The organism is Rhodococcus parequi, from assembly GCF_046042785.1.
GTDB classification, from domain to species: domain Bacteria; phylum Actinomycetota; class Actinomycetes; order Mycobacteriales; family Mycobacteriaceae; genus Prescottella; species Prescottella parequi.
On sequence record NZ_JBDLNV010000008.1, the window covers coordinates 54626 to 111108 of the forward strand.

56 protein-coding genes (2 of these 56 running past the window's edge) are annotated in these 56483 nt (G+C 69.0%); 25 read left to right on the forward strand and 31 right to left on the reverse strand.

What is annotated here, in order from left to right; translation table 11 throughout:
* A protein-coding gene (locus tag ABEU20_RS21125) for an MFS transporter (RefSeq protein WP_420166341.1) crosses the window boundary here: on the reverse strand, window positions 1–339 show its 5' end (the start). The gene continues 849 nt to the left of window position 1, outside the view; only the first 339 of its 1188 coding nucleotides appear in the window; it begins with the start codon at window positions 337–339; its stop codon lies beyond the left edge, outside the window.
* A gap of 120 nt (window positions 340–459) precedes the next feature.
* Here ABEU20_RS21125 and ABEU20_RS21130 point away from each other — a divergent pair, with 120 nt between their 5' ends.
* From ABEU20_RS21130 to ABEU20_RS21145, 4 genes are read left to right on the forward strand one after another with little or no spacing between them, the layout of a single operon-like run.
* Entirely contained in the window at window positions 460–1233 is a 774-nt protein-coding gene (locus ABEU20_RS21130; RefSeq protein WP_420166342.1) for a PIG-L family deacetylase, read from the forward strand.
* Window positions 1234–1282: 49 nt separating this feature from the next.
* A complete protein-coding gene (locus tag ABEU20_RS21135; RefSeq protein ID WP_420166343.1) occupies window positions 1283–2302 on the forward strand; it encodes a tocopherol cyclase family protein in 1020 nt (339 codons plus the stop codon).
* Between the two features lie 18 nt (window positions 2303–2320).
* Window positions 2321–3634: a lipase family protein gene (locus ABEU20_RS21140; protein WP_420166344.1), complete on the forward strand. Its 1314-nt coding sequence runs from the start codon at window positions 2321–2323 to the stop codon at window positions 3632–3634.
* Window positions 3631–4884: a Tat pathway signal protein gene (locus ABEU20_RS21145; RefSeq protein WP_420166345.1), complete on the forward strand. Its 1254-nt coding sequence runs from the start codon at window positions 3631–3633 to the stop codon at window positions 4882–4884. The genes ABEU20_RS21140 and ABEU20_RS21145 overlap by 4 nt, the downstream gene beginning before the upstream one ends.
* A gap of 19 nt (window positions 4885–4903) precedes the next feature.
* On the opposite strand, the gene ABEU20_RS21150 is transcribed toward ABEU20_RS21145, so the two are convergent.
* Window positions 4904–6205 carry an ROK family protein gene (locus tag ABEU20_RS21150; RefSeq protein ID WP_420166346.1) on the reverse strand — a complete coding sequence of 434 codons (1302 nt, stop codon included), beginning with the start codon at window positions 6203–6205 and terminating at the stop codon, window positions 4904–4906.
* A gap of 324 nt (window positions 6206–6529) precedes the next feature.
* Here ABEU20_RS21150 and ABEU20_RS21155 point away from each other — a divergent pair, with 324 nt between their 5' ends.
* Window positions 6530–7279, forward strand: coding sequence for an SDR family NAD(P)-dependent oxidoreductase (locus tag ABEU20_RS21155; protein WP_420166347.1), 750 nt, complete (start codon window positions 6530–6532; stop codon window positions 7277–7279).
* Window positions 7280–7288: 9 nt separating this feature from the next.
* The gene (locus ABEU20_RS21160; protein WP_420166348.1) at window positions 7289–8308 is read left to right on the forward strand and encodes a DUF2804 domain-containing protein; all 1020 of its coding nucleotides are present in this window, start codon (window positions 7289–7291) and stop codon (window positions 8306–8308) included.
* 59 nt (window positions 8309–8367) lie between these two features.
* On the opposite strand, the gene ABEU20_RS21165 is transcribed toward ABEU20_RS21160, so the two are convergent.
* From ABEU20_RS21165 to ABEU20_RS21200, 8 genes are all read right to left on the reverse strand, one after another.
* Window positions 8368–9261: a WXG100-like domain-containing protein gene (locus ABEU20_RS21165; RefSeq protein ID WP_420166349.1), complete on the reverse strand. Its 894-nt coding sequence runs from the start codon at window positions 9259–9261 to the stop codon at window positions 8368–8370.
* The gene (locus ABEU20_RS21170; RefSeq protein WP_420166350.1) at window positions 9261–9575 is read right to left on the reverse strand and encodes a WXG100 family type VII secretion target; all 315 of its coding nucleotides are present in this window, start codon (window positions 9573–9575) and stop codon (window positions 9261–9263) included. Before ABEU20_RS21170 ends, ABEU20_RS21165 begins: the two co-directional genes overlap by 1 nt.
* The gene (locus tag ABEU20_RS21175; RefSeq protein ID WP_420166351.1) at window positions 9568–10101 is read right to left on the reverse strand and encodes a YbaB/EbfC family nucleoid-associated protein; all 534 of its coding nucleotides are present in this window, start codon (window positions 10099–10101) and stop codon (window positions 9568–9570) included. Before ABEU20_RS21175 ends, ABEU20_RS21170 begins: the two co-directional genes overlap by 8 nt.
* 79 nt (window positions 10102–10180) lie before the next feature.
* On the reverse strand, window positions 10181–10957 hold the full coding sequence (locus ABEU20_RS21180; RefSeq protein ID WP_420166352.1) for an ESX secretion-associated protein EspG: 777 nt from the start codon (window positions 10955–10957) through the stop codon (window positions 10181–10183).
* 40 nt (window positions 10958–10997) lie between these two features.
* Window positions 10998–11564, reverse strand: coding sequence for a P-loop NTPase family protein (locus ABEU20_RS21185; protein WP_420166353.1), 567 nt, complete (start codon window positions 11562–11564; stop codon window positions 10998–11000).
* Between the two features lie 93 nt (window positions 11565–11657).
* Window positions 11658–12470, reverse strand: a complete 813-nt coding sequence (locus ABEU20_RS21190) for an alpha/beta fold hydrolase (protein ID WP_420166354.1) — start codon at window positions 12468–12470, stop codon at window positions 11658–11660.
* Window positions 12471–12572: 102 nt separating this feature from the next.
* Window positions 12573–13760 (reverse strand): L,D-transpeptidase, encoded by a 1188-nt coding sequence (locus ABEU20_RS21195; RefSeq protein WP_420166355.1) that lies wholly within the window; start codon window positions 13758–13760, stop codon window positions 12573–12575.
* A gap of 84 nt (window positions 13761–13844) precedes the next feature.
* On the reverse strand, window positions 13845–14939 hold the full coding sequence (locus ABEU20_RS21200) for a UDP-N-acetylmuramate dehydrogenase (RefSeq protein ID WP_420166356.1): 1095 nt from the start codon (window positions 14937–14939) through the stop codon (window positions 13845–13847).
* A gap of 23 nt (window positions 14940–14962) precedes the next feature.
* On the opposite strand from ABEU20_RS21200, the gene ABEU20_RS21205 reads away from it, so the two are divergent.
* The 3 genes from ABEU20_RS21205 to ABEU20_RS21215 are packed head-to-tail and all read left to right on the forward strand — an operon-like array spanning window position 14963 to window position 16797.
* Window positions 14963–15466, forward strand: coding sequence for a DUF2505 domain-containing protein (locus ABEU20_RS21205; protein ID WP_420166357.1), 504 nt, complete (start codon window positions 14963–14965; stop codon window positions 15464–15466).
* Window positions 15467–15511: 45 nt separating this feature from the next.
* Window positions 15512–16012, forward strand: a complete 501-nt coding sequence (locus ABEU20_RS21210) for a DUF2505 domain-containing protein (RefSeq protein WP_420166358.1) — start codon at window positions 15512–15514, stop codon at window positions 16010–16012.
* A 5-nt stretch (window positions 16013–16017) separates the two neighbouring features.
* Window positions 16018–16797 (forward strand): O-methyltransferase, encoded by a 780-nt coding sequence (locus ABEU20_RS21215; RefSeq protein ID WP_420166359.1) that lies wholly within the window; start codon window positions 16018–16020, stop codon window positions 16795–16797.
* A 7-nt stretch (window positions 16798–16804) separates the two neighbouring features.
* On the opposite strand, the gene ABEU20_RS21220 is transcribed toward ABEU20_RS21215, so the two are convergent.
* The gene (locus tag ABEU20_RS21220) at window positions 16805–17416 is read right to left on the reverse strand and encodes a type IV toxin-antitoxin system AbiEi family antitoxin domain-containing protein (protein ID WP_420166360.1); all 612 of its coding nucleotides are present in this window, start codon (window positions 17414–17416) and stop codon (window positions 16805–16807) included.
* Between the two features lie 152 nt (window positions 17417–17568).
* On the opposite strand from ABEU20_RS21220, the gene ABEU20_RS21225 reads away from it, so the two are divergent.
* Window positions 17569–18306, forward strand: a complete 738-nt coding sequence (locus ABEU20_RS21225) for an LmeA family phospholipid-binding protein (protein ID WP_420166571.1) — start codon at window positions 17569–17571, stop codon at window positions 18304–18306.
* A gap of 7 nt (window positions 18307–18313) precedes the next feature.
* On the opposite strand, the gene deoC is transcribed toward ABEU20_RS21225, so the two are convergent.
* Window positions 18314–18994: a deoxyribose-phosphate aldolase gene (gene deoC / locus ABEU20_RS21230; RefSeq protein ID WP_420166361.1), complete on the reverse strand. Its 681-nt coding sequence runs from the start codon at window positions 18992–18994 to the stop codon at window positions 18314–18316.
* A gap of 37 nt (window positions 18995–19031) precedes the next feature.
* Here deoC and ABEU20_RS21235 point away from each other — a divergent pair, with 37 nt between their 5' ends.
* Both ABEU20_RS21235 and purU read left to right on the forward strand, forming a co-directional pair.
* Window positions 19032–19874 (forward strand): class I SAM-dependent methyltransferase, encoded by an 843-nt coding sequence (locus ABEU20_RS21235; protein WP_420166362.1) that lies wholly within the window; start codon window positions 19032–19034, stop codon window positions 19872–19874.
* Window positions 19875–19891: 17 nt separating this feature from the next.
* Window positions 19892–20779, forward strand: coding sequence for a formyltetrahydrofolate deformylase (purU, locus tag ABEU20_RS21240; protein ID WP_420166363.1), 888 nt, complete (start codon window positions 19892–19894; stop codon window positions 20777–20779).
* Between the two features lie 6 nt (window positions 20780–20785).
* Here purU and ABEU20_RS21245 read toward each other — a convergent pair whose 3' ends face one another.
* The 7 genes from ABEU20_RS21245 to ABEU20_RS21275 form a co-directional block, all read right to left on the reverse strand.
* Window positions 20786–21817, reverse strand: coding sequence for an alpha/beta fold hydrolase (locus ABEU20_RS21245; RefSeq protein ID WP_420166364.1), 1032 nt, complete (start codon window positions 21815–21817; stop codon window positions 20786–20788).
* A 12-nt stretch (window positions 21818–21829) separates the two neighbouring features.
* Entirely contained in the window at window positions 21830–22588 is a 759-nt protein-coding gene (locus ABEU20_RS21250) for a MerR family transcriptional regulator (RefSeq protein WP_420166365.1), read from the reverse strand.
* An 89-nt stretch (window positions 22589–22677) separates the two neighbouring features.
* The gene (locus ABEU20_RS21255) at window positions 22678–23610 is read right to left on the reverse strand and encodes an AurF N-oxygenase family protein (RefSeq protein ID WP_420166366.1); all 933 of its coding nucleotides are present in this window, start codon (window positions 23608–23610) and stop codon (window positions 22678–22680) included.
* 143 nt (window positions 23611–23753) lie between these two features.
* The gene (locus ABEU20_RS21260) at window positions 23754–24047 is read right to left on the reverse strand and encodes a DUF2516 family protein (protein ID WP_005518016.1); all 294 of its coding nucleotides are present in this window, start codon (window positions 24045–24047) and stop codon (window positions 23754–23756) included.
* A 98-nt stretch (window positions 24048–24145) separates the two neighbouring features.
* Window positions 24146–25036: a heparin-binding hemagglutinin gene (locus ABEU20_RS21265; RefSeq protein WP_420166367.1), complete on the reverse strand. Its 891-nt coding sequence runs from the start codon at window positions 25034–25036 to the stop codon at window positions 24146–24148.
* On the reverse strand, window positions 25033–25500 hold the full coding sequence (locus ABEU20_RS21270; protein ID WP_420166368.1) for a helix-turn-helix domain-containing protein: 468 nt from the start codon (window positions 25498–25500) through the stop codon (window positions 25033–25035). Before ABEU20_RS21270 ends, ABEU20_RS21265 begins: the two co-directional genes overlap by 4 nt.
* A gap of 102 nt (window positions 25501–25602) precedes the next feature.
* Window positions 25603–26814: a DUF445 domain-containing protein gene (locus ABEU20_RS21275; protein WP_420166572.1), complete on the reverse strand. Its 1212-nt coding sequence runs from the start codon at window positions 26812–26814 to the stop codon at window positions 25603–25605.
* A 222-nt stretch (window positions 26815–27036) separates the two neighbouring features.
* Here ABEU20_RS21275 and ABEU20_RS21280 point away from each other — a divergent pair, with 222 nt between their 5' ends.
* From ABEU20_RS21280 to ABEU20_RS21295, 4 genes are all read left to right on the forward strand, one after another.
* Window positions 27037–27801 (forward strand): TetR/AcrR family transcriptional regulator, encoded by a 765-nt coding sequence (locus ABEU20_RS21280; RefSeq protein WP_420166369.1) that lies wholly within the window; start codon window positions 27037–27039, stop codon window positions 27799–27801.
* 40 nt (window positions 27802–27841) lie between these two features.
* Complete coding sequence (locus tag ABEU20_RS21285; protein WP_420166370.1) at window positions 27842–28192, forward strand: DUF4873 domain-containing protein; 351 nt, start codon at window positions 27842–27844, stop codon at window positions 28190–28192.
* Between the two features lie 74 nt (window positions 28193–28266).
* Entirely contained in the window at window positions 28267–29640 is a 1374-nt protein-coding gene (locus ABEU20_RS21290) for an ABC1 kinase family protein (protein ID WP_420166371.1), read from the forward strand.
* A 40-nt stretch (window positions 29641–29680) separates the two neighbouring features.
* Window positions 29681–30541 (forward strand): polyphosphate kinase 2 family protein, encoded by an 861-nt coding sequence (locus ABEU20_RS21295; RefSeq protein ID WP_420166372.1) that lies wholly within the window; start codon window positions 29681–29683, stop codon window positions 30539–30541.
* Window positions 30542–30549: 8 nt separating this feature from the next.
* On the opposite strand, the gene ABEU20_RS21300 is transcribed toward ABEU20_RS21295, so the two are convergent.
* On the reverse strand, window positions 30550–30771 hold the full coding sequence (locus tag ABEU20_RS21300; protein ID WP_420166373.1) for a hypothetical protein: 222 nt from the start codon (window positions 30769–30771) through the stop codon (window positions 30550–30552).
* A gap of 246 nt (window positions 30772–31017) precedes the next feature.
* Between ABEU20_RS21300 and ABEU20_RS21305 the strand changes: the two genes are divergently transcribed.
* The gene (locus tag ABEU20_RS21305; protein WP_420166374.1) at window positions 31018–31977 is read left to right on the forward strand and encodes a type IV toxin-antitoxin system AbiEi family antitoxin domain-containing protein; all 960 of its coding nucleotides are present in this window, start codon (window positions 31018–31020) and stop codon (window positions 31975–31977) included.
* 56 nt (window positions 31978–32033) lie between these two features.
* Here the strand turns inward: ABEU20_RS21305 and ABEU20_RS21310 are convergent, their stop codons facing one another.
* Window positions 32034–33074 carry an NAD(P)-dependent alcohol dehydrogenase gene (locus ABEU20_RS21310; RefSeq protein WP_420166375.1) on the reverse strand — a complete coding sequence of 347 codons (1041 nt, stop codon included), beginning with the start codon at window positions 33072–33074 and terminating at the stop codon, window positions 32034–32036.
* Window positions 33075–33252: 178 nt separating this feature from the next.
* Here ABEU20_RS21310 and ABEU20_RS21315 point away from each other — a divergent pair, with 178 nt between their 5' ends.
* Window positions 33253–34782 (forward strand): endoglycoceramidase I, encoded by a 1530-nt coding sequence (locus ABEU20_RS21315; RefSeq protein ID WP_420166376.1) that lies wholly within the window; start codon window positions 33253–33255, stop codon window positions 34780–34782.
* Between the two features lie 96 nt (window positions 34783–34878).
* Here ABEU20_RS21315 and metE read toward each other — a convergent pair whose 3' ends face one another.
* The 4 genes from metE to ABEU20_RS21335 form a co-directional block, all read right to left on the reverse strand.
* Window positions 34879–37167, reverse strand: coding sequence for a 5-methyltetrahydropteroyltriglutamate--homocysteine S-methyltransferase (metE, locus tag ABEU20_RS21320; protein ID WP_420166377.1), 2289 nt, complete (start codon window positions 37165–37167; stop codon window positions 34879–34881).
* A gap of 115 nt (window positions 37168–37282) precedes the next feature.
* Window positions 37283–38179, reverse strand: coding sequence for a 3-hydroxybutyryl-CoA dehydrogenase (locus ABEU20_RS21325; RefSeq protein ID WP_420166378.1), 897 nt, complete (start codon window positions 38177–38179; stop codon window positions 37283–37285).
* Between the two features lie 91 nt (window positions 38180–38270).
* On the reverse strand, window positions 38271–39560 hold the full coding sequence (gene aceA / locus ABEU20_RS21330) for an isocitrate lyase (RefSeq protein WP_420166379.1): 1290 nt from the start codon (window positions 39558–39560) through the stop codon (window positions 38271–38273).
* A 447-nt stretch (window positions 39561–40007) separates the two neighbouring features.
* Window positions 40008–40805: a hypothetical protein gene (locus ABEU20_RS21335; protein WP_420166380.1), complete on the reverse strand. Its 798-nt coding sequence runs from the start codon at window positions 40803–40805 to the stop codon at window positions 40008–40010.
* A gap of 442 nt (window positions 40806–41247) precedes the next feature.
* Here ABEU20_RS21335 and ramB point away from each other — a divergent pair, with 442 nt between their 5' ends.
* The 7 genes from ramB (at window position 41248) to uca (ending at window position 51269) form a co-directional block, all read left to right on the forward strand.
* Window positions 41248–42657 (forward strand): acetate metabolism transcriptional regulator RamB, encoded by a 1410-nt coding sequence (gene ramB / locus ABEU20_RS21340; protein ID WP_420166381.1) that lies wholly within the window; start codon window positions 41248–41250, stop codon window positions 42655–42657.
* 208 nt (window positions 42658–42865) lie between these two features.
* The gene (urtA, locus tag ABEU20_RS21345) at window positions 42866–44134 is read left to right on the forward strand and encodes an urea ABC transporter substrate-binding protein (protein ID WP_420166382.1); all 1269 of its coding nucleotides are present in this window, start codon (window positions 42866–42868) and stop codon (window positions 44132–44134) included.
* Window positions 44135–44170: 36 nt separating this feature from the next.
* Window positions 44171–45055, forward strand: a complete 885-nt coding sequence (gene urtB, locus ABEU20_RS21350; protein WP_420166383.1) for an urea ABC transporter permease subunit UrtB — start codon at window positions 44171–44173, stop codon at window positions 45053–45055.
* Entirely contained in the window at window positions 45052–46140 is a 1089-nt protein-coding gene (gene urtC, locus ABEU20_RS21355; protein ID WP_420166384.1) for an urea ABC transporter permease subunit UrtC, read from the forward strand. The genes urtB and urtC overlap by 4 nt, the downstream gene beginning before the upstream one ends.
* Window positions 46137–46934: an urea ABC transporter ATP-binding protein UrtD gene (urtD, locus tag ABEU20_RS21360; RefSeq protein WP_420166385.1), complete on the forward strand. Its 798-nt coding sequence runs from the start codon at window positions 46137–46139 to the stop codon at window positions 46932–46934. The genes urtC and urtD overlap by 4 nt, the downstream gene beginning before the upstream one ends.
* A 2-nt stretch (window positions 46935–46936) precedes the next feature.
* Entirely contained in the window at window positions 46937–47629 is a 693-nt protein-coding gene (urtE, locus tag ABEU20_RS21365; protein ID WP_420166386.1) for an urea ABC transporter ATP-binding subunit UrtE, read from the forward strand.
* 52 nt (window positions 47630–47681) lie between these two features.
* Window positions 47682–51269, forward strand: coding sequence for an urea carboxylase (gene uca, locus ABEU20_RS21370; protein ID WP_420166387.1), 3588 nt, complete (start codon window positions 47682–47684; stop codon window positions 51267–51269).
* Here the strand turns inward: uca and ABEU20_RS21375 are convergent.
* The 6 genes in view from ABEU20_RS21375 to ABEU20_RS21400 are tightly spaced (at most 15 nt apart) and all read right to left on the reverse strand, a layout consistent with a single transcriptional unit that may run on beyond the window.
* The gene (locus ABEU20_RS21375) at window positions 51259–52896 is read right to left on the reverse strand and encodes a class I adenylate-forming enzyme family protein (RefSeq protein ID WP_420166388.1); all 1638 of its coding nucleotides are present in this window, start codon (window positions 52894–52896) and stop codon (window positions 51259–51261) included. The genes uca and ABEU20_RS21375 overlap by 11 nt on opposite strands.
* The gene (locus ABEU20_RS21380) at window positions 52893–53606 is read right to left on the reverse strand and encodes an ABC transporter ATP-binding protein (RefSeq protein ID WP_420166389.1); all 714 of its coding nucleotides are present in this window, start codon (window positions 53604–53606) and stop codon (window positions 52893–52895) included. Before ABEU20_RS21380 ends, ABEU20_RS21375 begins: the two co-directional genes overlap by 4 nt.
* Window positions 53606–54373 carry an ABC transporter ATP-binding protein gene (locus ABEU20_RS21385; protein WP_420166390.1) on the reverse strand — a complete coding sequence of 256 codons (768 nt, stop codon included), beginning with the start codon at window positions 54371–54373 and terminating at the stop codon, window positions 53606–53608. The genes ABEU20_RS21380 and ABEU20_RS21385 overlap by 1 nt, the downstream gene beginning before the upstream one ends.
* Window positions 54370–55410, reverse strand: coding sequence for a branched-chain amino acid ABC transporter permease (locus ABEU20_RS21390; RefSeq protein ID WP_420166391.1), 1041 nt, complete (start codon window positions 55408–55410; stop codon window positions 54370–54372). Before ABEU20_RS21390 ends, ABEU20_RS21385 begins: the two co-directional genes overlap by 4 nt.
* Complete coding sequence (locus ABEU20_RS21395) at window positions 55410–56285, reverse strand: branched-chain amino acid ABC transporter permease (protein ID WP_420166392.1); 876 nt, start codon at window positions 56283–56285, stop codon at window positions 55410–55412. Before ABEU20_RS21395 ends, ABEU20_RS21390 begins: the two co-directional genes overlap by 1 nt.
* Before the next feature lie 15 nt (window positions 56286–56300).
* Window positions 56301–56483: the end of an ABC transporter substrate-binding protein gene (locus ABEU20_RS21400; RefSeq protein WP_420166393.1), read on the reverse strand. The gene runs 1011 nt beyond the window's last position; the window shows 183 of its 1194 coding nt (coding positions 1012–1194); its start codon lies off the right edge, out of view — the gene reads right to left on this strand; it ends in the stop codon at window positions 56301–56303.

Here is a 56483-nt window from a genome sequence, read left to right on the forward strand (position 1 = left end):
CGGGACGGCGAGCAGGAACAGCACGAAATCGGGTGTCTCGAGTCGCACGCACAGCAGCATCGCGGCGAGGGCACACGCGCTCACCGCGGACGCGGCGGGCAACACGCGACGCTGCCCGTACCGGTCGACGGCCCGGGAGACGAGGGGCGTGATCGCCGCGTACGAGAGGGCGAACACCGCCGAAAGCGCTCCCGCGACGCCGTAGTCACCGCGCAGCTGCGACAGCATCGTCACGATGCCGATGCCCACCATCGCGATCGGCAGACGCGCGACGAAGCCGGCCGCGGAGAACGCGGCGGAACCGCGAGCCGCGAAGATCTCCCGGTAGGTGCCGATCATTGCCGGTGTCTCTCCTGACGCATCCGCGACGAGGCGCGCCCGCGCCGGCCGGTAACCAGTTGTCGAAGGAAGTCTCGCACCCTTGCCTCGGAGGTCGATCGGCGTGTAAGCATTCTCCGCATGAGCGTTCTGGTCTGCTTTCACGCACATCCCGACGACGAGGTCTTCGTGACCGGGGGCGTGATGCGTCAGGCCGCCGACGCCGGGCACCGGGTCGTGGTCGTCACCGCGACCGACGGGGCGCTCGGCGAGGTGCCGGACGGCCTGCTCGCGGACGGCGAGACCCTGGCTCAGCGACGCCGCCGGGAGCTCGAGGCGTCGACCAGCGTGCTGGGCGCGCATCGGGTGGTGATGCTGCACTACGCCGATTCCGGGATGGCCGGGACGCCGGAGAACGCGAACCCCGATGCCTTCTGCAACGTCGACGTCGATGCTGCCGCGGCCCGGCTCGCGGAGATCCTGGTCGAGGAGGGTGCGGACGTCCTGACGATCTACGACCCCAACGGCGGCTACGGGCACCCCGATCACGTGCAGGTCCACCACGTCGGGGTGATGGCGGCCGAGCTGGCGAATGTCCCCCACGTCTACGAGGCCGCCGTGAGCCGCGACCACATCCGACGCATGATGGCGGCCGCCCCGGAGTGGAGCGAGGAGGCGACTCCTCCCGACTTCGACACCTTCGGTCTGTCCGACGACGAGATCACGACGGTCGTCGACGTCACCGCGGCCCTCGCCGCGAAACGCGCGGCGATGCTCGCGCACGAGACGCAGATCGGCGACTTCGGCCCGTTCCTGCAGATGCCGGAGGAGCAACTGCACGCCGCGTTCGGCCAGGAGTGGTTCCGACGCCGCGGCGCGCCGACCGGGCTGGCCGAGACCGCACTTCCCCTGTAATACGGCCAACTGCCTGCGCATTCACGGGGGCCGCACCTAGCATCGGCGCATGGCCGGGCTTCTCGCGCGTTACCGCCGGACGGGTGCCGACGTCCCGTTCGGCAACCCGCTCGCGGCGCACGACGTCGCGATGGAGGGGTACTTCTGGCGGTTCACCCAGCGCGATACGGGACGGGTGCTGATCGCCCTCGCCGGCATCAACCGCGCCGCCGACGGCCGCTGGGCCACGCTCGGCATGGGCGCGCACCCGGGCGGGTTCCTCGAGACCGCAGCGCATCCCGTCGCCGGCGCCGACCCGGACGATCTGGGCGCGTTCGCGGGCGACGCCTTCCGCGGCACGCGCGACCATCTGCGGGTCGACCTCGGCCCCGGCGCGCGGATCGACGTCCGGATCGTCGACCGCTTCGAGTGGCCCCGACGACGGTTCGGCGGTTCCAGTGGCTTCCACACCGTCCCGGCACTCAACCAGTACTGGCACCCGTGGCTGCTCGGCGGCCGCGTGGAGGGCTGGGCCGAGGTGGACGGCGAGCGGTGGGACCTCGACGGGGCCCAGGTGTACGGCGAGAAGAACTGGGGCCGGGGCGGTTTCCCCGAGGCGTGGTGGTGGGGCCAGGCGCAGGGGTTCGACGACCCGCGGGTGTGCGTGGCGTTCGCCGGCGGCGTCGTCACGGCCGGGCCGATGCGCACCGAGGTGACGGCCGTCGTCGTGGCGCTGCCCGACGGCACCGTCGTCCGCGTCGGCAACCCGGTCTTCTCGCCGGTCCGGGCGCGGGTGGACGACGAATCGTGGCACCTCAGCGGCGGTAGCCGCCGCTGGTCGGTGGAGATCCGAGGCGAGGCGCAGCGCGGCGACGCCCATGTCCTGCCGGTGCCGCTGCCCGCGCAGCGCCGCAACGTCCCGGGTGCGCTGGAACACCTCGGCGGCAAAGTGTCTGTAACGCTGAGTCACAATGGTCGATGTTGCCTGTCGGGTGAGTCACACCTGGCGGGGCTCGAGTGGGGTGGGATCTCTCGGGCGCACGACGAACTCCGGCGGCGCGAGAGCGCGGGCGGGGACACACAGAACTGAAGAATTCGAGGGGGGACCTTGCACAGGCTTCGATCGACACTCGCGGTGACCGCCGTCGCCGCGGCGGCTCTACTGGTCGGCGTGCCGACCGCCGCGGCGGCAACGGACACGGTGGACATGAACGAGGTGTTCGGACCGTTCGTGCTCGACACGTTCCGAGACGGCCGGATCGCGCCACCCGAGCAGTGGCAGCCGCGACACCCCGTCACCGATCCGTGGTTCCAGGCCCCGCCCGTCGAGGGCCTCGCCCCCGGCACGCTGCTGAAGGCCCGACCGGCGACCGTCCAGGTGTACGGCGTCCAGCCGGCGCATGTGCGCGCCTATCAACTGATGTACGTCACAACCGATTTCGACGGATCCCGCGTGGTGAGCACCGGCATCCTCATGATTCCCGAGGACGGCACCGCACCGCAGGACCGCAAGCTCATCGGCTACTCCGAGGCCAACGACAGCCTCGGCCCGGGCTGCATGCCGAGCGCGCAATGGACGGGCACCGACCAGGACGACCCGTCGCTGTTCTCGGCGCTCGGGCCCGTCGCCCAGATGTTCGGCAACGGCTGGGCCGTGATGATGAGCGACACCGCCAACGACGGTGACCCCGCCCCCAACGGGTTCTCGATCGGCCAGTTCTCCGGTGCCGCAACGCTCGACGGCCTGCGGGCCGCGATCGCGCTGCCGGACGCCGCGTTCGAGCGCGATGTCCCGATCGGCATCTACGGCATCGCCGGCGGCGGGGTCGCGGCCGGTTTCGCCGCCGAGAAGCAGGCCACCTACGCACCGGAACTCAACGTCGTCGGCACGGTGCTGCAGGCCATGGTGATCGACAGCGGGACGTTCGAACGCAAGGCGGACGGCGGGATCGGCGCGGGCTTCGTGTTCGCCAACTCGCTCGGCTATGCGGCTCGCTACCCCGAGATCGATCTCGACAAGGAGCTCACCCCCCTCGGCAAGCAAGTCGCGGACGTCTTCAACCGGACGTGTCAACAGACCTACCTGATGATGCCGTTCATGCCGCTCAGCGCGCTGTACACGCACGGCCGCCCCGCCGACAACCCGGTCTTCGCCCGCGCGTACGCCGAGAATCGCATGGGCGGGCAGGCCCCGCAGGCGCCGGTGCTGATCACGTCGTGCCGGGACGACTTCCTGGTCCCGTACTCCGACGTCGAGAACCTGATCACGGCCTACCGCGCGGGCGGCACCGACGTCACGGTCGAGCCCAGCCACTGCGGCGTCACCGACATCCTGACCAATCCCTACCGAGTGGGCACCGAACTGCTCGGCATGCAGAACGTCGACTGGTTCGTCGGCAAGTTCGAGGAGACCACACGATGAGGAAGTTACTCACCGGCGCACTCGCCGCCGCACTGCTGTTCGTACCGACGGCGGTCGCGACCGCCGACCCCGCCCTCGACGCGGAGCTCGACTTCTACCTGGATGCCCCCCTGTCCAACGAGAACGCCGAGGCGGGCGGCGGCGTCAATCCGTCGTTCTCCACCAACCCGGACGAACTGGGCGCACTGCTCGACCACGCGCGGGCCCAGGGTGTCGATCCCACGCGGTACAAGGCTCTGCTGCAACAGTTCTGGTTGACGACGGCCACCCGGAAGGCCGGGCTGGACCTGAACAACTGGGACGCGAACCGCGGACTCGCGGCGAACGAGCAGAACCTGGCCAACACGTTCCGCTACTACGAGCGCCTGCAACTCGAGAACCCGAACTTCCTGTGGACCGGGCAGGGCGGCATGGCCGGGCCGTCGTTCGCCGCGGGCATCATGGACGTCGATCTCGGCCGCGTCGTGCTCGACGTGCGTGCGGTGCGGGACGCGATCGCCACGATCGTCGGCACTCTCGACTCCGCCGCTGCCCCGGCCACGGCGAACCTGCCCGAGGACGTGCGGGCCGTACTCGAGGTCGGCGCGGTGATCACCGCCGACGACATCGCGCACTTCCAGACTCAGGTCATCGCGATGAGCAAGCACATCTTCATGGACCTGATCCCGCAGCACGAGGCGTACCTGGCCGGCGGCATGGCGGCGATCGGCGAGTACCGCGCCGCCGGCCTGATCGACGACAGGGCCCATCAGGCCTGGGGCAAGGTCGACACCGGCGTCCCGGACCTGGTCGTCGAGGGCAACAAGGACCTGCTGTACCGCGAGCAGTACCAGTCGATCGGCGCGCAGTGGGACACCGCCCGCAACTACCGGGGTCCGGTGGGCCGGGCATTGACCTACCTCAGCACCGTCGCCGCCGATCCCGCGATTCCGGGTGTCGTCCCGCCGCGCGAGGCCTCTCCGCTGGTGCTCACCGCGGGCCACATCACCGGCGCCGCCGCCGACGGGCCGCAGTGGCGCCTGCAGACTCCGTTGCCGGCGTTCAACTGGTCGGACCGCGACTCGCGTTGGTCGTACATCACCGAGCAGATGCTGCCGAAGTACCGCGCGCTCAAGGAGACTCGACCCGATCTGTGGCGGGCCACGCTGTCCACGCCGATGGAGCAGCAGATCGGCGATCAGCGGGCGCTGGCGCGTCTGCCGCAGATGCTGCTGTCCATGGCCCGGACCACCCAGGCACTCTACTTCTGAGCGCCGGCGATGCGGAGGGTCACACCCGGACGGTGGCCTTCCGCATCGCCGCCAGGGGATTCGAGTACAGCGAACTCAGCGAGACGACGCCCGCCGCGTGCTCCTGCACGCGGGTGCCGAATCCCGTGATGCGCACGTCGGCGCCCCCGACGCGGGACGCCTCGGACAGCGCCCGGGCGACCTGCGGTGCGGCTTCCGGGTAGTCGGTGAACGCCTGCCCACCCAGGATCACCCGATCCGGGTTGAACAGGTCCCGCACCATGGCCACGGCCCGACCCAGCGCCTGCGCCCGATCCGTGAGGATCTGCTGCGCCGCAGACGATCCCGATCGCGCCGCCCGGAAGACCGTGGCCACGGGCGGGAGCGCGCCGTCCGCCGGGATCACCCCGGCGCGCCGCGCCGCGAGCAGTACGCCACGATCGCTCACGGTCGCCTCGAGGCAGCCCACGGCGCCGCAGTCGCACTGCGCGTCCGACGCCGTCGGCAGGTGCGCGATCGATCCCGGACCGGCGGCGGGGGTGTGCACCTTCCCGTCGAGCGTCAGTGCCAGACCGACGGTTTCGCGGGCATAGAAGTACAGGCCGCCGCCGCGCGCATCGGCGTTCTCGGCGCGCCGCGGGCTGAGCAGCAACTCGGAAGCGGCCATCGCCTCGACGTGCGCGGCCACCGAGACGGGCAGACCGAATCCCGACCCGACGACATCGCCGACCCGCGCGCCGGTCCAGCCGAGCCGCGGATGATCCACCAGTCCGGTATCCGGCTCCACCCGGCCACCGATCGCGACACCGACCCACAGCGGCCGGCGGCGGTGCCAGCGGGCCGCGAAGCCGCGGGCGCTCGCGGTGATCGTCGCGAGGGCGGCGTCGGACGCCCCCCGCGGGGTGGGGATCTCGACGGCGCCGAGGATCCGGCCGCGCAGGTCCGCGGTGATGACACTGGTGACGACGGCACCGATGTGGATGCCGACGGTCAGGTGCGATTCGTGGTCGACCTCGAACGGGACACGGGGCCGCCCCACCGCGCCGGCCGCGACCAGGTCGGGGCGTTCGCGCAGCAGCCCGGCCGCGATCATCGCCGAGACGTGCCGGTTGACGGTCGCGATGCTCGAACCTGTTGCGCGCGTGGCCTCGTCACGGGAGATGGGGCCACCGGCAGCGGCCACCCGGAACACCGCGGCGGCGGGGCCGTCGGCGATCCCGAGGGTCGGTGGCACGATTCGCGACCGGGTCGCGGGCCGGGGTGGAGTGCTGCGGACGGTGCGGGAACTGGAGGTACGTGCGGTCACAGATCTTCCGGTGACGGGAGGCGCTGCGGTGAGCATGGCATGTCCTTGCCTCGTCCCCGAGGGGACGGAAGTCGACGCGGTCTGGGAGACGCGCTGCCGACATCGATCGCTACCGACGGGAACGTCGGCGGACCGGCACGGAACTACGGTGTGAGCAGCGCGGAACTAGCGGCGAGAGATCCGGCAGGGACAACAGAGTTCCCGCGGGTGCGGCAGCCGGGAACCCAGCGCGGCGGTCACATAGGTGACCCGCGGTGCGGAGGTGGCGCCGGACGACATGACGATCAAGCTAGCATCCCGCGGGCCGTCGGGGCCTCCCCGTCCCCGACGACGCCCCGGTGTCGGCACTACGATCGGGGCATGAGCCTGCCACTGGACACCCGCGTCGCAGTCGTCACCGGAGCCAGCTCCGGCATCGGGGAAGCCACCGCCCGCACCCTTGCCGACCAGGGATTCCACGTCGTGCTCGGTGCGCGGCGGATCGACCGGATCGAGGCGATCGCGGCGGAGATCGGCGGCACCGCGCTGGAACTGGACGTCACCGACGAGGACTCCGTCGACGCCTTCGCCGCGGTCCTCCCCCGCGTCGACATGCTCGTCAACAACGCCGGCGGCGCGAAGGGCCTCGCCCCGGTCCTGGAGGCAGACCTCGACGACTGGCGGTGGATGTGGGAGACCAACGTCCTCGGGACGCTGCGCGTCACGAAGGCGCTGCTGCCGAAGCTCATCGCGTCCGGGGACGGACTGATCGTCACCGTCACGTCGGTGGCGGCCTTCACGGCGTACGACAACGGCTCGGGCTACACGTCCGCCAAGCACGCGCAGGCCGTGCTGCACCGCACGCTCCGCGGCGAACTGCTCGGCAAGCCGGTGCGGCTCACCGAGATCGCGCCGGGCGCCGTCGAGACCGAATTCTCCCTCGTGCGGTTCGACGGCGACGCCGAGCGCGCCGCGAAGGTCTACGAGGGCATCACCCCGCTGATCGCTGAGGACATCGCGGAGATCGTCGGCTTCGTCGCGTCGCGTCCGTCGCACGTGAACCTGGACCAGATCATCGTCAAGCCGCGCGACCAGGCCGATACCGGACGATTCCACCGCACCACCGGTTAATCTCGCGGCATGCAGCACCGATTGCAGCCGGGACCACTCCTCGACGATCGCGGACACCTCGCCGAGGCCGGCTGGGCCGACGCCGAGGTCCGCCGCTACGACCGTGCCGCGGTGGCCGCGCCGTCGTGGCGGATCAAGGAGTGGGACTACTACTGCGTCCTCACCCCGGAGCACGGCCTGGCGCTCACGGTCGCCGACAACGGCTACATGGGACTGCTGGGCGTCTCGTGGCTCGACCTCCGCAATCGGCGCGAGGTCACCGAGAACGTGATGCTGCCGTTTCCGCTGGGCCGGATGGGCCTGCCGGCGAGCGCCGACGCGGGCGACGTCGTGGTGGAGCACAAGAAGATGCGGATCGCGTTCCGGCACGACGCCGGCGGCCGGGTGCTGACCGTCGACCACCCCGGATTCGACGGTGGCCACGGTCTGCGCGGCGAACTACGCCTCGCCCGGCCCGACACGGATCGCATGGTGATCGCCACGCCGTTCCCGAAGGCGCCCAAGGCTTTCTACTACAACCAGAAGATCAACTGCCTGCCCGCGGCCGGCGAGGTCACGGTCGGGGCCGACACCGTCGCCTTCGAACCCGGGTCCGCGTTCGGCGTCTTCGACTGGGGTCGTGGCGTGTGGACGTACGACAACACGTGGTACTGGGGGTCGGCGTCGGGTGTCGTCGACGACCGCCCGTTCGGCTTCAACATCGGCTACGGCTTCGGCGACACGTCCGCGGCGAGCGAGAACATGGTGTTCGTGGGCGGCACCGCACACAAGCTGGACCGGGTGACGTTTCATCTGCCCGAGGGCACGTACGACGGTGCGCCGTGGACGTTCTCGAGCAACGACGGCCGGTTCGAGATGGTTTTCGAACCGATCCTCGACCGCGCCGCCGCGGTGGACTTCACGGTCCTGCGGTCGATCCAGCACCAGGTGTTCGGACGATTCACCGGCCACGTCGTGCTCGACGACGGCAGCCGCGTGGAGGTGACCGACCTCCTCGGATTCGCCGAGGAGGTCCGCAACCGCTGGTGAACGGGCGCCGTCACCACTCCGTGTAGGTCACGTCTGCTGCGGGCTCGACGCCGCTCCTCCTAGTTCATGTTCAGCGAGCTCGGCGGCGTCGCCGGAGGCTCGGACGGGCGGCCGCCGCGCAGTCCGTCGGACGCCTCGAGTACGGCGCCCTTCAGCACGCTCTCCACGCTCACGTCCTCCCCCTTGACGACGTCACCCGCAGCCGCGCCGACCCCGCCCGTGGTGAGGTCCACGGCCACCCCGGTCGCGGCCCGGCGTCCGGCACCCTCGATGCCGTCGAGCACCGCCCCACCCGCCCCCTCCCGGCCGAGCAGTCCGGTGACTACGCCCTCGGCAGCGGCCCCGAGCGCGTCCTTCCCGAGCGCCCCGACATCGAGGCCGTCCCGCTCACCCTGCGCGATCTGGAACACCTGGATTCCGCCCGCGATCGCCACCTCCCGGACGACGCTCACCGCGACCTCGCGCGCGACGCGGCGCAACAGTTCGGCGATGACGGTGCGGATCGTGAACTGGGTGGCGAGCTGGGCCGCAGGAATTGCGGCGGTGCTGGCGCCGAACGTCGCGATCGCCGACGCGGTGAGCGCCGCGATCTGTGCGGCCAGCGCCACGAGCGCGGCGATGATGGTGAGCTTGGCTTCCTCGACGTCGGCCGCGGTCGATTCGCAGGCGTCGGCCAGTTCCCGGCAGGCTACGACGATCTCGTCGATCGCGCCGTCGCTCCCGCCGACCCGCGCCCAGTGCGCGGACATCGCCTGGTTGACCGCGCCGGCCACACCCGCGAGCGCCGCCTCCATCGCGTCGCCGCCGCCGACACCGATCCGCTCGACGTCGACCGCGACGGAGTCCCACGCATCCGAGAGCCGACGCAGCGACGTCTCGTCGGCCTCCGGCCAGTCCTGTCCGGAGGCGAGGGACGCGACCGTCCGCAGCGGCCCCGGGATCTCGATGCCCATCAGCGACCACCGCCCAGCGTGCGGGAGAAACCGGTGTCCGTGCTCTCGAACGCGGTGGCCGTGTCCCGCAGCCCGCCCGCGATGCCGTTCAGTACGTCGGTGAGGTTGCGCAGCGCGGCGAGTGCACCGTCCGCGCCGGGCACGTAGTTGGCGGCGAACGTACTTCCCGTCGCGTCGGATCCCCAGCTCGCGCCCTCCGCGTCGAGGGCCAGGGCGAGCTGCCGTTGCGCGTCGACGAGGTTGTCCGTGACGCGTTCGAATCGTGGTGCGGCCGAGCGCACCTGGTCCACGTCGATCCACATCCCGTCAGCCACGGTGCGCCTCCCGCAGGATCGGGGCCCGCCAGTCGTGCAGATCGTCGGACTCGTCCACGTCGCTGCTGCGCGCACCACCGGGCGCGAACTCGGTTGCGACGGTGGGCACGAGATTCCGGATGCTCGGAGCCCCGGGCACGAGGTCGGTCAGGTCCGGGAAGTCCGCGGCCATCGCCGCCACCGGTGCCATCAGTTCCGTTGTCCGGGAATGCACCTCGTGTGATGCCACGCGTGCCGCGGCAGCAAACGACTCCGCGAGACGTTCCGGCGTGGACCGGGAGAAGGCCGCAGGGTCCAGCCGCGTCGACACCACCGTGCCGGACGCATCCACGGTCACCCGGACGAGCCCGTCCGGAGACTCCCCCTCCGCGTTCAGGCTCGCGACGGCCCCCTGCGCCGCCGCGAGCGCCGCGGTCTGCTCGTGCAACCGCTCGAGCATCGTGTCCACCCGGTCGCGCAGCCCGGTGCTGCTCTCGCGCATCCGCTTCCGCGACTCCTGCCGCTCACTCGCAACGTTCTCGCTCATCGATCCCCCTCCGTTCGAACCCCTCTGTGTCGTTGGACGCATGCGAGGGCGGATCGGTTCCCCGCCGTCCGAAGTCGTGTCAGCGGGCCGACTCCCGGACGCCGTCCAACAGCGCAGTTATCTCGGAGGCGACACCGGCGGTGTCGGCGGGCCGGACCGAGACGTCCCGGTCGCCCCGGAGGAGGTAGCGCCCGTCCTCGAAGTCGAGCCAATGCAGCGCGGCGCCGTCGTCGGTGGGACGGCTGTCGTACGCGGCGCCCGCGAACGCGGTGATCTCCCCGGTGCCACTGCGCGGCCGCCCCAGCAGGGCACGTACCTCGTCGCGCAGCCCGACCGATCCTGCGGACGTGAGCACCCCACCCCGTGCGGGCTGCAGATCGGTCCGGCGGAACCGGACGGTCGACCGCGATCCCGCGGGCGCGGTGGGCAGCGCCGAGGCGATCGCGTCCGGGATACGCGTGGGCGCGACGCCGTGGACCAGGACGTCGCCGCCGGTGTCGAGATCGTGCCCGGGCAGTTGGATCGCGAGGGTGCCCGTATCGCCGCGGATCCCCGCGTGCATGCGTACGGGTGTGGTGTCGGGACGGCCGGCGAAGCCGAAGACCTCGATCCGGACCGTCGGCTCGGCGAGCGCCACCAGGTGCCGGTGGAGCGCCTCGGTCAGCCGGGGTAGCAACGCCGCCGACGCGTCCCGGCGCTGCCGGTCGAGGTCGTCCTGCGTCTCGGCGATCGGACGGTAGCGCAGCGGGTACGGCATCCGGTCGAGGCCCAGTTGCCGCCACAGGACCTGGAACTCGAGCCCGGTGAGCCGCCACTCGGTGCCGGACGCCGCGGGTCGATTCGAATACACAGCCACGAAGGGGTAGACGCAGCCCGCGGTCGTTCGGTTCCCTCGGTCACCGATGTCGAGGCAGTTCCCGATCCGTCCAGTCGTCGACCTCCGCCCGCGACCGGAGCCGGACGATCACCAGGTCCTCGAACCGCTCGCGCACCTCGGCGATCCTCCGCGCGCCGTCGGCGTGGGTCCGCCACGCCCAGCGGACGATGTGGTCACGCTCGGTGAAGACGGTCCGCAGCGGCGGCTCGACGTTCCGGTTCCAGAGCACTTCGCGACGTATCCGACGGCGTACCGTCCGGCCGATGACCTGCCGCATCACCGTCGCCCGCGGGAGGTCGAGCCAGACGAGCAGGTCGGCCCGCGCGGCCAACAGCGGACGCGCCGCACCGTACTGCCACTCGGTGGCCCATCTGCCCTCCGACACGAATGCCTCGACGTCGGCGAGGAACTCGGGTCTCGGTGTCCAGTCCGGGCCGTGGAACAGCGCATCCATCTCGGTGAACGGCAGGTCCAGGGCTGCCCCGATCCGGGCCGCGAGCGTCGTCTTACCCGAGCCCGACGTCCCGGCAACCAGGACCCGCCGGGGTCGGTGTGGCAGAGGAGCGGCGGCGTCGAGAAGTGGCACTTCGACGAGGTTAGGCGTCTCCGGCGTGAACGCCCACTCCATTTCGTTCCGGGGGGGTACCCGCGGATTCGGGTGCGGAGCGGGCGATCCGGCTCATACTGCCGCGGCGGCGCGCTCGATCACGTCCGACACCAGCCCCGGCTGCGACACCGGTACGGCGTGCGACGCCCCCGGGATCTCGGTGATCTCCGCGCCCGCCCGCTCCGCCATGAACCGCTCGGATGCCGGCGGGATGACGCGGTCCTGATCGGGGACGACGGCCCACGTCGGCAGGTTCCGCCACGACGGATCCTGCGTCGGTTCGAGGTTCGCGACCAACGCGATGGACCGCTGGTGCGCGAGCATGTCGGCGGCGGTGGCGGCGGAGACGTCCTGGCAGAACGCGTCGTGGAAGCTGTCCGCGGCGATGTAGCCGTCGAGGTTCTTGCCGATCGGGGTGGTCGGGTCGTCGACCACCGCCACCTGCAGAACCGGCGGCAGCAACTGGCTGCCGGGGAACGTGATCGGATTGAGCGCCGCCTGCGCGGGCTCGCCCTGGTCGGGGACGAACGCGGCGACGTAGACCATGCCGACCACGTTGGGGGCGTGGGTGTTGGTGATGACGACACCGCCGTACGAGTGCCCGACGAGCAGGACCGGACCAGGGATGTCGGCGAGGGCCTTCTCGATCGCGGCCGAGTCGTACCCGGGTCCGCGCAACGGATTCGACGGGACCACGACGTCGTGGCCCCGGCCACGCAGTTCCGCGGCGACGGGGTCCCAACTGGTGGTGTCGGCGAACGCACCGTGCACCAGCACGACCGTCGGGGTCGGTTGCGCGGCGGCCGGGGAAACCCCCACCGACAGCACCGCCGCGAGGGCGAGTACGCACAGCGCCGTCAACGTCCGAATCCTGCTCATTCTCATGGCGGATCTCCTCGCGTGGGAAGTCCTCGGATACTCCCACGCAGGGCGGACGCGTCAGTTTCGTTCGGCGCAGCCGAGACTCAGCCGTGCCTCACCCGAGACTCACACGAGCGCCGACATCGACGTCCACGTCGGCCAGTCGACGGCCCAGTCGTAGATGTCGCCGTCCGCGGCGGACAGGTCGATGCGGGTGCCGCTGACCTCCACCGGATCTCCGTACATCGCGGTGCCGAAGTACTCCTGGGCGTCCGACAGCGACAGGTTGATGCACCCGTTCGTCACGTTCGAGGCGCCCTGCACGCCGACGGTGAGGGGGTTGGCGTGGATGAACTCGCCGTTGTTGGAGATGCGGACCGCCCACCGCTCGCGCACGTTCTCGTAGTACGGCGGGTTCGACATCAGGAAGTCCTCGTGCATCTCGGACACGACGTGGATGCCGCTGCGGGTGACGTTGCGGTTCTCGTTGCCCTCCCCGTAGCTGACGGGGATGTCCATGACGGTGACGCCGTCACGCACCACCTGCATGCGGTGGCTCGGTGCGACGGCCTTGACGATCTGGCTGCGACCGATCGAGAAGTCCAGCGCCACGTCGCCGGCCCCGTAGGCGCCGTCGCCGAAGTCGAGTCCGTAGAGCCGGGCGTCGACGTGCACCGCGGTGCCGGGCGCCCAGTAGTTCTGCGGCCGCCAGTGCACGCGTGCGCCGTTGTCGTCGGGCAGCCACGCCCACGACCCGATCGTGGGCGGGACGGTGGTGATGTGCAGGGCCTTCTCGACGGCGGCCTTGTCGGCGATCGGTCCGTCGAACTGCAGGATGATCGGGGCGCCGACCCCGACGACCTGCCCGTCGCCGATGTTGGTGCGCACCGACGTCTGCGTGTCCGGATCGATCGTGGTGAAGCTGCCGGCGACGGGGACGGTCTTGCCGTCGGAACCGATCGCGGTGCCGGTCCACGTGTACTTCGCGTCGTAGCCGAGCGGTTCGGTGACCGTGTACGACGTCCGATCGGGGCTGAGCAGGCCCTGGACCACCTTGCCGGACGCGTTCGTCAGCGCGACGTCCTGCAGCGTGCCCTGCGTGACGCTCACCGAGATCGGCTGCGCCGGGTTCACGCCCTGCGCGTCGGGCGCCGGATTCTCGATCACCTGCGCGACGGGTCCGGCGGGCACCGGGGTGCCGTCTGCGGCGTCCCCGGTGGGGATGGTGCAACCGGCCAGCAGGCTCAGCCCCAGCAGCGCGGCCACGACCGTCAGTAGCCGCGTCCGATTTACCCGAATCCCCTGTTCACGCACGAAAACCACGGTACTCGCAGCGCGACAGTGGCTTTCGTCACACAGAGACGATCGGGCCACGATCCGGGAACGATCGGAACCTCGTCAGATCGTGCAGCCGACGGTCACGGGTTCCGGTTCGAGACGCACACCGAACTCCCGCTCGACGCCGTCGCGGACCGTGCGGGCCAGTTCCACCAGGTCATCCGTGGCGGCGTGCCCACGGTTCGTCAGGGCCAGAGTGTGCTTGGTGGACAGGCGGACCCGCGCATCCTCGCCGGGGTACCCCTTGCCGAACCCGGCCCGTTCGATGAGCCAGCCCGCGGAGAGCTTGGTGCCGGCCGCCCCGGGGAACTGCGGGATCCGCACGTCCGCACCGACCTTCGCCCGGATCGCACCCAGCACCGTGTCCAGGCTCACATCGGAGATCACCGGATTCGTGAAGAACGACCCCGCGCTCCAGGTGTCGTGGTCGGCGGCGTCGAGCACCATGCCCTTGCCGCGGCGCAGGCCGAGCACGACATCGCGCACCTCGGCGGTGGGCCGGCGTTCGCCCTCCTGCGCACCGAGCGCAGTCGCGAGTTCGCGGTAACCGAGGGGCGCGCTGGCACCGTCGGGGCGGACCGTCATCTCCACGGCCAGGACGAGGGCGTCGTCGCGGTGCTTGAGGACACTGGTGCGGTAGCCGAGCCCCAGCTCGGAAGGCTCCACCCAGCGCACGTCGCCGGTGGTGCGGTCGAGCAGGTGCACCCTGCGCAGCAGCGAGCCCACCTCGACGCCGTACGCGCCGACGTTCTGCACGGGCGTCGCACCGGCCGACCCGGGAATGCCGGACAGGCACTCCAGCCCGCCCAGTCCGGCGGCGACGGTCTTGGCGACGACGTCGTCCCACACGGCCCCGGACTGCGCCAACACCGTGCCGTCACCGAGCTCGACACCTGCGTCGGCGACCCGGACGACGACACCGTCGAAGCCGTCGTCGGAGATCACCAGGTTGGAGCCGCCGCCGAGGATCAGCGTCGGGACCCGCGCGTCGTCGAGGACGCGGACGACGCCGACGAGGGTCTCGGTGGACGGGCAGTCGGCGAGCACGGCCGCCGGACCGCCGAGGCGGAGGGTCGTCAGGGTCGCCAGCGGCACCTGCTCGGACAACTGCGCACCGGCCTGCTCGAGGCGCCCCCGGATGAGTGGATCCAACACGTGGAAACGGTAGCGTGCCCGGCATGGCCCGACACATCGAGCATTCCGCGCACTTCCCCCACACCGTCGCGACGCTGCACGCCGCGCTCACCGACGAGGGCTACTGGCAGGCCCGGCTGCGCGAGGTCGGCGGCCCCGGCGCCGCGTTCGAGAGCATCACCGTCGGCGACGGCACCGTCGACGTCGTGCTGAAGCAGGCCGTGCCGGCCGAGCACCTGCCGTCCGTGGTGACCTCGATCCGTCCGGGTGACCTGTTCATCAAGCGCACCGAATCGTGGGGGCCGCTACAGGGCGATCGTGCACAGGGCACGTTCTCCGCGGAGGTCGAGGGCGCCCCCGGGCAGCTGCGCGGCACCATGACGCTCACGGCCGACGGCACCGGGTCCGAGCTGGTCATGGACGGTGAGGTCGAGGTGAAGATCCCGCTCATCGGCGGCAAGATCGAGTCCGTCATCGCCGGCCAGGTGCTGGAACTGCTCGACGCGGAGGAGGACTTCACCGGGCAGTGGGTGGCGCAGGCCGGGTAGTCGCTTTCTCCAACCGACCGGCCACCAGCCGGTAACCTGCCGATCATGGCCCGTCGCATCGACTACTCCGCCAGATTCGAGCATCCCGCCGAGCGCGTGTACGCCGCCCTCGGCGACGCCGACTACTGGGAGGCTCGGATGGAGGAGATGCGCAAGTACAGCGAGAACCACGTCGAATCGCTCGACGTCACCGCCGACGGGATCGACCTCGTGCTGCACCACGTGCTGCCGCGCAAGGATCTCCCGGATATCGCGCAGACGGTGTTGAAGAAGGACCTGATCATCACCCGCAAGGAGCGCTACACCCCGTTCGGCGAGCCGGTGACGGGCACGTACGAGGCGTCGATTCCGGGCGGCCCGGGCAGTCTGACCGGAACGATGGAACTGTTCGGCACCGACACCGGCTGCACGCTGCGCACGACGTCGGAGGCCAAGGTGTTCATTCCGTTCGTCGGCGGCAAGCTCGAGCAGCTCATGTTGGTGAACCTGGTCGACCTGTTCCGCACGGAGGCCGAGGTCACCGCGTCCTGGCTCGCTCAGCAGTAACCGGCGTGCGCGAAGGAAAACCCGTCGGCGTCATCACCCGCGGCACCACCGGAATCAATCGGCTGCGTCGCAGCGACCGTTGGCTCGTCCACAGTCCCGACGTCACGCGCATGCTGCGTGACGCACCCGCCCCGCTGGTCGTCGACCTCGGCTACGGCGCGATGCCGGTCACCACGCTGGAGATGGCCGCGCGGCTGCGGACCGTACGCCCCGACATCCGCGTCGTCGGGCTCGAGATCGATCCGGCGCGGGTGGTCGAGGGCCGCGACGGGGTCACCTTCGCGCGCGGCGGCTTCGAACTCGCCGGGCTGCGCCCCACCCTGATCCGGGCGTTCAACGTGCTGCGGCAGTACCCGGAGGACGCCGTCGACGACGCGTGGGGACGGCTGCGCAGCAGGCTCGCGCCCGGCGGGCTGATCGTCGACGGCACGTGCGACGAACTGGGCCGACGCTGCGCGTGGGTGCTCCTCGACCGGGACGGCCCACGTTCGCTCACCCTGGCCTGGGATCCGTTCGACGTCGATCGTCCCAGCGACATCGCCGAGCGACTACCCAAGGCACTGATCCACCGCAACATCGCCGGCGAGCGCATCCACGACCTCCTCGTCACCGCCGATCGGGCGTGGGCGACCGCCGCCGGGCTGGCGCCGTTCGGGCCCCGCATCCGGTGGCGGGAGACCCTGCGGCTGCTGTCGGACCTGGGCGTGCCGCTCACGCCGCAGCGGCGGCGGATCCGGGACTGTGTGCTCACGGTGCCGTGGAGTTACGTCGCGCCGAGCCGATAGCAGCGCCCTACTGACACGCTCCCAGCGCGTGCTCGATGCGCTCGGCGACCTGCTGCGGCCGCCCGATGCACTCGGCCCGCAGCTTGACCGGGTCGATGCGGCCGATCGCGACGCCGTCGCCCACGACCTCGTCGAACAGGTCCTGCGCGATGCCGCCGGTCGCGAGGTCCAGGGCCGTGCACAGCGGCGTGGTGATGCCGAACGTCCCGACCACCTCGTAGTCCTGCGCGCGCAACTCCCGGCGGTGCAGCGCGAGGCGGCGGGTGGGTGCGGGTGCGACGGCCTGTGTCGACAGGTGCACGAAGCTGGGATGCAGGTGGCCGAGACCGTGGAGTTCGGCGGCACTCTGGTGGGAGACGACGGCGGCGCCCTCGAACCACGCGCACCACTTGGCGAACTCCTCGAGGTCGCTGCGCGGGAACGAGGCCAGGCGGAACAGATCCCGTTCGATACGCAACCAGGACCCCTCGGCCAGGCGGCCGCCGATGTCCTCGGCGGTACAGCCGAGGCGCAGCGCCTGCCCGGTCGTGAAATACCCCGCTTGCCGGAGCGCAAGACGACGAAGATCCTCTCCCGTGTCGGGAGTGGGTTCACGCCGCGGATCTGTCCAGCCCGCCATGCAGTTACCCTACTGCTCCACTGTGGGCCGGATCACAGCTTTTCGGGTCGCTCGTGTCCATACCGAGTCCGAAGCCGTGGCCCTTTCACAGAAACCGTTCAGAGTCTTCCGGGAGAATCACTGTCATGTCGGCACCAGTGAACGCACCCCAGATGCCCACGCCACCGAAACCCAAGCGGCGCAAGGCGGTCACGATCTCGCTCATCGTGGTCGCGGCGCTCGTGGTCGCGTTGATCGGCGGAGAGCTGTTCCTCCGCCAGCGCGCGACCAGCTGCATGGAGTCCCAGTTCGAGAGCCAGCTCGGATCCCCCGTGGACGTCAGCCTCAGCTGGAAGCCTGTGCTTCTCCAGATGACCGGCAAGAACGTGCCGTACGTGGAGATCGACAGCAAGGGCTCGTCGTTCGGCCCGGCACAGGGCATGGAGGTACATGCCCGCGCCAACGACATCCACGTCACCGACTCCGCCGACAGCAGCGGCACCATCGGCAGTTCCTCTGCGGATGTCACCTGGTCCACCGACGGCATCCTCGCGACGCTGCAGGCGCAGCCGCTCGGCGGGATGATCAGCGCGGTTACCGCCGACCCGACGGCCGGCACCCTGAAGATCTCGGTGGGCGGCTTCGCGGACATGACGGTCCACCCGACGGTGCAGGACGGAAAGATCGACGTCGAGACCGTGAGTGCCGCGATCCTCGGCCTGGGCCTGCCGACCGCGCTGGTTGACGGCATCGTGCAGACCCTCACCGATGGCCTGCAGCAGTACCCGCTGGGGATGGAGCCGACCTCGCTGACCGTGACGGACAGCGGCATCGACGCGAACCTGCAGGGCGGTCAGTACGTGATGCCGGCGGCCGACCCCAACGCGCAGAGCGGCTGCAGCCTGCTCTGACTCCCGGTCAGGACTGGTCGGGCAGCCCGTCGAGCACGGCGCGGGTGCCCGACAGTCCCAGCCTCGTGGCACCCGCGTCGATCAGCGCGAGGGCGGCCTCCGCGGTCCGGATGCCGCCACTGGCCTTGACGCCGAGCCGTCCGCCGACGGTGTCCGCCATGAGCCGCACGGCGTGCACGCTCGCCCCGCCCGCCGGATGGAACCCTGTGGAGGTCTTGACGAAGTTCGCGCCCGCCTGTTCGGCGGCGCGGCACGTCTCCACGATCGCGTCGTCGCTGAGCGCGGCCGATTCGATGATCACCTTGAGCACCGTTTCGCGGCCGACGGCCTCGCGGACCGCGAGAATGTCCGCGAGCACCGCGTTGTACTCGCCGGCCACGGCCGCGCCCACGTCGATCACCATGTCGATCTCGGTCGCGCCCTGCTCGACGGCGAGCCGCGCCTCGGTGGCCTTGACGAGCGAGTGATGCTTGCCCGAGGGAAATCCGACGACGGTCGCGAGCACCAGCTCGCCCAGGTCCACCGACCGCATCGGCAGCATCGACGGGGACACGCACACCGCGAGGACGCCCAGGTCGCGGGCCTCCGCGACGAGGGCCCGCGCGTCGGCGTCCGACGCCTCCGGCTTGAGCAGGGTGTGGTCGACCATCCCGGCGACGCGGGTGCGGTTGCGTGCTGTCTCGGACATGCCTCGAAGCTTGGCACAGCTCGCTAGCATCGGTCCCATGGCAGGCCCACGCGCCGAGGAGGTGGCCGCGACGTTCGACGCGGCCGCCGCCGACTTCGACCGGGTCGCGCCGGAGGTGTGGAATCCGGCCGGCCAGGCGCTCGCGTTCCAGGCGAACCTGCGCCCGGGCGACGCCGTCCTCGACATCGGCAGCGGCACCGGATCCTCCGCGCTGCCCGCAGCGGCGGCGGTGGGCCCGACCGGGCTGGTGCACGCGCTCGACCTGTCCGACGAGATGCTCGAACGGGGCCGGGTGAAGGCGTCGGATCGGGCGCTGCTCAACATCGAGTTCGTGTGCGCCGACGCGACGACGTGGGAGCCGCCGAGCACCGTGCCCGACGCCGGATACGACGCGCTGCTCGGGTCGTATGCCGTCTTCTTCCTGCCCGAGATGGACGCGGCGTTCACGCGTCTGGTCCGCCTGGTGCGGCGCGGCGGCACCGTCGGGGTCACGGCGTGGCGCGACACCGCGCTGCGCGAGTTCGCCGCCGCGTTCCTTGCCGCGCTGGGTCCGCACAAGCCCGAGCCGCTGCCCGACCGCACCCACGAGATGGCGCCGGCGCAGCGGCTCGACTCCCCCGAGAAGTTGCGCGGGTGGCTCGCCGCCGCCGGGACCGAGCACGTCGAGGTGCACGAGCTGTCGAATCTGATCCCGGCGACCGAGGAGTTCTGCTGGAACTTCGTGATCGGCAGCGGGCTGCGAGGGACGCTGACCGGCCTGTCCCCCGACACCGTCGCGCGGGTGCGCCACGATTTCCTGACCCAGATCACCGACCGCGGGCTGCACACCGTCGACGCCACGACCCTGGTGGGTACGGCGAAGGTTGTCGGCTTTCCGTGACCTGACAGACTGGGCGCATGAGTTCGACTGCCTCGACCGACGACCGTCGTTACGTCCTGTCTCTGGGTTGCCCCGACCGCACCGGCATCGTGGCCCGCATTTCTGCGTTCCTCGCCGAGATCGGCGGTTGGATCGTCGAGGCCGCGTACCACGCCGACGCCGACACCGGCTGGTTCTTCACCCGACAGGCGGTGCGGGCGTCGTCGATCAGCCTGAGCCTCGAGGAGATGCGCGAGAAGTTCGCGGCCGTCGCGGAGGAACTCGGCCCCGAGACCGAGTGGACGCTCACCGACACCGGCGAGCGCAAGCGCGTCGTACTGCTGGTCAGCAAGGAGGGCCACTGCCTGCACGACATCCTCGGCCGCGTCGCCGCGGGCGAGTTGCAGTGCGAGATCGCCGCGGTGATCGGCAACCATCCCGACCTCGAGCGCGTCACCAAGCGGCACGGCGTCGACTTCCACTACGTGTCGTTCCCGAAGGACCCGGCCGAGCGTGGCCCGGCGTTCGAACAGGTCCGCAAGCTCGTCGACGCGCACGACCCGCACGCGGTGGTGCTGGCCCGCTTCATGCAGGTGCTGCCGGCCGAGCTGTGCGAGCACTGGGCCGGACGCGCGATCAACATCCACCACAGCTTCCTGCCGTCGTTCGTCGGCGCCCGCCCCTACCACCAGGCGTTCACGCGCGGCGTGAAGCTGATCGGCGCCACGTGCCACTACGTGACCGCCGAACTGGACGCCGGCCCGATCATCGAGCAGGACGTCATACGAGTCGACCACACCGACCAGGTGTCGGACATGGTCCGGCAGGGTCGCGACATCGAGAAGCTGGTGCTGGCCCGCGGCCTGCGGTGGCACCTGGAGGATCGCGTCCAGGTGCACGGCCGCAAGACCGTCGTCTTCAGCTGACGGAACTCAGTTCAGGCTGCGCAGCCGGTCGACCTCGGCGTTGAAGTCGGCGACGGCCTCGACCGACGTCATGTGCCCGATGCCGCGGAGCACGATCAACCGCTCGAGGTTGTCGGCGTCGTCGAGGACCTGCGCGAGCCGGCGGGCATGCGACGGCGGCGTGAGCCGATCGGCGGTGCCGACCAGCACCGTGGTCGGCACCGTCAGGTTCTTCAGGCCGTCCTTGATGTCGAGGGTGCTCAGCGCGGCGCCCCACCCGCCCCGGGTGCGGGGCTGGCATTCGCTGACGATGCGCTCGCAGAAGGCGACCTCGGCGGGCGTCGAACCCGGTGCCAGCGCCACGTACTTGATGGCGCGGGTGGTCACCGGCGACGACGGCACCGGCATCGCCGAACCGAGTAGGGCGCGGCCGACGGGCACGGGGACCCGCGGGAAGCGTTGCGGCAGGGGGATGATCGTGGTCTCGGCGACGAGGCTGTCGGTGCCGGTGCTCGCCAGCAGTACCGAAGCCGCGTACCGGTCCACCTCGTCCGGGTACTTGCCGGCCCACGCGACGATGCTCATGCCGCCCATGCTGTGCCCGACGATCTCGGCCCGCTGCCCGTCCCGCACGGTCGCGGCGAGGACGGCGGACAGGTCGTCGGCGAGGACGTCGGGGCTGAGCGGGGTGCGGCCGATGTCACTACGGCCGTGTCCGCGCTGGTCGTAGGTGATGACGCGGTACTTCTCGGCGAGCACGTTCACCTGCGGGTTCCAGAAGTCGGCCGAGCACGTCCAGCCGTGACTGAACACGATCGGCGGCGCGTCGGGCGAGCCGTAGGCGCGAACGTGCAGTTCGGCGCCGTCGGCGCTGACGACCGGGACGATCTCGGGTTCACTGCGCGGGGTCGCGAACAGTTCGGCCTCGGTGGGAACGCCGGTGTCGGAGCCGGCGCCGCGCGAGCGGGCCACGACGGCGGCGCCCGCCAGCGCACCGAGTCCCGCGACCCCGAGCAGCGTCCACAGCTTCCTGTGCGACTTCCGTACAGCCACTTCCACTCCCCTTGTTCGCTAACCTGCGCGCGAGTCCGTCTCGGGCGCACTCTGTTCGAGCTGACTCGCGGCCTTCGCGAGCGCCTTCGAAATCTGTTCCTCCATCGCCTCGGCGAACAACGCGTGCACCGCGTCGTACGCGAGCGGGCGCACCTGGTTCACCAGTGCCGCTGCTTCCGAGACCTTGGCCTCGTCGAGATCGAGCGTGCCGCCTTCGGGAGCGAGATAGCGGGCGGAGACCAGTTCGACGAACCGTCCGGCGACGTCGCCGAGGTCCCGCCGCACCGCCTCGGTCTGCTCGAGGATGTCGGCCAGCGGGATGCCGGCATCGACGAGGACCTGCGCGGCCTCCATCAGCCGCGGGTTGGCGACCGAGAACTCCTGCCCCGCCTTCGCGAGCACGCCCAGCCGGGTGCCGAGCGCGATGTTCTCCTCGGTGGTCTGATCGCCGAACATGCGGCGCAACTCGGACATCGTGAGCTTGGCGGCGCGCCGGTACTTGCGCCAGCGTCCGCCCGGGTCGTCCGTCTCGAGGACGTCGGCCACCTGCAGGCCGTACTGGGCGGCGGTGAGCAGTTCGCTGATCGTGGCGAACGTGTAGCCGCGGTCGAGCATCCGACCGATGAGATTGAGGCGGGCGAGATGCGACTCGTTGTACCAGCCCGCCCGGCCCTCCTTGCGCGGCGGCGGCAGGAGGCCACGATCCTGGTAGACCCGAACGTTCCGCACGCTCATGCCGGCCTCGCGTGCGAGGTCGTCGATGCGGTACTCCGTCATGTTCCGCCTTCCCCGTAGGAACCGCGACGACGTCGGCGGTTCCGGCGAGGTCGACGGTGGGGGAAATTCTATCGCGGTGAGCGTGGGCACTAGATGACGTGCGCCCGGCGCAGGAGCACCTTGGAGGGACCGCCGATCAGCCCGCATTCGTCGAGGAACTCGATGGTCTTGCGGGATCCTTCGCGGATCATCTCGTGGTAGTGCGCGTTGTTGCGGGCGGCCCGCTTGGCCTCCTCGACGTCGAGTCCGGCGGCCGCATACACCTGGTCGTTCACCAGGCACGTGACGATGAAGTAGGCCGTCACCCCGAGCACCAGTCGCTGGTACGCCCGCTTGGTCCTGGAAAGGCTCTTGACCCGCCGCACGGTCTCCTCGCGCGCGAACTTGATGTGCCGGGCCTCCTCGAGCACGTGGATCTTGCTCACCGTGCGGGTGATGGGCTGCACGCGCGCGTCCTTCATGAAGTCGCGCTGCATCATGTCGAGAATCTCCTCGGCGAACAGCGTGCCGCCGTACGCGAGCGACCCGGACGCCGTCGACTTGAACAGGCGGGCGGAGTTGAGAATCCACCGCTTGGGACGGTACGACGGGATCCCGAAGCGTTGCGCCGAGCGCGCGAACATCGTGGAGTGCCGGCACTCGTCGGCGATCTCGTTGAGCGCGAACTGCACGTGCGGGGTGGCCGGGTCGTGCGAGTAGATGTCCCGCAGCAGCATCTGCATGAGGATCATCTCGAACCAGATGCCGGTGCCCGCGACGCTCGCGGCCTCGTGCTTGGTGAGCGTGATCCGCTGCTCCGGGGTCATCCGCTCCCACAGCTCGGTGCCGTACAGGCTGCACCATTCCGGAGTCATGCCGTAGAGATCGGACGGGATGGGAGCCGCCCAGTCGACCTCGACCAGCGGGTCGTACGACTTGCGAGCGGCGGAGGCGAGCAGACGCGCGGCGGTGTCCTGCCGGTCTCCCACCCGCATGTGGCGGGACACTGGAACCTCGACGGACTCGCGATCGGTGATCGACATGTCAACTCCTGCTCGACGGGTGTTCACGCAGGTCATGCCCGTTTCAGGCATGTTCTGACGATAACACCGTCACAATGAGCATTGTCAAGGTTTATCTGTAACTGTTCGTAAACAGTCGGCGTGGGAGCGCCCGGGCGGGACGTCTACCAGCGCGGCCCGCGCTGGATGTCGTCCACGCGCGGGCGGACGTCGACGAGGTACACGCAGATCGCGACGACCGCGATGATGCCGAGCATGTGGACCGCGCCGAACAGGAACACCACCAGCAGCGACGCGATGAGGATGCCCAGCCAGATCGGCTTGCTCAGCTTGTCCACGGCGGTGAACGCATCCTTACGCTGACGCGCCGCATGGAAGATCGCGAAGACCGCGCCGGCGAGCGCGAGCAGCTGCAGCGCGAAAAGGATCAGTCCGGTGACGCCGTGAATGTTGAACACGTTTCCATCCTACGAATCGGGCGGAGATACGCGCAGGCCCCCGCGCAACGAATTGCACGGGGGCCGATCCCCGATGGTGGTACGCGATCGGTGTCCGATCAGTTGGGCGCCTTCTTGACGGGAGCCTTCTTGGCCGGCGCCTTCTTCGCGGCGGAGGCCGGCGTGGCCTTGGCCGCGGCGGCCTTGGCCGGCGCAGCCGCCTTCTTGGCCGGCGTGCTCGGCGTGGTCGGCTCGGCCGGGGTGGTCGGTGTCGCGGCCGGAGCCTTGGCCGGGGCGACCTTGGGTGCCGCTGCCTCGACACGCTCGGCGGCGGCCTCGGACGTCGCCTCCGCACGCTCACCGGCGTCGACGACGCGGCTGGCGACCGAGTCGCCCGTCTCCGACAGGCGGTTGGCGACGGTGTCGCTGGTCTCGGACAGCACGACGGCAGCCTCGTCGGCGACGTCGCTGATGCGTCCGGCGGCACGGCCCGCGAGCTTGGCGGCCTGCTCCCCGAGTTCACGGGTCTGACGCGCCACCGTGCCCAGGGCTTCCTCGGTGAGCTCGACGGCGTCACCGAAGACGGCCTCGGCGCGCCCCAGCTGCTCCTCGACGGCCGGCTGCTTACGGATGCGCTCGACGGCCTCCTCGCCGCGCTCGGCGAGAGCGACGTACAGGTCGGATGCGACCTTCAGGTACGCCTCGGCGACCTTGCGCAGCTCCTCGGGGGTGAAACGCTCGCGCAGCTCGGCGAGCTCCTCGGGCAGCTCGGACGGCAGCGCGGCGAGGCGCTCGCGGAGCTGCTCGACGCCCTCCGACACCTCGGTGGGCAGATTGGCCCAGCGCTCACGGGCCTCGTCGAGGCGGCCGGACACGTCGGTGTTGGTGTTCTCGGCGCGGGCTCGTACCTGGGACACGACGTCGGCCACGGCCTGGACCACCAGGTCTCCGGTGCCGACGGCGGCAAAGAACGGGGTCTTGATGTTGTCGACGATCTTCGGATCGGTCATTCTCGGATCTCCTGTCGAGGTGGATCTGCGATCTCGTGCTCTTCTTCGTCCGAGGAGTCGGCCTGATCGGCGGATTCGGACTGTTGCGGGTCGTTCTCACGACAGAACGACTCGTAGATCTCGAGAAGCACCTGCTTCTGCCGTTCGGTGATGGCACCGTCGGCCAGCAGGGCGTCCCGGACCGGGCTGTGCGGGCGTTGCTCGAGAATCCCGGCCTGCACGTACAGGACCTCGGACGACACCCGCAGACCCTTCGCGATCTGAGCGAGGACGTCGGCGGACGGCTTGCGCAGCCCGCGTTCGATCTGACTCAGATAGGGATTGCTGACGCCGGCGAGTTGCGCGAGCTGCCGTAACGACACCTGCGCGGCCTCACGCTGTGAGCGGATGAAGCTGCCGATGTCCTGAGCGGCCCCTGCGACCACTCGGGCGGCACTGCTCATGTCGTCGGGCTCGTCGACCATCAGTACTCCCTGTTCTGTACGCAAATCCCACGGTAGAACAGGGTGCTAACTATTGCAAGCACTCTGCTAGCAGTTGTCGGCAGAAGAGGAAAAACCCGCAGATCAGGCGAACATGAGCTGAGAAATCGTGTAGATCGCCAGACCCGCGAGGGCGCCGACGACCGTGCCGTTGATGCGGATGAACTGCAGATCCCGGCCGACCTGGAGTTCGATCTTTCGGCTCGCCTCCTCGGCGTCCCACCGCTGCACGGTCTCGGTGATGACGGCGGTGATCTCGTCGGTGTAGTTCTCCGCGACGTACCGGGTGCCCGAGAGCAGCCAGCCGTCGACCTTCGCGCGCATGTCGTCGTCGTCGCGCAACCGCTCGCCGAACGCGACGACGTTCTCGGCGACCTTCCGGCGCAGCGTGCTGTTCGGATCGTCGACCGACTCCATGATGAGGCGCTTGGCGACCTTCCACGTGGCAGCAGCGAGCCCGGTGATCTCCTCGCGGCCCATGATCTCGGCCTTGATCGACTCGGCCTTCGCGATGGTCGCCGGGTCGTTCTGCAGGTCGTCGGCGAAGTCGATCAGGAAGCGGTTGGCGGCGAGGCGCACCTCGTGCTCGGGGTTGGACCGCACCTTCCACGTGAACTCGACGAGTTCGCGGTAGATCTTCTCGCCGAGCATCGCGTCGACGAACTTGGGCGACCAGGACGGCGAGTCACGACTGATGATGCGGTCGATGGTGTCCTGGCTGTTCAGCGCCCACTGGTGGGCCCGCTCGGCCAGCAGGTCGAGCAGCGGCATCTGCCGGTTCTCCCGGAGCAGTTCGGCGAGGACCTTGCCGATCGGCGGACCCCAGTCCGGTTCGGCGATCCGCCGGACGATCGTGTTGTCGATGATGGCGGTGACGTCGTCGTCCTTGAGCACCTCGACGACACCGCGCAGCAGCGTCGCGGTCTCCGCTGCCACCCGCTGCGCGTGGACCGGTTCGGCCATCCACGTCCCGAGGCGCAGTGGAATCTGCGCGTTGGCGACCTTCGCGGACACCACCTCGGGGGCGAGGAAGTTGTCGCCGACGAAGCTCGAGAGGCTCTCGCCGAGCTGATCCTTCTTGCGCTTGATGATCGCGGTGTGCGGGATCTTCAGGCCGAGCGGGTGACGGAACAGCGCCGTCACCGCGAACCAGTCGGCCAGCGCGCCCACCATGCCGGCCTCCGACGCGGCTCGCACGTAACCGACCCACGCGCCGGCGCCACGCGTCTCCTGCCAGCGGCAGAAGAGATAGACAACGGTCGCGAACACCAGGAACCCGGTCGCGATGATCTTCATCTTGCGCAGGTCGCGACGCTTCTCCGGATCGTCGAAGACCCCCGCGAACGACGACGGCGTCTGCGACTGCGCCGGTCGCGGCCGGGACGGAGCGGGCGACTGAGCTGACTGGACGGGCTGCACACCGACATTCTGCCGAATTACCGGGCCCGACTGCCGAGATAGAGATCACCTCGCGGGCACGGGCCCATTAAGCTGGCCTTCTGGTTCAACCCCGAACGGATGTGGCGAAACGTAGTGCCGAAGCAAAGCGCTGATCTGCAGCAGACAACCGAAGAAAGCCGACCCGAGGCCGGGAAGCCCGACGGGCGCAAGCGGCGCTGGCGTGAGCACAAGATCGCGCGCCGCGAGGAACTCGTCGACGGCACGATCGCGGCCATCCGGGCGCGAGGTCGCGACATCGGCATGGACGACATCGCCTCGGAGATCGGCGTCTCCAAGACGGTGCTGTACCGGTACTTCACGGACAAGAACGACCTCACGAGCGCGACGATGATGCGCTACGTCGAGACGATCCTGGCGCCGCGGATGTACGCGGTCATCGGCGAGGACCTCGACGAGTACGACCTGACCCGCGTCGCGATCTCGGCGTACGTCGAGACGGTCGCCTCCGATCCGGACGTCTACCTGTATGTGATGGCGAACAGTGCGGGCCCGAACCGGGACGTCGTGGCCGACTCGGAGCGGATGATCGCGGAGTTGCTCGCGACGGTGCTCGGCGAGCGACTGCGCGGCATGGGCATGGACTCGGGCGGTTCGGTCCCGTGGGCGTACGGCGTCGTCGGCGCGGTGCAGCTCGCGACGCACTGGTGGATCTCGAACAAGTCGATGTCGACGGACGACCTGATCGACTACCTGGTGATGATGACGTGGGGCGGCATCTCGGGCATCGCGGCGTCGAGCGGTTCGCCGGCCCGGTTCAAGTCGGTTCCACATCCGCTGCTGGAGAAGGCCGCCGAGTCCGACGAGGCGGCCGGGGGCGCCTGACCCCTCTTGTGTAACCAGAGGTAACAGGTATCGTGGCGGTGTGACTGACTTCACGGACGACGCGCACGGGCACGAACACGACGAGCCCGACGGCTACCGCGGGCCGGCGCACGTGGTCGTCGGGCAGCGGTCCCCGGTGATCGTCGACGTCGAGCTGTCGGGCAATTTCGAGCCGATCAGCGGCCGATTCGTGTGGCGCGGCCGCGTCCGCGAGTTGTCCCGGGCGCTGGGCGGAGACGTCGCGCCGGCCGGCACGGATCTCACGATCACGACGCCCGACGGCAGCGGCACCGCCCGTGTCAGCGGCCTGGACCTGTGGGGCAGCCACATGGTGGACGGCGTCACCCGGCCACCGTTCCCGGTCATGGAGGACACCGAGGGCCTGCTCTAGTGTGACGTGTGGCACGTGGCCGCCGATCACACTGTGCAGCAGTTCCTCGTCGCTTCTCGCATCCGGAGGTCCAGTTGGCCGACAAGGTTCCCACGTCCCGGCTCGTGCGGGGGTCGAAGCTCGGGCAGGTGGCTGCGGGGCGGGTGATCCGCAACGCCGGCACGCGGGTATCGATGATCGGGCGCTCCGAGGAGGTGCGCGCGCGGATTGCCGAGAACTCGGTGATCGCGGCGGCCGACCAGCTGGTGACCGTGCTGGGAAGCATGAAGGGCGTCGCGATGAAGCTCGGCCAGATGCTCTCCATCCTCGACCTCGACCTGGTGCCGGAGGACCATCGCGAGGAGTTCCAGCGCAAGCTCGCCGCGCTCCGGGACCAGGCGCCCACCGCGTCGTTCGATGCGATGCGCCGGGTCGTCGAAACCGACTACGGTCGTCCGCTCTCCGAGGTGTTCTCCGAGTTCGATCCCGAACCGGTCGCCGCGGCCTCCATCGGCCAGGTGTACCGCGCGCGCCTGCACGACGGCCGGGACGTCGCCGTCAAGGTGCAGTACCCGGGCATCGACGCGGCCATTCGAGCCGACATGAAGAACCTGACGATGTTCCTCAAGGTGTGGAAGTCGACGGTGCCCACGCTGTCCACGCCGGCGCTGCTCAACGAGTTGCGGCTCAACTTCGAGGGCGAACTGGACTACGAGCGCGAGGCACGCACGCAGCACCGGATCGCGCACAGGTATGCGGATCACCCGTTCATCGCGGTTCCGGACAGCTTCCCCGAGCTGAGTACGCGGCGGGTGCTGGTGAGCGAGTTCTTCGAGGGCACCCCGTTCACCACCATCTGCGCGCTACCCCAGGACGAGCGAAACCGCATCGGCGAGATCATCTTCCGCTTCTACATCGGGTCGCTCTACCGCTATCACGAGTTCTGCGGCGATCCGCATCCCGGCAACGTCCTACTCGGCCCCGACGGCCGGGTCGCGTTCGTCGACTTCGGACTGTTCAACAGCATGGACGCCGAGCACGTCGAGTTCGAGAAGAGTTGTCTGCGTGCGGCGACCGAGGGCCGCAAGGACGTTCTGTACGCCCTCATGGTGAGCCGCGGGGTCATCGCCGCCGACGCGGACGTCACGCCCGACGAGTGCCTCGACTACGTGTATGCGGCGGCCGAGTGGAACCTCGTCGACGAGGACATCGAGATCAGTCCGGAGATGGCGAGCACCGGTTTCCTGCTGGCCATCGACCCCCGGGCGTCGGAGTTCTCGGGGATGAAGAGCCAGAATCTGCCGCCCGAGCATCTGTTCTCGCGGCGGGCCGACTTCCTCACTTTCGGTGTCCTCGGCCAGCTCGATGCCGGCGCCAACTGGCACCGTATCGGCCGCGAATGGGTGTACGGCGACGCCCCGGCGACGGAACTCGGAGTGGCCGAGGAACGCTGGCGTTCGAGCCGCTGAATCCGCACTCGACGGCAGTTGCTGTGGCACAGTTCAGTCCATGCCTGCGGACGCGAGTGACCTGTGGACCACCCCCGCCGTCGAAGCGCTGCGCGCCGGGCCGCACACGGTCGTTGCCGACATCGACCCCAGGGCAACACCCGGCTTCACCGGGAACAAGGCCGACGGCGAACGCATGCTCGAGGAGCGCGGCGCGGTGCTGTCGTCGCTGCAGGAGAAGCTGTACGCCAACGGCCGCTCGGGCGACAAGCGTTCGGTGCTGTTGATCCTCCAGGGCATGGACACCGCGGGAAAGGGCGGGATGGTCCGCCACGTCATCGGTCACGTCGACCCGCAGGGCGTCGACCACGCGGCGTTCGGCGTGCCCACGCCGGAGGAGAAGCGCCACCACTACCTGTGGCGGATCAACAAGGCGCTCCCCCGGGGCGGCCAGTTGGGAGTGTTCGACCGCTCGCACTACGAGGACGTGCTGGTGGTGCGGGTGCACAACCTCGTCCCGCCGGAGGTCTGGGCCGGCCGCTACGAAGAGATCAACCAGTTCGAGCGCGAACTCGTCCACAACGGCACCACCATCGTGAAGGTGGCGATGTTCGTGTCGCTGGACGAGCAGAAGAGCCGGCTGGCCGAGCGTCTCGAGCGCCGCGACAAGTTCTGGAAGTACAACCCCGGGGACGTCACCGAGCGCAAGCTGTGGCCGCAGTACCAGGAGGCGTACCAGGCGATGCTCGACAAGACGTCGACGGACCACGCACCGTGGTACGTGGTCCCGTGTGATCGCAAGTGGTACAGCAGGATCGCCGTCACCGAGTTGCTGATCGACGCGCTGCGCCGACTCGACCTGGACTGGCCTCCGGCGGAGTTCGACATCGAGGTCGAGAAGGAGCGGTTGGCGCTGTCCTGACGGTGCCGTCAGAGCATGTGCGGGGTGCTGTGGTGCATCTTCTGATCGTGTCGGGTGACGCCGCCGAAGATCGCGGCGGACCCGGACAGCGCGGCCAGTGAGGCCAGTCCCGCGATGACCGCCCATCCGGCGAAGCCCCCGCCCGCGGCCACCAGGAACAGCCCGGCCGTCGCAATGCCCGTCAATGCCAGTCCGTACCCGGCCCAACCGGCGAAGTCGTTGAGAGTCATTCGCTGTACCTCCTCCGTGTCGGCATAGAGGTCCGTGCTTCGACGCTACGCCGCGCAGACGCTGCGCGCGACAAACCGACCGGTCGACGCCGCTCCCGAAATGACCTCCCGCGGATGCGATCGCGTCCGCGGGAGGTCAGGACGGGAGCGGGAGCAGTTGTCCACAGCTCGGCGGTCGTCCACAGGGATGATCGCGAACCAAAATTTCGGTGCGGGAAGCGGGGAAGAGCCGGTCAGAATCGCGGCATGAGCGAACCGATCCCCACCGTGCTGCGCCGCCGAGACGCCCTCGCGCGTGGCTACACCGACGGCGAACTGCGGGCGACGTGTCGCAGCGGCGGGCTGCGCCGGCTGCGGCCGGGCACCTATCTGAGCGGGGACGCGTTCGCCGCGCTCGATGCCGCCGAACTCCACCACGAACTGGTGCGGGCGACAATTCCCGGGGTGAGCGCCGACGCGGTCGTCAGTCATCAGTCCGCAGCGGTGCTGCACGGATTGCCGGTGTGGGCGCTGCCGCTCGATCGCGTCCACGTCACCCGGCACCGATCCAGCGGGGGCAAGCGCACCCGGCACCTGCATTCTCACTCCGCACCGCTGACGGCGGCGGATGTGGTGCTGTGCGACGGAATCTCGGTCACCTCGGTCGCGCGCACGGTGGCTGACCTGTGCCGAACCGTGCCGTTCGATGTCGCCGTCGTCGTCGGCGATGCAGCCCTGCGTGCAGCAAAGTTGCCGGTCACCGCCGTCGCCGACGCGTTGGTCTATGCCGAGCGCCGGCCCGGGTACCCGGGTGCCCGGCGGGCTCTGGGCTTTCTCGACGGACGCAGTGAGAGCGTCGGAGAATCGCGCAGCCGCGTCGCACTGGCGGCACTCGGATTCGAGCCGGAACTGCAGGCGTCACTGCTGGACCCCGATGGCCGATTCCTCGGCCGCGTCGACTTCCTGCTGGCCGACGCCGGCGTCGTCGGAGAGTTCGACGGAAAGATCAAGTACGGCAAGTACCTTCGGGACGGGCAGGACCCGGGCGACGCGGTGTTCGCGGAGAAGCAGCGCGAGGACTCCATCCGCGACATGGGCTGGGAGGTTGCCCGCTGGACGTGGCGCGACCTGTCGACGCCCGCGGTGATCGACGCGCGGATCGGTCGAGCACTCCTACGCAGGGACGGTCGGCCGCGGCCAGTCGGGACGGCGCTGCTCCCGAACTGACCTCCCGCGGATGCGATCGCGTCCGCGGGAGGTCAGTTCGGGAGCGGGAGCACCCGTCAGAAGGTCGAGGCGTCGATCACGAAGCGGTACCGCACGTCGCTGGCGACCACGCGGTCGTACGCCTCGTTGATCCGGTCGGCGGGGATCACCTCGATCTCCGCGCCGATGCCGTGCTCGGCGCAGAAGTTCAGCATCTCCTGCGTCTGCGGAATACCCCCGACCAACGATCCCGCGAGGCTGCGACGGTTCTTGAGCAGCGAGAATCCGCGGACACTGATCGGGTTCTCGGGCAGACCCAGTTCGACGAGCGTGCCGTTGACGGCGAGCATCGACAGGTAGCGGTCCATGTCGAGGTTCACCGACACGGTGTTGAGGATCAGGTCGAACTTGCCGCGCAGCGCCTTGAACGTCTCCTTCTCGGCGGTCGCGTAGTAGTGATCGGCACCGAAGCGCAGGCCGTCGTCCTTCTTGCTCAGCGACTGGCTGAGCACCGTCACCTCGGCGCCCATCGCGTGCGCGATCTTGACGCCGACGTGTCCCAGACCGCCCATGCCGACGATCGCGACCTTCTTGCCGGGGCCGGCGCCCCAGTGTGCGAGCGGCGAGTACAGCGTGATGCCCGCGCACAGCAACGGCGCCGCGACGTCCAGCGCGAGACCGTCCGGGATGGACAGGACGAAGTCCTCGTCGACGACCACGTGCGTGGAATATCCACCGGCCGTGCGCTTTCCGTCGCGGCCCACGGTGTTGTAGGTATCGACGACGCCGTTCTCGCAGTACTGCTCCTCACCGGCCTCGCAGCTGGCGCAGGTGCGGCACGAGTCGACGAAGCATCCGACGCCCACCCGGTCGCCCACCGCATGCTTCGACACCTCGGAACCGACCTGCGCGACGACACCGGCGATCTCGTGACCCGGCACCACCGGATACGTGGTGCCGCCCCACTCGTTGCGGGCTGTGTGGATGTCGGAGTGACAGATGCCAGCGTACTTGATCTCGATGAGGACGTCGCGCGGGCCGACGTCGCGGCGTTCGATGGTGGTCTTCTCGAGGGGCGCATCGGCGGAGTTCGCCGCGTAGGCGGAAGCGGTAAGCATCTCCCATGCCTACCCGTTACCGGCGAGTACACGCAAAGACGGCGGACTGACCTGCGCCGGAGAAATAGACCGTTTCCCCCGAAATGCTTCGCGGTGGGCGCCCGCAGCCTTACCATCCCGGACAACTGAACATGTGTCCATATCCGCTGGGACCATCCGACGCGAACCGAGGAATCGAATGCGCAAAACCGTTGCCGCATTCGCTGCGGCCATCGCAGCGTGCTCAGCCGCCCTGTCACCGACGACGGCCGCCGCGGCACCACCGTCCGCCCCGATCACGACGCTGCACGCCGAGGGCGCGCACCTCGTCGACGGCTACGGGCGCACCGTCCTGCTGCACGGCGTCAACAACGTCGACAAGGATGCGCCCTATCTGCCCGCGGGTGGGACCCTCACGCCTCAGGACATCGACATCCTGGTCCGCCACGGTTTCAACACCGTCCGGCTGGGCACGTCGTTCGACGCGTTGATGCCGCAACGCGGGCAGATCGACGAGGCGTACCTCGACCGTCTCGTCGGCGTGGTCGACGACCTGATCGCCCGCGGCATCCACGTTCTGCTCGACAACCACCAGGACGGGTTGTCGAAGGTATGGGGCGGCAACGGCTTTCCCGCGTGGTCCATCGAGGCCCGGCCGCGGGAGTGGGAGCCGAATCCCGGCTTCCCCCTGTACAACCTGATGCCGAGCATGAACGCCGGGTGGGACGAGGTGTGGAACAACACGCACGGCGCCCTCGACTACCTCGGCACCGCCCTCGGCGCACTTGCCGCGAGGGTGGAGGGCAAGCCGGGCGTGATGGGCATCGAGCTCATGAACGAGCCGTGGCCCGGGTCGCCGTTCCTCACGTGTTTCCCGAACGGCTGCCCGGACTTCGATCGGAAGTACCAGGGCGCGATGCAGAAGCTGACGGATGCCGTCCGCGCACAGAACCCGACCGTGCCGGTGTACTGGGAACCCAACGTCACGTGGAACCAGATGATGCCGTCGAATTTGTTCAACCCGCCCGAGACGCCGTCCGTCGCCGATCCGGACGTCATCTTCGCCCCGCACGACTACTGCATTCCCAGCCAGCTCGCGATCTATCTCGGGTTGCCGCAGGCACTGCGCGCGCTGTGCGTCCCGCAGCAGGATCTCACGTGGTCGAACATCGACGCGGTCACCCAACGCGCGAACATCCCGACCGTGGTCACCGAGTTCGGCGACGGCGATCCGACGGTCCTGAAGAACACCCTCGCCCGCGCGGACGAGCGGTTCATCGGCTGGCAGTACTGGCATTTCGGCGCCGGTAACACCACCGACCCGTTCCTCGGCGACGTCGGGCGTCAGCTGGTGCGCACGTATCCGCAGGCGACGGCCGGGGAGCCCGGACGCATGATCTTCGACGCCGACAACGGCGACTTCGCGTACCGCTACACGCCGCGGGCATCGACGAAGCCCACGGAGATCTTCGTGTCGGACCTGCACTACCCGGACGGGTACGTCGCGCAGGTCGACGGCGGCCACGTCACGTCGGCACCGGGCGCGGCGATCGTCACCGTCGTCGCCGACGGCAGCGGCCCGGTCACCGTGAAGATCAACCGTCCGGGGTCGGCGGGCGCCGAGGTGCCGGACGGGCCGATCGAAACCAGTTCGTCGGGCAGTTCCGGAAGTTCGGCGAGCGCGGGGAGCGCGGGTAGCTCCGGCTCGCTCGGCAGCAGCGGCTCCTAGAACCTCGCAGAACGTCCCGGAAACTCGCAGAACACAGCACACCGGGAGCGGATCCGCAGACGATCCGCTCCCGGTGTGCTGCAAGGGTCGGCGTGCCTACCCCTGCGCGGCACGCCGCCGCAAACGCCGAGCCGCTGCAACGAGGTTGCGCAGCGACGGCTCGAGCTGCCAGTAGTGACGGGTCTTCAGTCCGCCGTCGGGGTTGGCCCACAGCCGGTCGAGATCGACCGATTCGGCGGCCTCGGTGAGCAGGGCGTCGAGTTCGTCGATGTCCGGGATCCGCGCCGAACGGCTCTCGTACACACCGGGTCCGACGCCGTGGGTGAGTGCCTTCTCCTTGATGGCCTCGAGCACCCAGCCGATCGAGCGGGTCGCGACGATCGCGGTGACGTCGGCGTCGAGTCGCTCGATCGCGTCCACGACGGAACGCTGGCCGGAGTAGGTCAGATGCGTATGGATCTGCGTCCCCGGCTTGGCGCCACCCGTCGCGAGACGGAAGGCGTCGACCGCCCAGTCCAGGTACTCCTTGCGCCCGGTCTCCCGCAGCGGCAACAGTTCCCGGACGGCCGGCTCGTCGACCTGGATGATCGCGATACCCGCGGCCTCGAGGTCGGCGATCTCGTCCCGGATCGCGAGAGCCAGCTGGTCGGCGGTCTCGTGCAGCGGCTGGTCCTGACGCACGAACGAACGCGCCAGCATCGTGACCGGGCCGGTGAGCATGCCCTTGACCGGCTTGTCGGTCAGGGACTGCGCGTACGTGATCCATTCGACCGTCATCGGCTTCGGGCGGCGGACGTCGCCGTACAGCACCGGCGGACGGGTGCACCGCGAGCCGTACGCCTGCACCCAGCCGTTGTGGGTGAACGCGTACCCCTCGAGCAGCTCCGCGAAGTACTGCACCATGTCGTTGCGCTCGTGTTCGCCGTGGACGAACACGTCCAGGCCGATGTCCTCCTGCAGCGCGATGGTCTTCGCGATCTCGTCCTGGATCCGCTTGTAGTACTCGTCCCAGTCGAGCCGTCCCTCACCCAGTTCGTAACGGGCCTGCCGGATCTCGTCGGTCTGCGGGAACGAGCCCAGCGTGGTCGCGGGCACGGGCGGCAGGTTCAGCCGTGCCTGCTGCGCGATCCGGCGCTCCTCGTACGGTGCGCGGACGCGATGCTCCGGCTTGATCGCGTTGACCCGCGCGCGGACGTCGTGCTTCTGCTTGAAGTGCACCGACGTCGGCTTCTTGCGCCAGCGGTCCGACGGCCCCTCGGTGAGGGCCTTCGCCAGCGAGACCACCTCGCCCACCTTCTGCTTCGCGAACGCGAGGCGGTCCGCGACGTCCCCGGGCATGTCGTACTCCATGAGCACGTCGTAGGGGACGTGCAGCAACGAACACGACGTGGAGACGACCAGATCCGGGGTGACGTCCTTGATCTGGTTGAGGTAGGTGAGGGTGTTGAACCGGTCCACGCGCCACACGTTGCGGCCGTCGACGATGCCGGCGTAGATCCGCTTGCGCCGGATGCCGGGGACCTTCGCCAGTTCCTCGGCGGTGATCCGCCCGTTGACCAGGTCCAGGCCGAGCGCCTCGACCGGGGTGGCGGCCAGGATCGGCAGCGCCTCACCCAGCGAACCGTACGGTCCGGTGACGAGGATGCGCGGACGCAGCGGTGCGTGCGCCAACTCCTCGTAGGCGCGGCCGAGGGCGGCGAGTTCCTCCGGGGAACGGTCCTCGGTGAAGCACGGCTCGTCCAGCTGGACGCAGGTGGCGCCCGCCTTGGCGAGCTGCGCGAACAGCTTCTCGTACTCGGGCAGCAGCCTGTCGAGCAGATCGAGGGTCGCGAAACCCTCTGCGGTGGACCCGGGTGCGATCTTCGACAGCAGGAGCAGCGAGACGGGGCCGAGCACCACCGGGCGCAGCTCGATGCCACGCGCCTTGGCCCGCTCGAACTCGTCGAGCAGTGTCTCCGAATGCAATTCGAACGTGGAGGTCTCGGACAGCTCGGGCTGACGGTAGTGGTAGTTGGTGCCGAAGAAGCGCACCAGCTCGAGCGGCGGGAAGTCGGGCCGGCCGCGAGCGAGGGTGAAGTAGAAGTCGAGCGGGTCGAGCTCGCTCTCGAGCGGCGCGAAACGCTCGGGGACCGCCCCGAACAACAATGCGTTGTCGAGCACGTGGTCGTAGTACGAGAACGTGTTGCCGGGAACCTGGGTCAACCCGGTGGCAGCCAGCTCGCTCCAGGTCTGCTCCTGCAGTTCCCGTGCGACGGAGACGAGTTCGGACTTGGAGCCGGTGCCGTGCCAGTAGGCCTCGAGTGCCCGCTTGAGTTCACGACGGGGCCCGATGCGGGGGTATCCGAGGACGCTGGATCCGTACCCGGCGGTGTTTGCGGCGGACATGCGGATCGACCTTTCCCTTCAAGCGCCTCGCGCCCGTGTGCCCTGTCCGCTGCCGAGGATGCGGAGAAGCCACACGGGCGCCGAGAAGCTGGCTGGTGTTGCCGTAAAGTGCTGTCTAGCTTGCCTTCTTGGTGACACGGCCGGTGTCGGAATATTCGTAGAAGCCAGCACCGGACTTCTTTCCGACGAGCCCTGCCTCGACCATCCGCAGCAGCAGTGGCGGCGCCGAGTACAGGGGCTCCTTGAACTCCTCGTACATCGAGTCGGCGATCGACTTGACGGTGTCAAGTCCCACCAGATCGGTCAGCGCGAGCGGACCCATCGGGTGCGCACATCCGAGCACCATCGCCTTGTCGACGTCTTCCTTGGTTGCGAAGCCCGACTCCACCATGCGGATCGCAGAGAGGAGGTACGGCACCAGGAGGGCGTTGACGACGAAACCGGAACGGTCCGCCGAGCGCACGACCTGCTTGCCGAGCACCTCGCTCGCGAACGCTTCCGCACGCTCCGACACCGCCGGGCTGGTCTTGAGCGTGGTGACCAGTTCGACGAGAGGGAGGACGGGAACCGGATTGAAGAAGTGCATACCGATGACACGCTCGGGCGCGTTCGTCGAGATGCCCAGCTTCATGATCGGGATCGAGGACGTGTTCGATGCGAGCACCGCGTCCGGATCCGTCACGATCGAGTCGAGTTCGGCGAAGATCTCACTCTTGATCTTCTCGTCCTCGACGACGGCCTCCACTACGAGCTGCCGGTCGGCGAAGTCGCCGAGATCGGAGGTGAAGCGCAGCCGCCAGGCGGCCTGCTCCCGCTCACGTTCGGTGATCTTGCCGCTGCTCACTCCGCGATCGAGCGAGCGCAGGATGCGTGAGCGCCCTGCCGCCGCGAGTTCGCGGCTCGGCTCGTACACCAGCACGTCGACGTGTGCACGGGCGCACACCTCGGCGATTCCGGAACCCATGATGCCGGCGCCGATCACGCCGACGCGCTGAATCTTTTCGCTGGTCACGTCAGCTCCTTTTTCGAAGTGGAGGTCTGGTTCCCCGGGAGGGATCGGCGTGGAGGACACCCCACCGATCCCTCCCGAGAGGTCGAGAGGCCTAGTGGAACTGGCCCTCTTCGGTGGAGCCCTTGAGGGCAGCCGTCGAGGTGTTGGGGTCGACGGTGGTGGCGATCGAGTCGAAGTAGCCGGCGCCGACCTCACGCTGGTGCTTGATGGCGGTGAAGCCACGCTCCTCGGCGGCCTTGAACTCGCGCTCTTGCAGGTCGACGAAGGCGGTCATGCCCTCGCGGGCGTAGCCGTGCGCCAGGTCGAACATGCCGTAGTTGAGCGAGTGGAAGCCGGCGAGGGTGATGAACTGGAACTTGAAGCCCATCGCGCCGAGCTCCTTCTGGAACTTCGCGATGGTCGCGTCGTCCAGGTGTGCCTTCCAGTTGAAGGACGGCGAGCAGTTGTAGGCCAGCAGCTGGTCCGGGAACTCGCCACGGACGGCCTCGGCGAACTTCTTCGCAACCTCGAGGTCCGGCACGCCGGTCTCCATCCAGATGAGGTCGGAGTACGGGGCGTAGGCCTTCGCACGGGCGATGCAGGGCTCGATGCCGTTCTTGACGCCGTAGAAGCCCTCGGCGGTGCGGGTGCCGTCGAGGAATTCGCGGTCACGCTCGTCGACGTCGGAGGTGATGAGGGTCGCGGCCTCGGCGTCGGTGCGGGCGATGACGACCGTCGGGACGTCGGCGACGTCGGCGGCCAGGCGCGCGGAGGTCAGGGTGCGGATGTGCTGCTGGGTGGGGATGAGCACCTTGCCACCGAGGTGGCCGCACTTCTTCTCCGACGCCAGCTGGTCTTCCCAGTGCGAACCGGCGACACCGGCCGCGATCATGGCCTTCTGCAGCTCGTAGACGTTGAGCGCACCACCGAAGCCGGCCTCACCGTCGGCGACGATCGGGGCGAGCCAGTTGTCGACGGAAGTGTCACCCTCGACCTTGGCGATCTCGTCGGCACGCAGCAGCGCGTTGTTGATGCGGCGGACGACCTGCGGGACCGAGTTGGCCGGGTAGAGGCTCTGGTCCGGGTAGGTGTGGCCGGAGAGGTTCGCGTCACCGGCGACCTGCCAGCCGGAGAGGTAGATGGCCTTGAGGCCCGCGCGGACCTGCTGGACGGCCTGGTTGCCGGTGAGCGCACCGAGCGAGTTGATGTAGTCCTCGTTGTTGACGAGATCCCAGAGGATCTCCGAACCGCGACGGGCGAGGGTGGCCTCCTCGACAACGGTGCCCTGGAGCTTGACGACCTGCTCCGCGGTGTAGTTGCGCGTGATGCCCTTCCAGCGGGGGTTGGTGTCCCAATCCTGCTGGATCTGCTCTGCGGTCCTCGGGGTGCCGGTGGTCGACATCGAAAGCTCCACTTCTTCTCTGCTGCTTCGACCGGTACGGATGTACTGCTTCACATCGTTGCCAGGCCGTTCGGATGTACAAACCGACAATGACACAGAGGAAAACCGCCGTCTACCTGTTGCTAATGCCAATCTTCGCTAGCTTTTCATTTCAATCTGCAAAGCTTGCTAATTTTCGCGGAGCCAAGCAGCCGCTTGGGTTACCCGCCGGTAGCATCGCAAGTTACCCGCAAGTAGCCCCCTACCTCGGCATTAGCGTGAAAACCGGACAGGGCACTTCGGGGTGAAGTCGGACACGCCGGACACGTGAACCCCGCGGCGCCCTCACCGAGTCGATCGAGGGCATGTGAGGGCAATCACAGGAATCGGACAGCGTTCCGTACACCGGAACAGTCGGGAATCGACGTCACAGATACCTCGGAGGCCGCCGAAGGCGACCGTCGACCGCTACTGCCGGCCGAGAATCGCTACTCGCGCGAAGCCGTATCGCGCGTCGAGGGCGGCCGCGGATCCCGACAAGTCGTACGCGTGCGACCCGAACTCGGCATATTCGACAACCGCCGAACCCGTGACGATCGGCGACAACCGGGTCACCTCCCACTGGGTGTGGACGAGATCGGGACGCCCCGAGTCGTGCTCGTCCGCGGATCCGCCCACGAGGTCCGCACGCCAGGATTGGCAGGCCAGCCAGTCCGGCGTCAGCTGGATCTGTTCGCCGTCGCACTCGGACAGCTCGACCCGCCCCGCCACTCCCCTGCCCACGCCGTCGACCGGGGGAATCGAGAACCCCATACCGCCGACGCCGTTCACCAGACTCAACGCCGCCTGCGGCAGGTCAGGCAGCGAGAACGGGTCGCGGTCGCCGTCCTCGATCGGGGCGCCCACGAGGAAGTCGGACGTGTACGCACTCTCGTCCTGCTCGCCCGGCAACAGACAGTTGCACGACATCCCCGCGAACAATCGACCGACAGGAACTCCCACCGTGTCGGAGTCGGCGGACAGTGGTTCGACGATCCACACCGCCAGCTGCGGCCGATCCGCGACCGTGAACGGCTCCGGCAGGAGCGCGCGGGCGAAGCCGGGCTTGATATCGGTAGTGAGGACGAGCCACCGGGCCGCCACGGCTACCGCGTCGGCCTCCGTCGACGGCCCGTCGGTCTCCTCGTTCGGCGCTGCCGCAACCTCGACCGGGCCGACCGCATCCGACGGCTCCACGGATCCCGACGCCACGGAACCGGATTCCACGGCATCACTGGACGGGAGGAGTGTCGAAGCGCGAAGTCCGACGCGAGCTCGGCGCTTGGAGGTGAAGATCATCGTGGCCTCAGGCGGTTCCTGGTCGAACGCCGGGCGGCGGAGCGCCGGCCGGCGACACTGAAACAGAGGACGGTCCACGCCCAGGGAGAGGGGCGGGCGTGGATCCGAGACCCCGCCGCGGGGCGGGAGTCGGCGTCTGTCCGCTCAGGGCGCGCGAGCCCCCGCCCCGCGCCCCAAACCGCCTAGCAATCAATGCTTTACACAATCGATCAATGACTGTCGCCCAGCTTTTGTCACTGTCACCGAGATGTCAAGACTTGTTCCGAAAACGTCATGATCGGTCTGATGTCGGGTTCGCCGGATCCAGCGATCGCGGCGGTGTTAACCCGATCCTTTGCACGGTTAGCAGGGCGCTCGTACGCTGGCTGGCATGTCCAAGACCTTCGTCGGCGCCCGGCTGCGACAGCTCCGCACGGAGCGTGGCCTGAGCCAGGCCGCGCTCGCCAAGACGCTGGACATCTCCGCCAGCTATCTCAATCAGATCGAACACGACGTGCGCCCGTTGACGGTGCCGGTGCTGCTGCGGATCAGCGAGGTGTTCGGGGTCGACACCACATTCTTCTCGTCGCAGGACGACACCCGGCTGATCGCCGAGTTGCGCGAGGTGGCGCTCGACAAGGACATGGGCATCGACGCGGACGCGCAGGAGATCGCGGAGATGGTGTCCTCGCATCCGGGGCTGGCGAAGGCGATGGTCAACATGCACAGCCGCTTCCGGAACACGTCGGCGCAGTTGGCCGCGGCCACCGAGGACCGGTTCAGCGACGGCAGCGGCAGCGGCTCGATCACGATGCCGCACGAGGAAGTGCGCGACTACTTCTACCAGCGACAGAACTACATCCACGACCTGGACACTGCGGCCGAGGACCTCACCGCGCGACTGCGCTTCCACCGCGGCGACATCGCCGACGGCATCGCGCGGCGGCTCGAGAACCTGCACGACGTCCAGATCGTCCGCCGCATCGACCTCGGCGAGAACGTGCTGCACCGCTACGACCCGGACACGCGGGTGCTGGAGATCTCGCCGGCGCTGTCCGGCGGGCAACAGGTGTTCAAGTTCGCGACCGAACTCGCGTACCTCGAGTGCGGCGATCTGCTCCGCAGGCTCGTGGACGAGGGCAACTTCACGTCCGACGAGGCCCGGTCGCTCGCGATGCTCGGCCTGGCCAACTACTTCGCGGCGGCCACGGTGCTGCCGTACGGGCAGTTCCACGAGATTGCGGAGGACTTCCGGTACGACATCGAGCGGCTGTCTGCGTTCTACGCGATCAGCTACGAGACGATCTGTCACCGCCTGTCGACGCTGCAGCGCCCCAAGCAGCGTGGGGTGCCGTGGTCGTTCGTCCGCGTCGACCGTGCGGGCAACATGTCGAAGCGTCAGTCCGCCACCGGCTTCCACTTCTCGTCCAGCGGCGGCACGTGCCCGCTGTGGAACGTGTACGAGACCTTCGCGTACCCCGGCAAGATCATGACGCAGATCGCCCAGATGCCGGACGGGCGCAACTACCTGTGGGTGGCCCGCACCGTCGAGCGCCGTGCGCAGCGGTACGGGCAGCCCGGCAAGACGTTCGCGATCGGTCTGGGATGCGAACTGCGGCACGCACCACGGGTCGTCTACGCCGACGGTCTCGATCTGGGCGGCAACACCGCCACCCCCATCGGCGCGGGCTGCCGAGTGTGCGAACGAATGAACTGCCCGCAGCGGGCGTTCCCTCCGCTGGGCAAGGAACTCGACATCAACGAGCACCGAAGCTCGGTGTCGCCGTACACGATCCTCTGATCCACCAGCACTCTTCCCGCTAGTCGGGTCTCGTCCGTCGAGGCCGCGTGAGCTCCTGTTCATGTGTGCGTAATACGCGACACGAACTCGTGATCCACAGACATTCCGGCGCAACAACTTCCGCCTACTGTCTCGAATCACGGATACAGCGTCGTATACGTACCTCTCCGCAGCTCAGCGTCATTCCTCTCGACGGAAAGGCTCGTCCATGCCCACGTTCTCGAAGCGTGCTCTCACCGCCCCGGCCGCACTCGCGGCGCTCGGCCTGGTCCTCACCGCCTGCGGCAGCAAGGCGTCGGACACCTCGGCCGCCGGTACGACGTCCGCCGCCTCCTGCGTCGACACGTCGGGCGACACCGTCAAGGTCGGCTCGCTCAACTCGCTGTCCGGCACGATGGCGATCAGCGAGGTCACCGTCCGCGACTCGATCGCGCTTGCGGTCGAGGAGATCAACAACGCCGGTGGTGTACTCGGCAAGAAGATCCAGATCGTCGCCGAGGACGGTGCGTCGGAGCCGACGGTGTTCGCCGAGAAGGCCGAGAAGCTCATCAGTAGCGACTGTGTCGCAGCCGTTTTCGGCGGGTGGACGTCGTCGAGCCGCAAGGCGATGCTGCCGGTGTTCGAGGACAACAACGCGCTGCTCTACTACCCCGTGCAGTACGAGGGTCTCGAGGACTCCCCCAACATCTTCTACACGGGCGCGACCACGAACCAGCAGATCGTGCCGGCGCTGGACTACCTGAAGGAGAAGGGCGTCACGTCGCTGTACCTGGTGGGCAGCGACTACGTCTTCCCGCAGACCGCGAACCGGATCATCAAGGCGTACGCCGCGGCGAACGGCATCGAGATCAAGGGCGAAGACTACACACCGCTCGGTTCCACCGACTTCTCGACGATCGTCAACAAGGTCCGCACCGCAGACGCCGACGCCGTCTTCAACACTCTCAACGGCGACTCCAACGTCGCATTCTTCCGCGAGTACTCCAATGTCGGCCTGAAAGCAGCGGACATGCCGGTGATCTCGGTGTCGATCGCCGAAGAGGAGGTGGGCGGCATCGGCGCGCAGAACGTCTCCGGCCAGCTCACCGCGTGGAACTACTACCAAACCGTCGACTCCCCGGAGAACAAGAAGTTCGTCGATGCGTACAAGGCGAAGTACGGCGCGAACAAGCCGACGTCGGACCCGATGGAGGCCGCCTACACGTCGGTGTACCTGTGGAAGAACACTGTGGAGAAGGCCGATTCGTTCGCCGTTGCCGACGTCCAGGCGGCCGCCGACGGCGTCAGCTTCCAGGCGCCCGAGGGTCTCGTGACCATCGACGGCGACAACCACCACATCACCAAGACCGCGCGCATCGGCGAGATCCGCGGCGACGGCCTGATCTACACCGTGTGGGAGTCCGACGGCCCGATCCAGCCGGACCCCTACCTCGAGAGCTACGACTGGGCGAAGGGCCTTTCCGGATCGGGTAGCTAGCTCGCGACCAACGACGACATAGAAGGGCGGGCACCGATGGATGTCGTTATCGGGCAGCTGTTCACCGGCCTGAGTATCGGGTCGATCCTGTTGTTGGCGGCACTGGGCCTGTCGCTGACGTTCGGCCAGATGGGCGTGATCAACATGGCCCACGGCGAATTCATCATGGCCGGCTCCTACACCGCATACGTGGTGCAGCAGGTCATTTCGAGCGCCGGGGCGTCACTGCTGATCTCCCTGGTGGTGGGCTTCGTGGTGGGCGGCCTGATGGGCGTGCTGCTCGAGGCCACGCTGATCCGGCGGATGTACCACCGTCCGTTGGATACCCTGCTGGTGACTTTCGGTGTGGGACTGGTACTCCAACAGCTCGCTCGCGACATCTTCGGTGCCCCCGCCGTCAACGTCGTCGCGCCGTCCTGGCTCACCGGTGGCGTGGAGATCCTCGGCGCCGTGGTGCCGAAGACCCGCATCTTCATCCTGGTGCTCGCGATCGTCGCGGTCGCGGTGCTGTCCTTCGCTCTGGCAAAGACGTCGATGGGGCGCCGTATCCGGGCCGTCGTGCAGAACCGCGATCTCGCGGAGACCAGCGGAATCTCCTCGCGCCGAACCGATGTGACCACGTTCTTCATCGGCTCCGGCCTGGCCGGCGTTGCAGGTGTGGCGCTGACACTGATCGGGTCGACGAGCCCGACCATCGGTCAGTCGTATCTGATCGATGCGTTCCTCGTGGTCGTGATCGGCGGTCTGGGCCGGCTGTCGGGTGCGGTGGTCGCGGCGTTCGCGCTCGGCATCCTCAACTCGTTCATCGAGTACTCGACCACGGCGTCGATCGCCAAGGTGATCGTGTTCGTCGTCATCGTCATCTTCCTGCAGGTCCGCCCGCAGGGGCTGTTCGTGGCCAAATCTAGGAGCCTCGTATGACCGTGCTCAGTCGCTACCGGATGTGGGCGGGATTCGCCGTCGCCGCGATCGTCCTCTTCGGGCTCGCCCCGGCCATGCTGTCGGACTTCCGGCTCAATCTGCTGGCCAAGTTCCTGTGCTTCGCGATCGTCGCGGTCGGCATCGGATTGGCCTGGGGACGTGGCGGAATGCTCACCCTCGGCCAAGGCGTGTTCTTCGGCCTCGGCGCCTACATCATGGCGATGCACCTCAAGATCGCCGACGCGGAGCTGCGCGGGGACGCGGTGCCGGACTTCATGCAGATCGCCGGCATCCGCGAACTCCCCTCCTACTGGACGCCGTTCGCGGATCCGTTCACGACCATCGCCGCGATCCTGCTCGTCCCTGCCGTCGTCGCGTTCCTGCTCGGCCTCGGCGTGTTCAAGCGCCGGGTCAAGGGCGCGTACTTCGCGATCCTGTCGCAGGCGCTCGCGGCAGCGTTCGCGATCCTGCTCATCGGCCAGCAGTCGATCGGTGGTTCCAACGGCCTCAACCGGTTCCGCACCTTCTTCGGCTTCAATCTCTCCGATCCCGCGAACAAGCGGATGCTCTTCTTCATCGCCGCGGCGGTGCTGCTGCTCGTCGTCGCCGCGACCCGGCAGCTGATGAACTCCCGCTACGGCGAGCTCCTGGTCGCGGTCCGCGACCAGGAGGAGCGGGTCCGGTTCCTGGGTTACGACCCCGCGAACATCAAGGTCGTCGCCTACACGGTGGCCGCGTTCTTCGCCGGCATCGCGGGCGCGTTGTTCGTGCCGATCGTCGGCATCATCTCCCCCGCGGATGTCGGGATCGTCCCCTCGATCGCGTTCCTCATCGGCGTCGCGATCGGCGGACGCACCACCCTGCTCGGGCCGGTGCTCGGCGCGATCGGCGTCGCATGGGCCCAGACGACGCTGTCGGAGAACTTCCCGTCGGCATGGACCTACGCGCAGGGCCTGCTGTTCATCGTCGTCATCGGGTTCTTCCCGGCCGGCATCGCGGGTCTGGCGAAGGTGTTCAAGCGCCGCCGCGCCACCCCGACCGAGAGCGAACCCGAATCCACCCGCGAACTGGAGGTCGCACGATGACCGAACCCCAGCCCAGCCTCGGCGGCAACGCCGGAATGTCCAGCCAGTACCTCGAGATTCGCGATCTGCGTGTCACGTTCGACGGCTTCACCGCGGTCGACGGCGTCGACCTGACACTGTTCCAGGGTGACCTGCGCTTCCTCATCGGCCCCAACGGCGCCGGCAAGACCACGCTGGTCGACGCGATCACCGGTCTGGTGCCGGCCACCGGTTCGGTCGCCAAGTCCGGTGTCGAACTGCTGGGGCAGAAGGTCCACAAGATCGCTCGCTCGGGCGTGGGCCGCACGTTCCAGACCGCGTCGGTCTTCGAGGACCTCTCGGTGCTGCAGAATCTCGACATCGCGGCCGGCGCGAGACGATCCGCGCTGACGCTGCTGCGCCGCCGCAAGAATGTCCTGCCGCAGATCGAGGAGGCCCTCGAGACGATCGGGCTGACCGATCTGCGGGACCGCAAGGCCGGAATCCTGCCGCACGGTCAGAAGCAGTGGCTCGAGATCGGCATGCTCCTCGTGCAGGACGCCGACGTGCTCCTGCTCGACGAACCGGTGGCCGGCATGAGCCACGAGGAACGCGAGGAGACCGGAAACCTGCTGCGGCGCATCGGTGCCGAGCGCACCGTCGTGGTCGTCGAGCACGACATGGATTTCATGCGGGCTTTCGCGACCTCCGTGACGGTCCTCGCCCGCGGCAAGGTCATCGCCGACGGCAGCGTCGAGGAGATCCAGTCCGACCCCATGGTCCAGCAGGTGTATCTGGGCACCGCGGCCGCCGCCGACGTTCTCGAGGAGGCCTGATCATGCTGGAACTCGTCGACATCCGGACCGGCTACGGCCGCACCGAGATCATCCACGGCGTCACCGTCACCGTCCCCGCCGACGGCGTCGCCGCCGTGATGGGACACAACGGCGCCGGCAAGACGACGCTGCTGCGGGCCGCGGTCGGACTCGCGAAGACGACGTCGGGCACGGTCCTGCTCGACGGCCAGGACGTCACCAAGCTGCGTCCCAGCGCCCGCGTCGCCCGCGGGCTCGCCTACGTCCCGCAGGGCCAGCAGTCGTTCGGACAGCTGACATGTCTCGAGAATCTGCAAGTGGTCGCCGACGGCCGCAAACGCGGCAAGGCGCTCATCGACGAACAGCTGGCGTTGTTCCCGGCGCTCGAGTCGCTGCTCGACCGACGGGCCGGGCTACTGTCCGGCGGCCAGCGTCAACAGTTGGCGATCGCGCGGGCGCTGATCACCGAGCCGCGCGTGCTTGTCCTCGACGAACCGACCGAGGGCATCCAGCCGTCCGTCGTCGCCGAGATCGAGTCCGCGATCGTCGAACTGACCCGGCGCGGCAACCTCGGTGTCCTCCTGGTGGAGCAGCACATCGGGTTCGCCCTGCAGTCCGCTCAGCGCTACTACATCCTCGAGTCCGGTCGCGTCACCTCGAGTGGCGCCGGAGGCGCGGACGCCGAGTCCGTCGTGCGCTCCGCCATGGCCATCTGACCTGCCGATCTCACCGGCCTCCACCGCTCCCTCCCATCGAAGGAGACCATTCGTGTTCCCCGCTTTCGACACCCTGCTCGTCGCCAACCGCGGCGAGATCGCCTGCCGCATCATCCGATCCGGCCGGGAACTCGGTCTGAAGACGGTAGCCGTGTACTCCGACGCCGACGCGTGTGCCGCCCACGTGGAGATGGCCGACGCGGCCGTCCGGCTCGGACCCGCCCCCGCGGGGGAGTCGTATCTGCGCACCGACAAGGTCATCGAGGCGGCCCTCGCGACCGGCGCAGGGGCGATCCACCCCGGCTACGGGTTCCTCTCGGAGAACGAGCAATTCGCCGCCGCGGCGGAGCGGGCCGGTATCGCGTTCGTCGGCCCGACACCCGATCAGCTCCGGGTGTTCGGCAACAAGCACACCGCCCGCGAGGCGGCACGCGCCGTGGGCGTCCCGCTGGTGCCGGGCAGCGGCCTGCTCGAATCGGTCGAGGAGGCCGTCGCCGAGGCCGAGCGCATCGGCTACCCGGTGATGCTCAAGGCAGTCGGTGGCGGCGGCGGTATCGGCATGCAGGCGTGTTTCACACCGGAGGCGCTGCGCGCGGCGTACGACACGGTGCAGCGGATGGCGGCGGCGAACTTCTCGTCGTCGGGCGTCTTCCTGGAGCGTTTCGTCGCCCGCGCGCGGCACATCGAGGTGCAGGTGTTCGGCGACGGCGCCGGTCGCACGGTGAGCCTGGGCACCCGCGACTGCTCGTTGCAGCGCCGCAACCAGAAGGTGGTGGAGGAGGCGCCGGCGTCGGGTCTGCCAGAGCGCGTGGTGGAGCAGCTGCTGCGCTCGTCGCGGGACCTCGCGTCGTCGGTGAACTACCGTTCGGCAGGCACCGTCGAGTTCGTGTACGACGTGGACCGCGGCGAGGCGTCGTTCCTCGAGATGAACACCCGACTGCAGGTGGAGCATCCGGTGACCGAGGAGGTGACGGGCGTCGACCTGGTGGCGTGGATGCTGCGTCTCGCCGGTGGTGACCCGTCGATGCTCGACGGCCTGCCCGACGCCGGTCCCGCGATCACCGGCCACGCAGTCGAGGCGCGTGTGTACGCCGAGGACCCCGCGCACGACTACCGGCCCAGCGCCGGAACCCTCACCTCGGTCCGGTTCCCCGCCGCCGCCCGGATCGAGACGTGGGTCGACACCGGGACCGAGGTGAGTGCGCACTACGACCCGATGATCGCGAAGATCATCACCGGCGGCGCCACCCGCGAGGCGGCCTTCGCGGCATTGGGCGCCGCCCTCGCGGACACCCACCTGTACGGTCTGCAGACCAATCTGCCTCAGCTGCGCCACATCTGCGCCGCGCCACTGGGCGAGAACACCACCGCCACGCTCGCGGACCTGCCGACGTCCGGTCGCCGGATCGACGTCCTGCGGGCCGGCACCATGACCACGGTGCAGGACCTGCCGGGTCGGGTCGGACTGTGGGAGGTCGGTATTCCGCCGTCGGGTCCGATGGACGACCTGTCGTTCGCGCTGGCCAACACCGCGGTGGGCAACCCGGTGGGCGCGCCCGGACTCGAATGCACGCTGCAGGGCCCGCGGCTCGAGTTCTCCACGCCGACGGTCGTGTGCGTCACCGGCGCCGCCGTCCCGGTGACCGTGGACGGCCTGGCCGCGCCGATGTGGGAGCCGATCGAGATCGGCGCCGGATCCGTGCTCGACATCGGCACCCCCACGGACACCGGCCTGCGCACGTATCTCGCGGTCCGCGGCGGCCTCGACGTCCCGCTGTTCCACGGCAGCGCTGCGACGTTCACTCTCGGCGGCTTCGGCGGCGTCACCGGCCGCGCCGTCGCGACCGGCGACGTGCTGGGCATGCTCCCCGAGTCCGACGCGCTCACCGAACCGGCGAGCGTCCCGAACGACGTGCGCCCCGAACTGACCCACACGTGGCACCTCGCGGTCACCGAGGGCCCACAGCCGTCGCCGTCCTACTTCACCGACGCCGACATGACGCAGTTCTACGAGACCACCTGGACCACGGCGAGCCACGCGAACCGCACCGGCATTCGCCTCGACGGCCCCAAGCCGTCGTGGTCGCGTCCGGACGGCGGCGAGGCGGGCCTGCATCCGTCGAACCTGCACGACAATCCGTACAGCGTGGGCGCACTGAACGTCTCGGGCGACACTCCCATCCTGCTGGGGCCCGACGGCCCGAGCCTCGGCGGGTTCGCGTGCCCGCTCACGGTGGTGAGCGCGCACCGCTGGAAGATGGGTCAGATCCGGCCGGGAGACGCCGTGCGCTTCGTCCCCGTGCCCGACGCGGACGCCGACGCGCTGCGCCGGTCGGATCATCTACGCGCCAAGGATGTTCCTGCCGTGCGTATCTCGCGCGGCGACGGTGGCGTGCTGGGGCGCATCGACGCGGACGCCGACCGACCCGCGGTGGCGTACCTACGCGGCGGGGACGACAACATCCTCGTCGAGTACGGCCCGATGGCCCTCGACCTCGGACTGCGGATGCGCGTGCACGCGCTGTCGGAGGCGCTGGCCAACCTGCAAGTCCCCGGGCTGATCGACGTCACGCCCGGTGTGCGTTCGCTCCACCTGCACTTCGACCCGGACGTCCTGCCGCAGTTCCGCCTGCTCGGACTGCTGCAGGAGCTCGAGGCGCAGTTGCCGGCCACGCACGACCTGGTGGTGCCGAGCCGCACCGTGCGCCTGCCGCTCTCGTTCGACGACCCGTCGATCGACGAGGCGATGGCCCGCTACCGCAGCGGAGTGCGGGACACCGCGCCGTGGCTGCCGTCGAACACCGAGTTCATCCGGCGGGTCAACGGACTGGGCAGCATGGACGACGTGCGCCGCGCGGTGTTCGATGCCGAGTACCTGGTGCTCGGGCTCGGCGACGTGTATCTCGGTGCGCCGCTCGCGGTTCCGCTCGATCCGCGCCATCGCCTGGTGACCACGAAATACAACCCGGCGCGCACGTGGACGCCGTCGGACGCGGTGGGTATCGGCGGCAAGTACCTGTGCGTGTACGGGATGGAGTCGCCCGGCGGGTACCAGCTGATCGGACGGACGGTGCCGATCTGGTCGGGCTACCGGCAGCGTGCGCCGTTCGAGAGCGGCAAGCCGTGGCTGTTCCGCTTCTTCGACCGGATCGTCTGGGAGCCCGTCACTCCCGAGCAGCTCGAGGAGGCACGCGCGGAGTCTCGCGCGGGACGCTTCGACGCCGACATCAGCGAGGGCACGTTCGCGCTGGCCGACCACACGGCGTTCCTCGCCGAGAACGCCGCCTCGATCGCCGAGTTCGAGGAGCGTCAGGGCGCGGCGTTCGAGGCCGAGAAGCGCGCGTGGCACGCGGCGGGCGAGTTCGACCGGGCCGAGGCCGCACCCGAGCCCGAGCCGGAATCCTCGATGCCGGACGTGCCGGCGGGCGCGGTCGTGGTGGAGGCGCCGATGGTCGGGAACGTGTGGCGGGTGGAACTCGCACCGGGACAGCAGGTCTGCGCGGGCGATCCGGCGGTGATCCTCGAGGCAATGAAGCTCGAGATGCCGGTCCCCTGCCCCGCCACCGGGACGGTGCTGCAGGTGCTCGCGGAGCCGGGCGCCAAGGTGGCGCCCGGCACTCCGCTGGCCGTCATTGGCTGAGCCGCTCCTCGGCGAGCACCTTCACGACCCCCTTGGCGACCTTCCCGCCGGGCGCCAGGGGGAGCTCGTCGACGGTGACGACGTGCTCGGGGATGTACTCACGGGTGACGCCCTGCGCGGTGAGCCACGCGGACAGCTCGTCGGCGCCCAGTTCGGCGCCGTCGGCCGTCACCACGACGGCACACACCTTCTCGCCGAAGAGCGCGTCGTGCACGCCCACCACGGCCACCATCGTGACCGCCGGGTGTGCGCGCACGAACTCCTCGACCTCCACCGCCGAGATGTTCTTGCCGCCGCGAATGATGATGTCGGCCTTGCGCCCCACCACCCGTAGGCGTCCGTCCGCGTCGATCTCGACGATGTCGCCGAGCAGCATCCAGCCGTCGTCGGTGTACAGCTCGGAGTTGGCCGCATCGTCGTCCCAGTACCCGTGGCACGTCAGCGGGCCGTTCACACCGGGCTGTCCGCGACGCTCGGCGCCGAGCACCTCGACGCCCGCGTCGTCGAACACCCGGACCTGTGCCTCCGCGACCACGTGTCCGCACGTGCGCAGGCGGGTGTCGGCGTCGTCGTCGACGGTCGTGACGCTCACCGCACCGGTCTCGTTGGAGCCGTAGAACTGCAGCACCGCGGCCCCGGTCCGCTGCTCGAACGCGAGCGCCTCCGAGTACGGCACCGCCTCGCCCCCGGTGAACATCGCGCGCAGGGCACTCAGGTCGGCCGACTGAGCCCGCTCCGACCGCAGCAGCATCTTGAACTGGGTGCTGACACAGTTCAGGACGGTCACCCGCTCCCGCTCGAGCAGGTCGACCATGGTGTCCGCACCGAAGCGTTCGACCACCACGTTGGGGGCGCCGAGCAGGGCCGGCAGGAAGTGTGACGTCCACAGCCCGAAGCCGAACGGCGCCGGCACCGCGCCGAAGAAGACATCGGCGCCGGTGATCCGTCCGGCACGTACGGCCACTTCGGAGAAGCCGATCCAGCGACGCTCGGTCTGGGTGACCAGCTTCGGCAGGCCGGTGGTGCCCGAGGTCGAGTTCAGCAGCGACACGTCGTCGACGCCGAACCGCGGGCTGGTGGCGTCGAACCGGCGGTCGGTGATCTCGACCGGCGCACCGGCGGCGTCCTCGACCTCGACGGAACCGAGGTCGTCGACGTAGATCACGTGCTCGGGCCCGCCGGTCCGCTCGCGTAGTTCCGCGACGAGCGCGGCGGTGTCCTGGCCGCGCAGTGACCGCGCGGTGACCAGCGTCCGGCAGCTGGCGCGGGTGCTCAGGTGCGCCACTTCCTTGACACCGGAACGTGATCCGATCCCGACGGCGATCCGGCCGGTGCGGTACGCCGCGCACAGCGCCGCATGGAAGACCATCGTGTCGGGCAGGTACAGCGCGACGGCGGACTCGCCGCCCACCGCGGCCAGCGCCGACGCGATCCGGTCGGCGGTCGCGTCGTAGCTCGCCCACGAGATGCGCGAGTCGGGCGTGATGAACGCGATCCGCTCACCGATCGTGAGAGCCCAGTGCCGCACCAGTTCGCTGACGCTCAGGCCGTCGAGCTTGCGGGGGTCGGTCGCGAAGTCACCGACAGCGACGTCCAGGGTGGTCGAGAATCGTCCGGTCACCGTCACTGCTCCACTGTCGCTTCCAACATGCCCATCGACTGCTTGTACGCGGCGTCGAGCGACGCTGCGTCGTCCCGGGTGTCGACGATCCTGCCGCGCTGCATCACGTAGCCGCGCTGTACCACCGACTTCAGCGCCGCCAGCGCGGGTTCGGCGACGAGCACCGTCACGCCCTCGGCCCCGAGACCCGCCACGAGCGAACGCAGTTCGGCGACGATCTTCGGCGCGAGTCCGGTCATCATCTCGTCGAGCAGCAGCACCTTCGGCGTCGCGAGCAGGGCCCGTCCCAGCACCAGCATCTGCTGTTCGCCGCCGCTGAGGACACCGGCGTAGCTGCCGGATCGCTCGCGCAGCACCGGGAACCGGTCGAACGCCGAGTCGATCGCGTCTTTCTTCAGGCCGAGGAGGTCGGCGCCCACCTGCAGGTTCTCGCGCACCGACATCTTCATGAACAACTGCCGGCCCTGCGGGACGTACGCGAAGCCCTCGCGCACCCGTTGCAGCGCGGACAGGCCGTCGACCCGGCGACCGTCCATCGTCACCTGTCCGGTGCTGCGGACGGAGCCGTAGATCGCTCCGAACAGACTGGACTTGCCGGCGCCGTTGGGGCCGACGATCGCCGTCACCGTACCGGACGGCGCCGAGAACGAGACGCCGTCGACCGCGACGGCAGATCCGTACCGGACCTTCAGGTGCGTCACCTCGAGCGTGGTCATCACACTTCCTCTCCTGCCCCGAAGTACACCTCGCGCATCGCGTCGCTCGCGAGACATTCGGCGGGTGCGCCGTGGAAGGCGACCGATCCGAAGTCGAGCAGCACGATGGTCGTTGCGAGTTCGGCGATGAGATCGACGTTGTGGTCGACCAGCACGACGCCGCGGCCCTGCGCCTGAATCTTGCGGACCGCACCGGCGATCGCGGCGATGCCCGTGTGGTCGGCACCGGCGAACGGCTCGTCGAGCAGCAGTACCCGGGGGTCCGTGGCCATCGCGCGCGCCACCTCGACCAGACGCTGCCCACCGAGACTCAGTTCGCCGCAGGCGCTGGTGGTGTCGTCGATCGCGTATTCGTGCGCGACGGCACGGGCCCGGTCCGCGGTCGCGTCCCAGTTCTCGAACGGGCCCTTGAGCGCCCACCACAGTGAGTGCAGCGGGGTGCGCATCCGGCGTCCGTACAGGGCGGGCACGATGTTCTCGACGGCATTCAGTTCCAGTGCCAACTGTGGGTGCTGGAAGGTGCGCGAGAGGCCGTGCCGGGCGCGCTTCTCGCTCGGTCCGGTCAGCGGCCGGCCGGCCAGTCGCACCGTGCCGGCGTCCGCCTTCTGTGTCCCGAAGATGCAGTCCACCAGTGTGGTCTTGCCGGCACCGTTCGGACCGACCAGACCGACCACCTCGCCGGGAGCGACGGTGAACGAGACGTCGTCGACGGCACGGACACCGCCGTAGTTCTTGGTGAGGCCCGAGACCTCGAGCAGCACACTCACGTCCGATCACTTCCTCGCTCGTTGGAACTGCCGCGGCCGGTCACCTTGGCGAATGCCGTACCGACCCAGCCGATCACACCGCCCGGCGCGACGACGAGGATCAACAGCACCGCGACGGCGAGCAGCAGTTCGCCGCTGCCCTGGTAGCCGGGCATGTTGAGGGTCACGATCACGACGATCAGCGCACCGAGCGGGGCGCCCCACGCGCTGTTCCGGCCGCCGATGATCGGCATGAAGATCGCGAGGAACACGATGCTCAGCGTGAACGTCTCGGGTGTCACGGCCTGTACCGACACGGTGAACAGCGAGCCACCGGTCGACGCGATCGCCGCACCGATCGCGAGCGCGATCACGGTGAGGTGGGCGGGGTTGACGCCCGACGACCGGGCGGCGTTCTTGTTGTCACGGGCCGCACGCAGCGTCAGCCCCCACACCGACTTGCGGAGACGGTCGACGATCACCGCGATCAGGCAGACGAACAGGATCGCGAGCACGACCAGCGCGTACCGCGGCGGCTGCCATCCGAACAACGTGACCGCCTCGACACCGGAGAGGCCGGCGGAGCCGCCCGTGAAGCTGGGACCGTCGATGAGCCAGTGCTCGAACGCGATTCCGAACAGCAGTGTGACGGCAGCCAGGTAGAAGCCGGACAGCTTCTGTGTCGCGAGCGCCAGGATCACCGCGACCACTGCCGCGACGAGGGCGCCGATCACCCAGCCCCACCACATCGACAGCCCGGTCTTCACCGAGATGAGGGCCACCGCGTACGCGCCGATCGCGGCGTACGCGCTGTACGCCATCGACAGCGAGCCGGCCATGACGAACGGGATGTACATGCCCAGGGCGATCAGCGAGTACGTCGCGGCCAGGAACACCAGGTCCTGCCGGTACAGGCTCGGGCCCATCCACACCAGCACCCCGGCGACGACGACGAGCGTGATGCCGGCCTCGATCGCGATGTTGGTGAGCGACCGGCGAGCCCGCGAGGGCCGTCGGGGCGCTGCCGCCTCCGACGGCGGTGACGTGAGAGTCGACATCAGACGCGGACCTTCCTCGAGAGCAGGCCCTCCGGCCGGAAGGCGAAGAACACCAACGCGATCAGCAGGATCGCGGTCTGGGCGGCGCTGGCACCGAAGTAGTACGGCGCGAACACCTGCACGAAGCCGAGCAGCAGACCGCCGACCAGAGGCGCCCAGCTGCGTCCGGTGCCGCCGATCACGAGCGCGATGAATGCCGTGAGCGTCCACGACAATCCGCTCGTGAACTGCACACCGGCCTTGGGCGCGAACAGCAGTCCGGCAATCGCGGCGATGAGCCCGGCGACCGTGAAGGCCACCAGTCGAACTCGGTTCACCGGAAGCCCCAGGATGCGCGCGGCCTCCGGGTTGTCGCCGACCGCACGCAGCAGACGGCCGGTCTGCGTCGCCTGCAGCCACAGCCCCACCACGGCGAACACGACGACGGTACCGACGATCAGGACGATCGACGAACTGTCGACCGTGGCGCCGGCGACGGTCACCGGTTCGAAATCGAACAGCTTCTGGCCGGGCAAGGGAGTCCGGCCGAAGACGGTGCCGGCCAACTGCTGCACCGCGAACAGCACCGCGGTGACCGCGACGAGGGCAGGCAGTTCACCACGGCCCGAACGCTTCTGGACCTGCTGCACGACGAGCTTCTCGGTGATCACGGACAGTGCCATGCCGACGGCGAGACCCAGCAGCAGCGCGAGCCACAGCGGGACGCCGTGGTCGACGACGACGAAGCTGCACGCCATGGCCGCGGCCATCGCGTACGGGCCCATCGCGAAGTTGAAGAAGTCCGCACCCACCACCACGAGGTACATGCCCAGTGCGATGAGGGAGAAGAAGGCGCCGATCTCGAGTGCGGCGAGCCAGAGTTGGGGGTCGGTCATCTGTTCTCTCCTTCGTCAGCCGCACGGCGGCTGGTAGGACGCCCACGGACCGGCCGGCTTGTTGTCGGCGCCGAATTCGACGAGCACCAGGCCACACAGGCTGTCGGGGGCGAGATGATCGTCGGGGCCGTACGACAGCGTCAGGCCTTCCTGACCGAACGTCGCGGGCACGTCCGACACCTGCTGCAGCGCATCGCG

Bases quoted from the DNA above. Each gene is read 5' to 3' on its own strand.
- ABEU20_RS21255 (WP_420166366.1), bottom strand. From the start codon at position 23,610: ATGTCGATCACCGATCGCGAGTCCGTCGAGGTTCCAGTGTCCCGCCAC.
- ramB (WP_420166381.1), top strand. From the start codon at position 41,248: ATGTCCAAGACCTTCGTCGGCGCCCGGCTGCGACAGCTCCGCACGGAG.
- deoC (WP_420166361.1), bottom strand. From the start codon at position 18,994: ATGTCCGAGACAGCACGCAACCGCACCCGCGTCGCCGGGATGGTCGAC.
- ABEU20_RS21160 (WP_420166348.1), top strand. From the start codon at position 7,289: ATGCAGCACCGATTGCAGCCGGGACCACTCCTCGACGATCGCGGACAC.
- ABEU20_RS21150 (WP_420166346.1), bottom strand. From the start codon at position 6,205: ATGCTCACCGCAGCGCCTCCCGTCACCGGAAGATCTGTGACCGCACGT.
- ABEU20_RS21280 (WP_420166369.1), top strand. From the start codon at position 27,037: ATGTGGCGAAACGTAGTGCCGAAGCAAAGCGCTGATCTGCAGCAGACA.
- urtE (WP_420166386.1), top strand. From the start codon at position 46,937: ATGCTGGAACTCGTCGACATCCGGACCGGCTACGGCCGCACCGAGATC.
- urtA (WP_420166382.1), top strand. From the start codon at position 42,866: ATGCCCACGTTCTCGAAGCGTGCTCTCACCGCCCCGGCCGCACTCGCG.
- ABEU20_RS21225 (WP_420166571.1), top strand. From the start codon at position 17,569: ATGCCCACGCCACCGAAACCCAAGCGGCGCAAGGCGGTCACGATCTCG.
- ABEU20_RS21300 (WP_420166373.1), bottom strand. From the start codon at position 30,771: ATGACTCTCAACGACTTCGCCGGTTGGGCCGGGTACGGACTGGCATTG.
- ABEU20_RS21190 (WP_420166354.1), bottom strand. From the start codon at position 12,470: ATGAGAATGAGCAGGATTCGGACGTTGACGGCGCTGTGCGTACTCGCC.
- ABEU20_RS21135 (WP_420166343.1), top strand. From the start codon at position 1,283: ATGGCCGGGCTTCTCGCGCGTTACCGCCGGACGGGTGCCGACGTCCCG.
- ABEU20_RS21250 (WP_420166365.1), bottom strand. From the start codon at position 22,588: ATGACGGAGTACCGCATCGACGACCTCGCACGCGAGGCCGGCATGAGC.
- ABEU20_RS21155 (WP_420166347.1), top strand. From the start codon at position 6,530: ATGAGCCTGCCACTGGACACCCGCGTCGCAGTCGTCACCGGAGCCAGC.
- ABEU20_RS21380 (WP_420166389.1), bottom strand. From the start codon at position 53,606: ATGACCACGCTCGAGGTGACGCACCTGAAGGTCCGGTACGGATCTGCC.
- ABEU20_RS21235 (WP_420166362.1), top strand. From the start codon at position 19,032: ATGGCAGGCCCACGCGCCGAGGAGGTGGCCGCGACGTTCGACGCGGCC.
- ABEU20_RS21390 (WP_420166391.1), bottom strand. From the start codon at position 55,410: ATGTCGACTCTCACGTCACCGCCGTCGGAGGCGGCAGCGCCCCGACGG.
- ABEU20_RS21175 (WP_420166351.1), bottom strand. From the start codon at position 10,101: ATGAGCGAGAACGTTGCGAGTGAGCGGCAGGAGTCGCGGAAGCGGATG.
- ABEU20_RS21165 (WP_420166349.1), bottom strand. From the start codon at position 9,261: ATGGGCATCGAGATCCCGGGGCCGCTGCGGACGGTCGCGTCCCTCGCC.
- ABEU20_RS21315 (WP_420166376.1), top strand. From the start codon at position 33,253: ATGCGCAAAACCGTTGCCGCATTCGCTGCGGCCATCGCAGCGTGCTCA.
- ABEU20_RS21210 (WP_420166358.1), top strand. From the start codon at position 15,512: ATGGCCCGTCGCATCGACTACTCCGCCAGATTCGAGCATCCCGCCGAG.
- ABEU20_RS21220 (WP_420166360.1), bottom strand. From the start codon at position 17,416: ATGGCGGGCTGGACAGATCCGCGGCGTGAACCCACTCCCGACACGGGA.
- ABEU20_RS21145 (WP_420166345.1), top strand. From the start codon at position 3,631: ATGAGGAAGTTACTCACCGGCGCACTCGCCGCCGCACTGCTGTTCGTA.
- urtC (WP_420166384.1), top strand. From the start codon at position 45,052: ATGACCGTGCTCAGTCGCTACCGGATGTGGGCGGGATTCGCCGTCGCC.
- urtD (WP_420166385.1), top strand. From the start codon at position 46,137: ATGACCGAACCCCAGCCCAGCCTCGGCGGCAACGCCGGAATGTCCAGC.
- ABEU20_RS21310 (WP_420166375.1), bottom strand. From the start codon at position 33,074: ATGCTTACCGCTTCCGCCTACGCGGCGAACTCCGCCGATGCGCCCCTC.
- ABEU20_RS21275 (WP_420166572.1), bottom strand. From the start codon at position 26,814: ATGAAGATCATCGCGACCGGGTTCCTGGTGTTCGCGACCGTTGTCTAT.
- ABEU20_RS21305 (WP_420166374.1), top strand. From the start codon at position 31,018: ATGAGCGAACCGATCCCCACCGTGCTGCGCCGCCGAGACGCCCTCGCG.
- urtB (WP_420166383.1), top strand. From the start codon at position 44,171: ATGGATGTCGTTATCGGGCAGCTGTTCACCGGCCTGAGTATCGGGTCG.
- ABEU20_RS21270 (WP_420166368.1), bottom strand. From the start codon at position 25,500: ATGGTCGACGAGCCCGACGACATGAGCAGTGCCGCCCGAGTGGTCGCA.
- ABEU20_RS21295 (WP_420166372.1), top strand. From the start codon at position 29,681: ATGCCTGCGGACGCGAGTGACCTGTGGACCACCCCCGCCGTCGAAGCG.
- ABEU20_RS21130 (WP_420166342.1), top strand. From the start codon at position 460: ATGAGCGTTCTGGTCTGCTTTCACGCACATCCCGACGACGAGGTCTTC.
- purU (WP_420166363.1), top strand. From the start codon at position 19,892: ATGAGTTCGACTGCCTCGACCGACGACCGTCGTTACGTCCTGTCTCTG.
- aceA (WP_420166379.1), bottom strand. From the start codon at position 39,560: ATGTCGACCACCGGCACCCCGAGGACCGCAGAGCAGATCCAGCAGGAT.
- metE (WP_420166377.1), bottom strand. From the start codon at position 37,167: ATGTCCGCCGCAAACACCGCCGGGTACGGATCCAGCGTCCTCGGATAC.
- ABEU20_RS21265 (WP_420166367.1), bottom strand. From the start codon at position 25,036: ATGACCGATCCGAAGATCGTCGACAACATCAAGACCCCGTTCTTTGCC.
- ABEU20_RS21395 (WP_420166392.1), bottom strand. From the start codon at position 56,285: ATGACCGACCCCCAACTCTGGCTCGCCGCACTCGAGATCGGCGCCTTC.
- ABEU20_RS21205 (WP_420166357.1), top strand. From the start codon at position 14,963: ATGGCCCGACACATCGAGCATTCCGCGCACTTCCCCCACACCGTCGCG.